The sequence below is a fragment of the Flavobacterium sp. HTF genome (assembly GCF_003105115.1).
Lineage (GTDB): Bacteria > Bacteroidota > Bacteroidia > Flavobacteriales > Flavobacteriaceae > Flavobacterium.
This window is the reverse complement of record NZ_QETH01000027.1, coordinates 1-54,570: the sequence shown is the minus strand read 5'-3', so window position 1 is coordinate 54,570 and position 54,570 is coordinate 1. Positions and strand designations below refer to the sequence as shown.

The 54,570-nt window shown below is 33.8% G+C and carries 46 protein-coding genes and 1 tRNA gene; 19 read left to right on the top strand and 28 right to left on the bottom strand.

Features of this window, described 5'->3' with window-relative positions:
- Positions 1-65: 65 nt before the first annotated feature.
- Complete coding sequence (locus DCO46_RS10465) at positions 66-665, top strand: DUF937 domain-containing protein (protein WP_116752500.1); 600 nt, start codon at positions 66-68, stop codon at positions 663-665.
- 78 nt (positions 666-743) lie between these two features.
- On the opposite strand, the gene DCO46_RS10460 is transcribed toward DCO46_RS10465, so the two are convergent.
- The 7 genes from DCO46_RS10460 to DCO46_RS10430 all read right to left on the bottom strand — a co-directional run bounded on the left by DCO46_RS10460 (position 744) and on the right by DCO46_RS10430 (position 6,138).
- On the bottom strand, positions 744-1,652 hold the full coding sequence (locus tag DCO46_RS10460) for a pseudouridine synthase (protein ID WP_116752499.1): 909 nt from the start codon (positions 1,650-1,652) through the stop codon (positions 744-746).
- A 231-nt stretch (positions 1,653-1,883) separates the two neighbouring features.
- Complete coding sequence (locus tag DCO46_RS10455; RefSeq protein ID WP_116752498.1) at positions 1,884-2,840, bottom strand: geranylgeranylglycerol-phosphate geranylgeranyltransferase; 957 nt, start codon at positions 2,838-2,840, stop codon at positions 1,884-1,886.
- A gap of 63 nt (positions 2,841-2,903) precedes the next feature.
- Positions 2,904-3,494 carry a DUF502 domain-containing protein gene (locus DCO46_RS10450; protein WP_116752497.1) on the bottom strand — a complete coding sequence of 197 codons (591 nt, stop codon included), beginning with the start codon at positions 3,492-3,494 and terminating at the stop codon, positions 2,904-2,906.
- 66 nt (positions 3,495-3,560) lie between these two features.
- A complete protein-coding gene (locus DCO46_RS10445) occupies positions 3,561-4,499 on the bottom strand; it encodes a mevalonate kinase (protein ID WP_116752496.1) in 939 nt (312 codons plus the stop codon).
- Positions 4,500-4,501: 2 nt separating this feature from the next.
- Positions 4,502-4,807 (bottom strand): type II toxin-antitoxin system RelE/ParE family toxin, encoded by a 306-nt coding sequence (locus DCO46_RS10440; RefSeq protein WP_116752495.1) that lies wholly within the window; start codon positions 4,805-4,807, stop codon positions 4,502-4,504.
- Entirely contained in the window at positions 4,807-5,025 is a 219-nt protein-coding gene (locus tag DCO46_RS10435; protein ID WP_116752494.1) for a hypothetical protein, read from the bottom strand. Before DCO46_RS10435 ends, DCO46_RS10440 begins: the two co-directional genes overlap by 1 nt.
- Before the next feature lie 30 nt (positions 5,026-5,055).
- Positions 5,056-6,138 (bottom strand): diphosphomevalonate/mevalonate 3,5-bisphosphate decarboxylase family protein, encoded by a 1,083-nt coding sequence (locus DCO46_RS10430; RefSeq protein WP_116752493.1) that lies wholly within the window; start codon positions 6,136-6,138, stop codon positions 5,056-5,058.
- A gap of 151 nt (positions 6,139-6,289) precedes the next feature.
- On the opposite strand from DCO46_RS10430, the gene DCO46_RS10425 reads away from it, so the two are divergent.
- Positions 6,290-6,766 carry a TspO/MBR family protein gene (locus tag DCO46_RS10425; protein ID WP_116752492.1) on the top strand — a complete coding sequence of 159 codons (477 nt, stop codon included), beginning with the start codon at positions 6,290-6,292 and terminating at the stop codon, positions 6,764-6,766.
- 51 nt (positions 6,767-6,817) lie between these two features.
- Here DCO46_RS10425 and DCO46_RS10420 read toward each other — a convergent pair whose 3' ends face one another.
- From DCO46_RS10420 to DCO46_RS10355, 14 genes are all read right to left on the bottom strand, one after another.
- A complete protein-coding gene (locus tag DCO46_RS10420) occupies positions 6,818-7,525 on the bottom strand; it encodes a hypothetical protein (RefSeq protein ID WP_116752491.1) in 708 nt (235 codons plus the stop codon).
- Positions 7,526-7,602: 77 nt separating this feature from the next.
- Positions 7,603-8,277 (bottom strand): MBL fold metallo-hydrolase, encoded by a 675-nt coding sequence (locus tag DCO46_RS10415; RefSeq protein ID WP_116752490.1) that lies wholly within the window; start codon positions 8,275-8,277, stop codon positions 7,603-7,605.
- 61 nt (positions 8,278-8,338) lie between these two features.
- The gene (locus tag DCO46_RS10410; protein ID WP_116752489.1) at positions 8,339-8,911 is read right to left on the bottom strand and encodes a Crp/Fnr family transcriptional regulator; all 573 of its coding nucleotides are present in this window, start codon (positions 8,909-8,911) and stop codon (positions 8,339-8,341) included.
- A gap of 3 nt (positions 8,912-8,914) precedes the next feature.
- Positions 8,915-9,562 (bottom strand): HAD family hydrolase, encoded by a 648-nt coding sequence (locus tag DCO46_RS10405; protein WP_116752488.1) that lies wholly within the window; start codon positions 9,560-9,562, stop codon positions 8,915-8,917.
- A gap of 6 nt (positions 9,563-9,568) precedes the next feature.
- A complete protein-coding gene (locus DCO46_RS10400; protein WP_116752487.1) occupies positions 9,569-10,777 on the bottom strand; it encodes an NAD(P)/FAD-dependent oxidoreductase in 1,209 nt (402 codons plus the stop codon).
- Between the two features lie 95 nt (positions 10,778-10,872).
- A complete protein-coding gene (locus tag DCO46_RS10395; protein ID WP_116752486.1) occupies positions 10,873-11,550 on the bottom strand; it encodes a glycerophosphodiester phosphodiesterase in 678 nt (225 codons plus the stop codon).
- Positions 11,551-11,774: 224 nt separating this feature from the next.
- On the bottom strand, positions 11,775-13,436 hold the full coding sequence (locus tag DCO46_RS10390; RefSeq protein WP_116752485.1) for an alpha-amylase family glycosyl hydrolase: 1,662 nt from the start codon (positions 13,434-13,436) through the stop codon (positions 11,775-11,777).
- A gap of 156 nt (positions 13,437-13,592) precedes the next feature.
- Positions 13,593-15,443: a glycoside hydrolase family 13 protein gene (locus tag DCO46_RS10385; protein WP_243416291.1), complete on the bottom strand. Its 1,851-nt coding sequence runs from the start codon at positions 15,441-15,443 to the stop codon at positions 13,593-13,595.
- A gap of 33 nt (positions 15,444-15,476) precedes the next feature.
- Positions 15,477-16,013: a hypothetical protein gene (locus DCO46_RS10380; protein ID WP_116752484.1), complete on the bottom strand. Its 537-nt coding sequence runs from the start codon at positions 16,011-16,013 to the stop codon at positions 15,477-15,479.
- A 179-nt stretch (positions 16,014-16,192) separates the two neighbouring features.
- Positions 16,193-18,307 (bottom strand): glycoside hydrolase family 97 protein, encoded by a 2,115-nt coding sequence (locus tag DCO46_RS10375; RefSeq protein ID WP_116752483.1) that lies wholly within the window; start codon positions 18,305-18,307, stop codon positions 16,193-16,195.
- Positions 18,308-18,333: 26 nt separating this feature from the next.
- Positions 18,334-20,637 (bottom strand): glycoside hydrolase family 65 protein, encoded by a 2,304-nt coding sequence (locus tag DCO46_RS10370; protein WP_116752482.1) that lies wholly within the window; start codon positions 20,635-20,637, stop codon positions 18,334-18,336.
- 43 nt (positions 20,638-20,680) lie between these two features.
- The gene (gene pgmB / locus DCO46_RS10365; RefSeq protein WP_116752481.1) at positions 20,681-21,340 is read right to left on the bottom strand and encodes a beta-phosphoglucomutase; all 660 of its coding nucleotides are present in this window, start codon (positions 21,338-21,340) and stop codon (positions 20,681-20,683) included.
- Positions 21,333-22,853, bottom strand: coding sequence for an MFS transporter (locus DCO46_RS10360; protein WP_116752480.1), 1,521 nt, complete (start codon positions 22,851-22,853; stop codon positions 21,333-21,335). Before DCO46_RS10360 ends, pgmB begins: the two co-directional genes overlap by 8 nt.
- A gap of 177 nt (positions 22,854-23,030) precedes the next feature.
- On the bottom strand, positions 23,031-24,062 hold the full coding sequence (locus tag DCO46_RS10355) for a LacI family DNA-binding transcriptional regulator (protein WP_116752479.1): 1,032 nt from the start codon (positions 24,060-24,062) through the stop codon (positions 23,031-23,033).
- A gap of 234 nt (positions 24,063-24,296) precedes the next feature.
- Here DCO46_RS10355 and DCO46_RS10350 point away from each other — a divergent pair, with 234 nt between their 5' ends.
- From DCO46_RS10350 to DCO46_RS10335, 4 genes are all read left to right on the top strand, one after another.
- Positions 24,297-27,272 (top strand): SusC/RagA family TonB-linked outer membrane protein, encoded by a 2,976-nt coding sequence (locus tag DCO46_RS10350; protein WP_116752478.1) that lies wholly within the window; start codon positions 24,297-24,299, stop codon positions 27,270-27,272.
- A 37-nt stretch (positions 27,273-27,309) separates the two neighbouring features.
- A complete protein-coding gene (locus tag DCO46_RS10345; protein WP_116752477.1) occupies positions 27,310-28,938 on the top strand; it encodes a RagB/SusD family nutrient uptake outer membrane protein in 1,629 nt (542 codons plus the stop codon).
- A 19-nt stretch (positions 28,939-28,957) separates the two neighbouring features.
- Complete coding sequence (locus tag DCO46_RS10340; protein WP_116752476.1) at positions 28,958-30,055, top strand: SusE domain-containing protein; 1,098 nt, start codon at positions 28,958-28,960, stop codon at positions 30,053-30,055.
- Positions 30,056-30,130: 75 nt separating this feature from the next.
- Positions 30,131-32,998, top strand: coding sequence for an alpha-amylase family glycosyl hydrolase (locus DCO46_RS10335; RefSeq protein ID WP_116752475.1), 2,868 nt, complete (start codon positions 30,131-30,133; stop codon positions 32,996-32,998).
- Between the two features lie 100 nt (positions 32,999-33,098).
- Here DCO46_RS10335 and DCO46_RS10330 read toward each other — a convergent pair whose 3' ends face one another.
- The 4 genes from DCO46_RS10330 to DCO46_RS10315 form a co-directional block, all read right to left on the bottom strand.
- On the bottom strand, positions 33,099-33,323 hold the full coding sequence (locus tag DCO46_RS10330) for a DUF6814 family protein (protein ID WP_116752502.1): 225 nt from the start codon (positions 33,321-33,323) through the stop codon (positions 33,099-33,101).
- 10 nt (positions 33,324-33,333) lie between these two features.
- Entirely contained in the window at positions 33,334-34,827 is a 1,494-nt protein-coding gene (locus tag DCO46_RS10325; RefSeq protein ID WP_116752474.1) for an MFS transporter, read from the bottom strand.
- Between the two features lie 349 nt (positions 34,828-35,176).
- Positions 35,177-35,461, bottom strand: a complete 285-nt coding sequence (locus DCO46_RS10320; RefSeq protein WP_165828906.1) for a GIY-YIG nuclease family protein — start codon at positions 35,459-35,461, stop codon at positions 35,177-35,179.
- 41 nt (positions 35,462-35,502) lie between these two features.
- Positions 35,503-35,578: transfer RNA gene (locus tag DCO46_RS10315), tRNA-Phe, on the bottom strand.
- A gap of 99 nt (positions 35,579-35,677) precedes the next feature.
- Between DCO46_RS10315 and DCO46_RS10310 the strand changes: the two genes are divergently transcribed.
- From DCO46_RS10310 to DCO46_RS10280, 7 genes are all read left to right on the top strand, one after another.
- A complete protein-coding gene (locus DCO46_RS10310; protein WP_116752472.1) occupies positions 35,678-36,412 on the top strand; it encodes a type III pantothenate kinase in 735 nt (244 codons plus the stop codon).
- Entirely contained in the window at positions 36,405-37,634 is a 1,230-nt protein-coding gene (locus DCO46_RS10305; RefSeq protein ID WP_116752471.1) for a hypothetical protein, read from the top strand. The genes DCO46_RS10310 and DCO46_RS10305 overlap by 8 nt, the downstream gene beginning before the upstream one ends.
- 46 nt (positions 37,635-37,680) lie before the next feature.
- Complete coding sequence (gene lptC / locus DCO46_RS10300; RefSeq protein ID WP_116752470.1) at positions 37,681-38,232, top strand: LPS export ABC transporter periplasmic protein LptC; 552 nt, start codon at positions 37,681-37,683, stop codon at positions 38,230-38,232.
- A 9-nt stretch (positions 38,233-38,241) separates the two neighbouring features.
- Positions 38,242-38,436, top strand: coding sequence for a hypothetical protein (locus DCO46_RS10295; protein WP_116752469.1), 195 nt, complete (start codon positions 38,242-38,244; stop codon positions 38,434-38,436).
- Between the two features lie 3 nt (positions 38,437-38,439).
- Entirely contained in the window at positions 38,440-39,699 is a 1,260-nt protein-coding gene (locus DCO46_RS10290) for a hemolysin family protein (RefSeq protein ID WP_116752468.1), read from the top strand.
- A 108-nt stretch (positions 39,700-39,807) separates the two neighbouring features.
- Positions 39,808-41,916, top strand: coding sequence for a peptidylprolyl isomerase (locus tag DCO46_RS10285; protein ID WP_116752467.1), 2,109 nt, complete (start codon positions 39,808-39,810; stop codon positions 41,914-41,916).
- Positions 41,917-42,202: 286 nt separating this feature from the next.
- On the top strand, positions 42,203-42,643 hold the full coding sequence (locus tag DCO46_RS10280; protein ID WP_116752466.1) for a hypothetical protein: 441 nt from the start codon (positions 42,203-42,205) through the stop codon (positions 42,641-42,643).
- A 40-nt stretch (positions 42,644-42,683) separates the two neighbouring features.
- On the opposite strand, the gene DCO46_RS10275 is transcribed toward DCO46_RS10280, so the two are convergent.
- Both DCO46_RS10275 and DCO46_RS10270 read right to left on the bottom strand, forming a co-directional pair.
- Positions 42,684-43,592, bottom strand: coding sequence for a GYDIA family GHMP kinase (locus tag DCO46_RS10275; RefSeq protein ID WP_116752465.1), 909 nt, complete (start codon positions 43,590-43,592; stop codon positions 42,684-42,686).
- A 104-nt stretch (positions 43,593-43,696) separates the two neighbouring features.
- Positions 43,697-45,010, bottom strand: coding sequence for a hydroxymethylglutaryl-CoA reductase, degradative (locus DCO46_RS10270; protein ID WP_116752464.1), 1,314 nt, complete (start codon positions 45,008-45,010; stop codon positions 43,697-43,699).
- Positions 45,011-45,190: 180 nt separating this feature from the next.
- Here DCO46_RS10270 and DCO46_RS10265 point away from each other — a divergent pair, with 180 nt between their 5' ends.
- The 6 genes from DCO46_RS10265 to DCO46_RS10240 all read left to right on the top strand — a co-directional run bounded on the left by DCO46_RS10265 (position 45,191) and on the right by DCO46_RS10240 (position 52,467).
- Positions 45,191-47,362, top strand: a complete 2,172-nt coding sequence (locus tag DCO46_RS10265) for a S9 family peptidase (RefSeq protein ID WP_116752463.1) — start codon at positions 45,191-45,193, stop codon at positions 47,360-47,362.
- Positions 47,363-47,399: 37 nt separating this feature from the next.
- Entirely contained in the window at positions 47,400-49,076 is a 1,677-nt protein-coding gene (locus DCO46_RS10260) for a peptide MFS transporter (RefSeq protein WP_116752462.1), read from the top strand.
- 1 nt (position 49,077) lies between these two features.
- Complete coding sequence (locus DCO46_RS10255) at positions 49,078-50,562, top strand: peptide MFS transporter (RefSeq protein ID WP_116752501.1); 1,485 nt, start codon at positions 49,078-49,080, stop codon at positions 50,560-50,562.
- Between the two features lie 51 nt (positions 50,563-50,613).
- Positions 50,614-51,081, top strand: coding sequence for a thioredoxin family protein (locus tag DCO46_RS10250; RefSeq protein WP_116752461.1), 468 nt, complete (start codon positions 50,614-50,616; stop codon positions 51,079-51,081).
- A gap of 225 nt (positions 51,082-51,306) precedes the next feature.
- Positions 51,307-51,759 carry a thioredoxin family protein gene (locus DCO46_RS10245; protein WP_116752460.1) on the top strand — a complete coding sequence of 151 codons (453 nt, stop codon included), beginning with the start codon at positions 51,307-51,309 and terminating at the stop codon, positions 51,757-51,759.
- 261 nt (positions 51,760-52,020) lie between these two features.
- Positions 52,021-52,467, top strand: a complete 447-nt coding sequence (locus tag DCO46_RS10240; RefSeq protein ID WP_116752459.1) for a thioredoxin family protein — start codon at positions 52,021-52,023, stop codon at positions 52,465-52,467.
- Positions 52,468-52,482: 15 nt separating this feature from the next.
- Here the strand turns inward: DCO46_RS10240 and DCO46_RS10235 are convergent, their stop codons facing one another.
- Positions 52,483-54,519, bottom strand: a complete 2,037-nt coding sequence (locus tag DCO46_RS10235; RefSeq protein ID WP_116752458.1) for a ComEC/Rec2 family competence protein — start codon at positions 54,517-54,519, stop codon at positions 52,483-52,485.
- Positions 54,520-54,570: the final 51 nt, after the last annotated feature.

Genomic DNA, 54,570 nt, shown 5'->3' with positions numbered 1-54,570 from the left:
GATTAAAAGCCCCACTTTGTCGATTATTTTGAATGGATACAAATAATTTCTAAAAAATAAATATTATGACTCCAAACCTACAAATTGAACTTAGACGTTTTATATCTTCTAATGTTGTCTCAAAGTTGAATAAGTTTTATTTTGAAAATGACGCCCTTTTGATAAAAGGAATTGATGTTTCAATAGGTACAGTTCTCATGGGATTGTATAATAAAGCGGAGGAGTCGGGTTTTTATAAAGAAATAGTTACACTGGTTGGTGACAATTCTACCTTTTACGGAGAAGTTGATTTTGCTTCAGGAAGAATTTTATCAGTTGACGATTGTTACCGCTTAGAAGGAAATGATTTACTTAAAGAAATTTTCAGCAACAAAAAAGGAAGAATTTCCGAAATGATTTCAAACGAAGTCGGAATCAAAAGTGAAACAGCAAGAGAAATCCTTAATTTTTCAGCACTACTGGTTGTTTCTTATCTTAAAAACAATATTCAGATCTTAGATAGTTTAAAGTTGCTTCTTGAAGAGCAAAAAAGAGACATCCTGAACAGTATTCATCCCGGAATCAAAATCATATTAGGATTTTCATGTTACGAATCTGTAGATGATAAAAATCAGGCAAATCTAGGAAGGTCAATTTTTACACTTTTCGGGCACAATTTCTTCTAGAATTTCCCTATTTAAAATAAAAAATCCCATTTTACAAAAGTAAAACAGGATTTGTATGGCTTGATTTGAATCGTTTTCTTAAACGTTTTTCAAATTAATAATTTCCTGATCTGTCAAAAAACGCCAGTTGCCTCTCGGTAAATTCTTTTTCGTAAGGCCTGCAAAAGACACACGATCTATACGCAAAACGTCATAACTAAAATGTTCAAAAATAGCACGAACAACTTTTACATTAGACGAACGTAATTTAAGACCAATTTCGCTTTTAGGTTCATTATCAATATAACTAACCTCTTCAACAAAAACGCGGTGTCCGTCAAGGACCATACCTTTGCTGATTTTTTCCAAATCTTCAAATTTCAGGTTTTTGTCTAAAGAAACCTGATAAATTTTAGATGATTTCTGACTCGGTAAAGTAAATTTACGAATCATATCCGTATCGTTAGTAAACAACAACAAACCAGTGGTGTTTTTGTCCATTCTTCCAATCGGAGCAATTTTAGCTGTGGTAGAACCACGAACTAATTCTAAAACATTACGGTATTCCTGACCTTCGTCAAGTGCCGTAGTAAAGTTTTTTGGCTTGTTTAATAAAATGTATTCTTTCTTTTCAGGAGTTAAAGTAACGCCGTCAAAGTTTACGACATCATTTAATTTTACTAAATAACCCATTTCAGTTACAGGAACACCGTTAACTTTAACGTTTCCAGACTGAATATAAATGTCAGCATCACGACGGGAACAAACACCAGAATTAGAGATGTATTTGTTCAGACGAATTTCATCCGAAGCCTTTTGTCTTTTCGGAGCCTGGTTTTGTTTCTTTACTTTTTGTTCCGCAGCTTCCTTCGCTGCTTTAACCTCTGGCTTTTCTTTTTTCGGCCCTTGCGCACGTTTGGCCATAGGAGGTTTTGGCTTACCAGAGTTTGATCTTGAGCTATTTGGTCGAGATCCTCCTCTTTTATTATTGCCTTCCTTGTTGTTCATAAAATCATTAATTTGTGCAAAGATAGTTTTTTCCTGCTAATAAAACTTAAGTTCAATGTTCTTAGATTAATAGCCACAAATTTTTAACAAATTAGAAGCGTCACAATTGGCATTTTTTGGCTGTATTGATAATGCATCTTTCACAGAGATTCACAAAGTTAACACAGAGGCACTCAAAAAAAACTTTGAAAATCTTTTCAAAATTTCGATAAATTTCTGTGGACTAGAACTTTAGTAATTAGAAATCAATTCCCGTCCGTGCCACAAAACACTGGGATTTATCAAAACAATACAGAAAACGCCCGAAACAATTAGAAATTTCAACACATTATGAAGCAGTAAATATTGTTCCTTAGAATTTGATTTCCATAAATAAAACAGGAAAAAAAACATCACAACAAAACAGATATAAAAGTAAATATCCATATAACCCACATCATAAATATTGATCAGGACATAAACCGGCAAAACCGTAAGAAATGTCAAAACAGTAATAATTCGTTTAGAAGTTGTTTCGTTATATAATATTGGAATCGTTCTGTAATCATTTGCCAGGTCGCCTTTTAGATTTTCTAAATCTTTTATCATTTCGCGAATCAGCAATAGCAAAAACAAAAATACCGCATGTGCAGAAATCACCATAAAATGACTCATATGATCTTCGATTTCTTCAAAAGAAATGGCATTATAGAAATACAGTAAAATAGCAAAAAAAGGAATAACGGCCAGAAGAGCAGCAGTCAGGTTGCCTACAATCGGATACTTTTTTATTTTATGAGAATAAAACCAAATCAGAAAAATATATCCGGAAAAAAACAAAAAAGCACGCCAGGACACAACAAATGCCATCAAAACAGCAAGGAAATTCAAAGAAAAATAAACCGTAAGTTTTGTTTTCTGACTAACCAGTCTGTCCAGCATCGATTTGTTTGGCCGGTTGATCAGGTCTTTCTGACTGTCATAAAAATTATTGATGATATATCCGGATGCAATGGTAACTGCAGAAGCAAAAACAATTAGAAATAAGTGAAAATCAAGTAGAATATCCAAAGCTCTTTTTTCCGGAGCCAAAATGAAAATAGCAGATAAATACTGTGCTAAAACGATAATGGGAATATTATAACCGCGTACCACAGAAAACAAACTAACAATTTTCATTACTAAAAGTTTGTGCTGTCTGCTTAACATAAATTATAAGTTGTGGGATTAAATTATTTAATGAAGTTAAAAGATATTTTTTGATTCTAAAATTCAGAGTTTGTTTTTTAACAAATCTTTAGAGCCATAACCTAATTTCCGTATGCAGGCCAAAGCTTGTTTTTGTGTAATTTCAATTTCTTTAATATCTTTTTTTTCTGTAAAAACGACAGAACCGCTCCACGGATTTGGAGCATCGGGAACAAATACGGCAAAATTGTTATCGTCAATTTGTTCAATTAAAAAAGCAAATTGCCAGCCAGCATCTGTAGGAACCAATATTACTTTTAAATTTTCTTTAGATTCTAGTCCCATAATGTTTTCATTCATGTTCTTCATAAATGAATAACCAGGTACAAAGCTTAAAATTCCGTTTTCTAATTTGTGAATCAGTTTTTTTGCACCACTCGTTCGGGCTAACAAACCCGCTATAAAACAGATAAAAATAAGAATTATTATTCCAACAATTTCCTGCAGTGCAATTCCCAAAACATGTACTCTCGGCAGATAATTTACAAGCGGGAGAGTGACTTTTTGAATTATGCCATATCCTTTTTCGAGAATTATGAGCAATACGACTAAGGGTGCTAAGAATAAAATTCCTCCTAAAAAAGTTGCTTTGATTATTTTTAAAATACTTTTCATAATAAATAACTTTTTAGGTTGAAAACTTATGAAAATCTACTCAGACAACTTTGCTTTTAAGCGTTTTTAGAACTGATAAACAACTTCTAACTTATAGTCTTTCAGAGAAACTCTGGCACGTTCCAGATCTTCAGTAAAACCAAGTATATAGCCGCCTCCGCCAGAGCCGCAAAGTTTTAAGTAGTAATCGTTTGTATCGATTCCGTGTTGCCAGATTCCGTGAAATTGTTCCGGGATCATTGGTTTAAAGTTATTTAAAACAACTTTAGAAAGCTTCTTTGTGTTGGTAAACAAAGATTTCATATCGCCATGAAGGAAGTTTTCTACGCAGGCATCTGTGTATTTAACAAATTGGTTTTTAAGCATTGTACGGAAGCCCTTGTCTTTTAGGTTTTCCATAAAAATATTAACCATTGGGGCGGTTTCGCCTACAATTCCTGAGTCTAATAAGAATACAGCACCTTTTCCGTCAAAACTTTGTGTCGGAATTCCGGTTGCTTCAATATTATCTTTGGAATTAATTAAAATCGGAATACTTAAATAGCTGTTGAGCGGATCTAAACCAGAACTTTTTCCATGAAAAAAGCTCTCCATTTGAGAGAATATGTTTTTTAACTGTAAAAGTTTTTCGCGGGTAAGGTTTTCTAAAACAGTAATTTTATCAGTAGCATATTTATCATAAATAGCAGCTACCAGGGCACCGCTGCTTCCAACTCCATATCCTTGCGGAATACTGGAATCAAAATACATACCTGTTTCAACATCATTTTTTAGAGAAACCAAATCAAAAGTAACCAAATCAGGTTGTTCTGTTTGTAATGTTTCAAGATAAACCGCAAAACGTTTTAAGCTTGAATTCGATGCAATGGCTTCTGCCGAAGGCTCTTCGGATTTCTTCAGGGCACCGTTGTAAAAATTATAAGGAATAGAAAGTCCTTTAGAGTCGCGGATAATTCCGTATTCTCCAAAGAGTAATATTTTTGAGTAAAATAATGGTCCTTTCATGTTTATTTTATGTCTTTCTTAATTTTATTTGGGTTTTGTCGTGTGTCGAAAAATGTAACTATCTCTACTCTTTTTGTATTGAACTTATAATAAATTGTTGTTTGTTTTGACAAAACACATTTTCGATAGTTTTTATTTAATTCCGATTTAGGAAAAAATTCAGGTTCAATTTGGATTAGATAAATTACTTTGTCCAGATTTGATATAAACTTATTTTTTATTCTTTCTGACCATTGATCTTCTAAGTATTCAAATAATTCAGATAAACCCTTCTCAGCATTTTTTGAAAAGACTATTGTTCTTTTCATTAACGAAATTTTTTCATCATTTCTTCATACTCAACAAATTCACCACGTTCAATTTGTCTTTCTCCTTCTTCGATTTGCGCTTTTTGCTCGTCAGTCAAATCATCCCACCAATCTTTTTGTTCTTTTTTAAAAATTTTTCGAATAGATTTCAAAATAGTTGGATTTTCTGTCTCAGCTAAAAGTTTTATTAACTCGATTTTTTCTAATTGAATGTCCATAATCAAAAATTTAATTAAAGATACGGAAAATTACAATGCAATTGCACCGCTTCCAATTTTGTCGCAAATGTACTGACCATTCTGACAAAATACAACTAATTCGTCCTGAATAAATTGTAATACTTTTTCGCTAACGTTTTCGGGATAAAGCACATGCACATTCGCTCCTGCATCAAGCGTAAAACAAACCGGAATGTGGGTTTCATTCCTGAATTTCCAAATCGCATTTATAATCTGCAGTGTATTTGGTTTCATCAAAATAAAATATGGCATCGAAGTCATCATCATGGCGTGTAAAGTCAATGCTTCACTTTCTACAACTTTGATAAATTCGTCTATATTACCGCTTTCAAAAATGGAGGTTAATTTATCCAGATTTTCGTGTGCCTGGGCGAAACGTCTTTCGGCATATGGATGATTGTGCATTAGATCATGTCCAACGGTACTCGAAACTTGTTTTTCTCCTTTATCAACCAACAAAATAGTATCCTGGTAATTTTTGAAATTTTCGTGAATCGTATACGGAAATTCAACTCCAAATAAATCTGTGCTTCCTTCAATATTCGCCTGATTTCCCCAAACCACAACATTTCCTTTTACGCTTCGGCATGCACTTCCGGAACCTAAACGGGCTAAAAATGAAGCTTTTTGGTAAAAATAAGCATCAGTCATTGAAGGATTTAATTGTTTTTCCAGACTCATAAAATTCATTGCCAAAGCTGCCATTCCGGAAGCAGAAGATGCAATTCCGGAGCTGTGCGGAAAAGTATTTTGGGTATCAATTATAAAATGATACTCTTTTAAAAACGGCATATAAACCTCGACTCTTTCCAAAAACTTCTGAATTTTCGGTTTGAAATCTTCTTTTGGTTTTCCTTCAAAGAGTAAGTCAAAAGAAAAATCTCCCTGATTTTCTTTTTTCGAAAAAGACAGTTTTGTAATCGTTTTGCAATTATTTAACGTAAAACTTACCGAAGGGTTTGCCGGAATCTGGTTGTCTTTTTTCCCCCAGTATTTCACTAATGCAATGTTGCTTGGAGCGCTCCATTCTAAGTTTCCGTTTTCGATGGTTGAAGTATATTGGGTTGGTATAAAATCAGCTGCTGTAAACATGAATTATAAAATTTTGGCAAAGATAGTTTTTAAATTTTTTCACCATATAAGTAATATAAGAAAATATAAATTGGCTTTGCTAAAATCAACTGCTATAACTTATGCGGTTTAAATTTTTCTTTTGATTATTTTTGACTAAAAAAAATATAAAATGAATAAGTTCGTAAAAATCTTTATAGCTTTAATTGTTTGTTTAACAGTAGGATATTCTGCAAGTTTGGTGACAAGACCAAGTGTTGAGAGCTGGTATCCAACAATTGAAAAACCGATTTTTAATCCGCCAAATTGGATTTTTATGCCGGTTTGGACCATCCTATACATTTTTATGGCAGTTGCTGCAGGATTGATTTGGGATAAAATAAAGGAGCAGAATGAGAAAGTTAAAAAAGCATTATTGTTCTTTTTGATTCAATTAGCATTGAATGCTATTTGGTCGTATTTATTCTTCGGATTAAAAAATCCAATGCTGGCTTTGGTAGAAATTGTTCTTTTATGGCTGATGATTTATGAAACGTATTTGAAATTTATTAAAATCAATAAAACTGCAGGTTATTTATTAATTCCTTATTTGGCCTGGGTAGGATTTGCGACAATTTTGAATGCCAGTATTTGGTGGCTGAATAGATAACATTTTGTTCCGGGTTTTTGTTCTTCTCAATACGGAAGAAATTAAAAAAAGCTACTTCAGTTTCTTAAACTCTTCATTTTTGGTATATAAAAAATCCATTGTGGCCAAAACATTCGGATGATCTAAAAGGGTTTTCGATTTTGGATCAGCATCACAAAACTCAAGGAAAAGCTCTTTTTGATCAGCATTAAGGTTTAAATTTTTGCTGAAAAAATCTGGAGTACAATAAGCAGTAGCATGTTTTTTAAAACGATCGTCTATTTCATGTTTTTGTTTTGGATGTGAGCTTCCTAAAGGAATGTTCATGTTTGCAGAATACCTGATTCTGCCATCACTTACACCAGTGTAGCGGGTAAGGTCGTTGGCAGTTTTGCGATTGTTTATGTCATTTACTGCTTCGGCATCAAATTTTATTTTTTGGAATTTCATTGATGTAACTACAACTTCATCAAGCTCTTCGGCTTTAATGATCATATTAACCACAAGATTATTATTCTTTAAATTTTCGGATGTAACTTTTAACCGTGTAAAAAAATAATCCTTAGAGAAAAAAAGTAAACTGTCTTTTTCTTTTGCCAGAATCGAGAATTCTCCCAGCTCATTTGTTCTTGTACTGGTTTTAGCTGTTTTATTTATAACTTCAACCTTATTAAGAGATGCTTTGTTGGAGAGAACTTTTCCGTGAAGTAATTTTTCTGTTTGAGAAATAGAGAGCTGGTAAGTGAAAAAAGAAATAGTGGTAAGTAATTTTACTTTCATCTAGTGGAATTTAGTTGAAAGTAAAATTATTAGAATTGTCTTAATGAAAACTTGTGAAATCTGTAAATTCTTGTTAATTATATTGTTTCGTTTTTTTCAATAAACTGTTCAAATTCTCCTTTATTGAATAAAACGGGTCCATGTCCAAAACAAAGTATTTTTGGTTTTAGCGAAGCGAGTTTCTGAATAGATTTTCTATTCATTTCCTGATCTGTTGTAAATAAACCTGGAGGTTCATGAAGCCCAACTTTTGTAGTCAATAAATTCATATTGGTCATAACATCACCAACAATTAAAACGCCGTCTTTTTCCCTAAAAAAAGACAAATGTCCACTGGAATGACCCGGAGTTTCAATAACAATAAACCCGCCAATTTGATCTCCTTCTTTCAAGGTTTCAGAAACAGGATGTCCTTTTCCTGCCCAAAATCGTTTTTGAAACCTCGAAATAATATGATTCGGATTTGGGTATTCAAAAATTACATTGCCATTTTCGGCCGCTGTTTTTTCAGGCGCACTGCACAAAAGTGGAATATTCAAAGTTTCACAGATTACTTTACTGCTTCCCTGATGATCGGCGTGAGCGTGAGTCAGTGCGTGTTTGGTTATGGTTTTGTCTTTTAATGCTTTTAGGATTATTCCGCCTGAACTTCGGATTCCGGCATCGATTAAAACATCTTCAATTACATAACAATTGATGGCATTTCTTGGAAACAAAGGGATTTGGTAAACGTCTTTGGCAATAGTTTTCATTTTTCCTGAATTTTTTTTTGGCAAAGATTTGAATTCCGTTTTTCAATTGACTTGATAAATGTTAAGAAATGTTTTGGCGAATTCGGCTTAAAGATTCCGGTGTGATTCCGAGAAATGAAGCAATGTAAATTAATGGAGTCCGCTGGATTATTTTAGCCGGAGCCGATTCAAGAAAAGTAAGATATTTTTCTTTTGCCGGAATCATCTGCAATTTTAATACACGATCTGCCATACAAAGGTAATTTTGTTCGGCAAGAATTCTTCCGACACGTTCCCAATTTGGAATTTCTGAATATAAATACTGCATTTTTTCAAAAGTGATAGAAAGAACTTCGCAGTCTTCAATAGACTGAATATTTTCAAAAGAAACAGATTGATTTATAAAACTGGAATACGAAGCAATAAAACCTTCATCGCAGCTTAAATAGGTTGTAATTTCTTTTCCGTCTTTTAAATAGTAAACACGGGCCAAACCTTCAAGAATAAAATAAATCTTATTGCTGATTTTTCCCATTGAAGAAAGAAAATCTTTAGCCGTAAAACTTTCATATTCAAAACAAGAATCGATCTTTTCGATTTCATTTTCAGAAAACGAAGCAATCGATAGTATTTGTTTTTGTAATGAAGAATTCATTATTTATAATATGGAAATTAATTCCGAGGCATTGTTGATAACCACTTTTGCACCGCTTGTTTTCAATTCTTCTTCGGTTCTGTAACCCCAGGAAACCCCAACAGGAAACATATTGGCATTTACTGCCGTCTGCATGTCAATATCAGAATCTCCCACAAAAAGGATTTCTTCTGGTTTTAAATTCCAGTTTTTGCTTATTTCTACAGCTTCAAACGGATTTGGCTTTTTTAGCGCTTCGGTGCTTAAACCAACGGTAGTATCAAAATAATCAGGAAATATTTCAGCTGCTATTTTTTTGGTCAGTTCATCGGCTTTGTTGGAGAAAACTGCTAATTTTATATTTTGTGAAGCCAGATTATCTAACAATTCGACAATTCCTTCGTATGGTTTTGTTTTTAGCGTGCAGATTTTTCGGTATTCATTTACCATGCAGTCAAAGCATATTTGAATCTGTTCATCATTGTTATTAGAAGCAGGCAAAGCTTTACTAACCAGATTTCGCAAACCGCTCCCGATAAAATATTGATAGGTATCGTAGGTATGTGTTGGATAATTTAGACCCTTAAGAACAATGTTCATCGCATCTGATATGTCTTCTAATGAGTTTACTAATGTTCCGTCTAAATCAAAAATAATTCCTTTAAAGTTCATTTTTTATTAAATATTTTGAGCCAGAATAAACCCGCTTGTCCAGGCATTCTGAAAATTAAATCCTCCGGTTATGGCATCGATATTTACAATTTCGCCCGCAAAATAAAGATTTTGATGAATTTTACTTTCCATTGTTTTGAAATTGATTTCCTTTAAATCGATTCCGCCTGCCGTTACAAATTCTTCTTTAAAAGTACTTTTCCCGTTGACTTTAAATTCTGCTTTTGTAAGCTGCAAAGTCAAATTCTGCAATTGAATTTTAGATAAATCGGCCCATTTGGTTTCAATTTCAATTCCAGAAGCTAAAACCAGACTTTCCCATAAACGATTCGGAAAGTCGAAAGGAGATTTTTTAGAAACCGCTTTTTTAGCGTGTTCCTGTTTTAAATCTTTTAAGATTTTTTCGGCATCTTCAGGATCAACATCATTTAGCCAGTTTACAAAAATGGTAAATTGATAATTTTTATCATGTAAAATACGTGCGCCCCAGGCCGAAAGTTTTAAGACAGCCGGACCACTCATTCCCCAATGCGTAATTAATAAAGGTCCTGTAGATTCGAGTTTAGTATCTTTTACGTTTACGGTAACCTGGGCAGCAACGCCTGGCAATTCCTTAATTCTTGAATCTTTGATGTTGAAAGTAAATAGGGAAGGAACGGGACTCACAATCGCGTGTCCGTGTTCCTGAAGCATTTCCCAGATTTTCGGGTTGCTTCCTGTTGCCATTACTAATTTTTCAGTTGCAAAATTGTCGCTTTGTGTATCAATTTTCCAGTGATTTTCTTTTTTAAAGATTGACTGAACACTTTGTCCTGTCAATACTTTTATCCCTAATTTTTCAGTTGCTTTTAGAAAACAATCAATAATAGTCTGGGATGAATTAGAGACAGGAAACATTCTTCCGTCGTCTTCTATTTTTAATTCTACGCCATGTTTTTCAAACCATTCAATGGTATCTCCGGAACAAAACTGATGAAAAGGACCGCGAAGTTCTTTTTCACCTCTTGGATAAAACTTTACTAATTCGTTTGGCTCAAAACAAGCGTGTGTAACGTTGCATCGTCCGCCTCCGGAAACGCGGACTTTAGAAAGGACTTCTTTTCCTCTTTCTAAAATGGCAATTTTCAGTTTTGGATTTTTCTCTGCAATATTTATTGCCGTAAAAAAACCTGCAGCGCCTCCGCCAACGATAATAATGTCGAAATTTTTGATCATATTTTTTTGTTCGCCACGAATTCACGAATTTTTTATTGGACCCTGATGAACTTTGTCAAAGTTTTAAACTTTGACAAAGTTTCCCGTAGCTGATTTTATATTTTGTCTGGATTATCAGAGATAATTCCGTTTACTTTATAACTTTTTACTTTTTGAATGTCTTCTTCTGTGTTTACCGTCCAGGGTAAAACTAAGAATCCTTTTTCCTGAATTTGTTGAACATTTTCTTTATTCAATAAATTAAAATCAGGATGAATGGCTTTTGCTTTTATTTTTTCGGCGAAAGCCAAAGCAGTATCTATATTTTCTTCTGTCAAAACACCAATTGGGATATTTGGATTTAACTTTGATGTTTCCTCCAGCATATTCCAATCGAAACTTGAAATTATAAAATGATTGTAATTCCAGTTTTTCTCTGAAATATATTCTTCTATAAGGGATACAACTTTACTGGGAGTTCCTAAACCTTTTAATTCGATATTGATCAGACATTTTTTGTCAACCAGATCAAAAATCTCGTTTAAAGTCGGGATCTGATATTTTCCATCAATCAAAAACGATTTTAATTCAGATAAGGAAAAAGTATTTACTAAACCTTTTCCGTTAGTTGTTCTGTCTATCGTTTCGTCATGAATTACTATAATATGTCCGTCATTGCTCAGGTGAACGTCAAGTTCAATTCCGTCTGAATTCATGTCTAAGGCTTTTTGGAAAGCTTTAATTGTATTTTCAGGTTCGTAGGCTTTGGCGCCTCGATGTGCAATTTTGAGCATCTCTGGATTTTTAACCGCAAAGGTCGCAAAGTTTTACGCAAAGGTCGCAAGGATTATAAAAAAAAGTTAGGCACAGATTATAAGAATTAAAATGATTTTGAAATCTGTGGTAAATTATGTCTCTCGCAGATTTTGCAGATAACTTTTTTAATTATCTGCTCACCCGAGCGTAAGCGAACAAGCGAAGCAATCTCCTAAATCTGCGAGAGAAAAAAAAATGTTTTTTAAATCTCTTCTAATAAAACAATATCAAAATCACTATCAATAATCACTTTCCCGTCAATAACTTCTGTATTTTGATTGGAGTAAGTATCTTTTAATTTAGTTCCGTTTGGGAAGACGTCGCCAACAGGAAGTTCTTTTCTGCCTTTTGGTAAATCAACTCCCATAATTACTTTATCTGTAAAAGCGCCTTTGGTAAAAATTCTGGAGAAAGTATATGGCCACGGATTAATCAGTTTGTGAACGCCCGCTCCAACTGCTGGATGATTTCGTCTAAACTGCCCTAATTTCTGCCAGTGCAAAAGTGTCTGCTGTGTTTCAGGATTATTCTGAATATCCGCCCAATTCATATTCGAGCGTAAAGTGGCATCACCATTTGTACCTTCGATTACTAAAGAACGATTCGATTCGTCTCCATAATAAACCTGAGACATTCCCGGAGAAAGCAATAATTTGGTTCCTGCTTCAAAAGCTTTTATACGAGTAGGGTCAAAAGGCTGTCCATCATCGTGTGAAGACATATAGTTTAAAACTGAATACCCTTTTAAGTCATTATTTAAATGATTAGAATATTTAGAAAATAAGCCTTCGTAATCGTTTTGGGCAGCATTCCATTTAAATTCAAAATTGATCATGCTGTTAAAACCATTCTGAAAATAATTTACCTTTCTGTCTCCAAAATCATAATCCTGCCCACCGCTGATTCCGTAACCGTAAACTTCAGCAATAGTATAAAACGGATTTTGATCTAAAATTTCCAACGGATGATGTTTTTTCCAGGTTTCAAAAGCGTAATCACATTCTTTTTTAAAATCGGCCCAAACCACTTCTTCGGTATGTTTTACCGTATCGGCGCGGTAACCGTCAATTCCGAATTCAATAATATAATCGGTAAGCCATTTTATGATGTAATATTTTGGGCTTCTTGGATAACCAGTTCTTTTGAAGAATTCATCCAGCGAAGCGATTTCTTTTTCGTAGCGGCCTTCTTTTTTCCACTTTTCAATTAAAAAAGGAGGAAGTTCAACGTTTTGAGTGCTTTCGGTTCTAACATCCGGAAGATTATCAACCAAAGTACACATGGTTGTATTTTCGAATGATTTGTAATCGCAGACTACTCCTGTGCGTACCCAGTCAGAAGGCCAAACGGGATCTTCGGGAGTCACTGGTCCTGTATGATTAATTACGCCATCCAAAACTACTCTTATACCTTTTTCGTGTGCCTTTTTAACCAGTTTTGCTAAATCTTCTTTGGTTCCGAAATTTGGATCCAGAGCCGTCCAGTCTTTAGCCCAATAGCCATGAAAACCATAACTAAGCCCGGTTCCTTCGTCAACTCCGTCGTGAATTTGCTCGACAATCGGCGTAAGCCAAATGGCGTTTACCCCCAATTGTTCAAAATATCCGGATTCGATTTTTTGGATAATTCCGATAATATCGCCACCTTCAAATCCGCGTAATTTTCCTGGAGTTTTGTTTCGGTTGAAATTGACATCGTTAGAAGGATTTCCGTTGTAAAAGCGATCTGTAAGTAAAAAATAAACATTTGCCCCTTCCCAAACGAAAGGTATTTTCGAAGTATCTGTCATGGAAACTGATTTTGAGCCAGAACAACTCATTGTTAAGTATACTAAAGATAAAAAAAGGAAAGTGTATTTTTTCATTATTTTAGAATAATTTAGGATGGATTGTGTTGAAAAAAATAGCCACAGATTACAAGATTAAAATGATTTTTTTAAATCTGTGATAATCTATTAATCTGTGGCAAAAAATATTGCGAACTTTGTGATTGTCCTTGCGAACTTTGCGGTTAAATCTTCTTATTCCAATTCTAAAACCAAAGCTGATTTTGGCTCTAAAATAATTTCAGAAGCTAAATCGAATGTTTTTCCTGTGATAACATCTTTTCCAGATTTAAAGTTTTTGATGTTTTCTTTGAAACGGTTTGTTTTAACAACCTGTTCTTTTGCATTGTTATTGAAAACAACCATTACAGTTTTAGCATCTGTGTATCTGAAATATACATACGTATTGTTTTCAGGGATGTAATGCGTCATTTTTCCGAAATGAACCGCTTCGTTTGTTTTTCTCCAGCTAAATAATTTTGAACTAAAATCAAAATAAGCAGCCTGTTCAGCAGTTCTTCCTTCTTTAGTAAAAGCATTGTTTTTGTCTCCTGCCCATCCGCCCGGAAAATCCTGACGAATATCTGCATCACCTTTGCTTTTATCACCGCCCATTCCAATTTCTGAACCGTAATAAATTTGCGGAATTCCTCGAATTGTTGCCAATAAAGTCATGGCGAGTTTATATTTTGGTAAATCATATTTGAACTTATCGTTCATACGATCCGTGTCATGATTTTCGGAAAAAACCAAAATGTTATTCGTGTTTGGATATAAATAATCCATTGCAAAATTGTTGTAGAATTTAATCAGTCCGCTGTCCCAGTTTGGAGTATCTTCGTTGAAAGCAGAAGTAACCTGACTTTGAAGCGTAAAATCCATTACACTTGGAAGGTTTGAATTATAATTTTCGATGGCACCAATTTTACTGTCTTTCTGCCAAAAAGCTAAATTCGCCTGATTATGCATCCAGATTTCTCCCACAATATTAAAGTTTGGGTATTCATCAGTAATCGCTTTTGCCCAATTTGCCATGGCTGTTTTATCAGAGTAATTATAAGTATCTACTCTAAAACCGTCAAGATTGGCGAATTCTATCCACCAAATGGCATTTTGAGTTAAGTATTTTGCTACCAGAGGATTTCTTAAATTTAAATCCGGCATTGAAGGAACGAACCAGCCATCAACACAAACTTCCTGATCTGTTTTTGAAGCGTGAATATCTGTAATTACTTCACGACGGTGATGTGTTTGTGTGAAAGTTTCAAATTGATTGAACCATGTTTTGGCCGGAATATCTTTCATCATCCAGTGTGTAATTCCCCAGTGATTGGTTACATAATCCATAACCAGTTTCATGTTCTTTTTGTGCATTTCTGCAGAAAGACGAGCGTAATCATCATTCGTTCCGTAACGGGGATCTATTTTGTAAACATCAGATTGCCCGTAAGTATGATACGAATGCTGTTTGTCATTGTCTTCACATAAAGGTGTGCTCCAGATTGTAGTAGCACCAAGTGATGAAATATAATCAAGGTTTTTGATAATCCCTTCGATATCTCCGCCGTGACGCCCACCCGGTTCTGCGCGGTTTCCTTTTTCAGTTAGAACAGGATCACTGTCATTTTTAGGATTTCCGTTAGCAAAACGGTCCGGCATGATTAGATAAATCAAATCAGATGCATCGTAACTTTTTCGATCAGCTGAATTTGCTCTCCTTTCTTTAAGAACATATTTTTGAGTAAAGGCAACTTTGTTTTTGGTTTTAAAAGAGAAAACTAACTCAGAAGCTTTTACATCTTTCGTATCAATGGTTACGAAAAGGTAATTTGGATTTTCTGTTTTTTCTACATTTTTAATCACTACATTATTCGAAACCGAAGCTTCATATTGTGCAATGTTTTTTCCGTAGAACATAATCTGCAGTTCCGGATTATTCATCCCTGCGTACCAGAATGGCGGTTCTGTTTTTTGGATTTGCGCTTTCGCGGAAGCGGAAAACAGCAAGACCATTAAAACTATTTTGTAGAAGGTGTGGTTTTTCATAATCTATATTTTAAATGGATAAAGATTTTATTGTTAGTTTTTTATAACTGGTGGCGGTGGAGGAGGAGGTAAAACACCTTTTGTACTCTCAAAAATTATATTTTTTTTGATTTCCTTAAGTTTTAATTTATGTTTTATACTGCCAATCCAATTTGAAATTGAATCAATTTCTTTTGGGGCTTTATGGCTATGAACAAATACAGTTTTGTTTTTGGAATTTTTTTGAATGTTGATTCCATAAGAGCTTCCGTCCGAATAATTTTGGAAATACTCTGATTTATACTTAAAGAGATTTACTTTTTCTATGTAATCAAAAAGTCTTAGTCTTTCTTCGGAATTTAAAATTCCGTAATAGTTTGTATTTTCTTTTGTAGTAGAAGTAGTATCATCAATATTTCTTCCAATCCAATGGTATCGGAGATAGACTGTATCAGATTGAGTAAATTTTATTGAATAAACTTCACTGAATGTACTCTCATAAGAATAATCAAATGAATCGAAAACTTTTCTTTTTTCTGTACAGCTCAAAAGTAATAAGCTTAAAAAAATAATTATTAATGAGTTTTTCATTGTGCGATAATTTAAAGAAATTTCGATTTCCTGCAAGTTTAAAAACCCTATTTGGTATATGAAATGGAATAAAGGTTTAGAAGGCCTTCAAGATTTGTAAAACTTGCGGGACAACTAATTATATGAGATTAAAAAAAAAGACAAGCAATCTTGGGGAGGATTACTTGCCTTTTAAAGTGTTATTTGGTTTCAATAATACTGATTGCATATCCTCCTCCAGAAGCAGAAAGCTGCGATAATTTTGATTTGTTTGTCACAGCAATTTTCCTGATTGTGTAAGCTTGCGGATTAGTTTTGTAATGCGCATCTTTTGCATCAGCATAAATTGTTGCGGTATATTTTTTTCCTTTTTCAAGGAAACTGAAATCGATGTTAGATGTACGTGGCGTTTCTCCGTTTACGTTTCCAACAAACCAGTTGTTTGTTCCTTTTGCTTTACGAGCAACTGTGATAAAATCTCCCGGTTCAGCTTCAATATATTTACTTTCTGACCAATCTACAGCCACATCTTTGATGAATTGGAATGCATCTGGAAAACGGTTGTAGTTCTCCGGAGTATCAGCCGCCATTTGCAATGGGCTGTACATGGTAACATATAATGCCAATTGGTTAGCCAATGTACTGTTTACATGCGATTTGTTATCAGGATTCATTTTGCTGATATCCATTTCGAATATTCCCGGAGTGTAATCCATTGGACCTCCGATTAAACGTGTAAAAGGTAAAACGGTAACATGATTTGGTTTAGAACCGCCAAAAGCCTGGTATTCTGTTCCTCTTGCTGCTTCGTTTCCAATTAAGTTAGGATACGTTCTTGCAATTCCTGTTGGACGAACCGCTTCGTGGGCGTTCACCATAATTTTGTAATCTGCTGCTTTTTCGATAGCGTATTGGTAATGGTTTACAATCCATTGATTATAATGGTTTTCACCGCGAGGTAAAATATCTCCGACATAACCGCTTTTTACCGCATCATAACCGTTGTCTTTCATGAATTGGTACGCTTTGTCCATATGACGCTCGTAGTTACGAACAGAACCCGAAGTTTCATGGTGCATGATAATTTTTACACCTTTAGATTTTGCATATTCGTGTAAACCTTTTACATCAAAATCAGGATAAGGTGTTACGAAATCAAAAACATAATCTTTTGAATGTCCAAACCAGTCTTCCCAGCCTTCGTTCCATCCTTCCACCAAAACAGCGTCGAAACCATTTGCCGCAGCAAAATCAATGTATTTTTTTACGTTAGCATTGTTTGCTCCGTGAGTTCCGCTTGGTTTTGCTTTTGAAAAATCAGAAACTCCCAATTGTACTGTTGGAAAATCGTTTGTGTATGACCAAGAACTTTTTCCAGTAATCATTTCCCACCAAACACCAATATATTTTACTGGTTTAATCCATGAAGTGTTATCAATTTTTGATGGATCGTTTAAGTTATAGGTCATTTTTGAAGCTAAGATTTCTCTGGCATCATCGCTTACCATAATTGTTCTCCAAGGCGAGTGGCTTGGCGCCTGCATATAACCTTTATCTCCTTTTGCATCCGGAGTTAACCAGGAAGTAAAAGTCATGTTTTTATCATCTAAATTCAGGTGCATGCAAGAATAGTTGATCAGAGCCGCTTCGTGTAAGTTGATATAGATTCCGTCGTTTGTTTTTAACATCAAAGAAGTCTGCACTCCTGTTGGTGAAAAAGATTTTTGAGAAACGTTAGCCGTATAGGCTTTTTCAGATAAACCTCTGATTTCAGATAATTTCGATTTTGTATAATCATATTCCTGTGTATCATAGTCTCCCGGAATCCAGAAAGCAGTGTGATCACCGGTCATGGCAAACTGAGATCTTTCTTCTTTAATTACAAAATAAGTAAGATTTTTTTGTGCCGGGAATTCATATCTAAATCCTAAACCGTCTTCAAATAAACGGAAACGAATTATGATTTGTCTGTCTGTCCCTTTTTGATTTAAAGTTACAGCCAGTTCATTATAATGATTTCTGATATTATCTACTTCCCCCCAAACTGGTTTCCAGGTTTCATCAAAAGTGGAGGTTTTGGTATCCACAACTGTAAAGTCATTCAACAAAGATTTTTTGTCATCTTTAAGTTCAAGACCTAATTTACTGGTTTTTACAACTTCTTTGTTTTTGTATTTTAAATTGTAAGTTGGAGTTCCGTCGTTTTGAAGAGAAAATTCCATTACGAACTTGCCTTCGGGTGATTTTAACTGCTGCGCTTTTGCAACGGTGCTAAACGCAAACAAAATTAAACTTGCGAAAAATAAGTTTTTCATGTTTTTAGTTTTTAAGTGTATTGTATTTAATTTATTTGTACAAATTTACTGGCAATTACAGGATTTCCATTAACTACAATTGTTAAATCTTGATCACTGTCTAAAGTAAAAGTGGTTTCGTTATGATTTACATCTACTTTTAAAATTTGATTTCTGAAATTAATTTTAAAAGAATATCCTTTCCATTCTTTTGGAATTTTTGGAGAGAAATGCAATTGATCATTTTTAACACGCATTCCGCCAAAACCTTCTACAATACTCATCCATGTTCCGGCCATTGACGTAATGTGACAACCTTCTTCCACTTCTTTATTATAATCGTCCAGGTCAAGGCGGGAAGTTCTCAAGTAGAAAGTATACGCCATATCCATTTTGTCTAAAACAGCAGCCTGAATCGAGTGTACGCAAGGTGAAAGTGAACTTTCATGAACCGTAAAGGATTCATAAAAATCGAAGTTTCTCTCTAATTCTTCTCTTGAAAAATGATCTTCGAAGAAATAGAAACATTGTAAAACGTCAGCTTGTTTGATATAAGGTGAACGTAAAACACGATCCCAGGACCATTTTTGGTTGATTGGACGCTGTGAACGATCTAAATCTTTTACCGGAACTAAATCCTTATCTAAGAAACCGTCTTGCTGTAAATAAATTCCAAGTTCTTTTGAAGTTGGAAAATACATATTGTCGGCCACTTTTTTCCATTCCTGGATTTCATTCGCAGAAAGCGTAACTTTTTCTAAAACGCGTTTGTGATCTGCAGGATATTCTAATGCGACTTTATTAATTTGATCAGCAGTAAAATCAATACACCATTTTGCAATATAATTGGTGTAAAAATTATTGTTGATATTATTTTCGTATTCGTTCGGACCTGTAACTCCCAAAATTACATATTGATTTTTCTCTTTTGAGAAAGAAGCTCTTTGGTGCCAGAAACGCGCAATCCCGATTAAAACTTCAAGACCTTTTTCAGGAATATAAGAGTAATCGCCGGTGTAGCGGTAATAGTTATAAATCGCAAAAGCAATCGCACCATTTCTGTGAATTTCTTCATGTGTGATTTCCCATTCGTTGTGGCATTCTTCACCGTTCATGGTCACCATTGGATACAAGGCAGCGCCGTTTTTGAAACCTAAATTATCTTTGGCATTTTCAATCGCTTTATCTAATTGATTAAAACGGTATGTCAATAAGTTTCTGGCAACCTGCTGATCTTTTGTCGCCATGTAAAACGGAATGCAATAAGCCTCGGTATCCCAATACGTTGATCCGCCGTATTTTTCTCCGGTGAAACCTTTTGGGCCGATATTTAAACGAGAGTCTTTTCCTAAATAGGTTTGGTTCAACTGGAAAATGTTGAAACGAATTCCCTGCTGTGCTTTAACATCGCCATCGATTGTAATATCTGACATTTCCCAGATTTTTGCCCAGGCATCAACTTGATTCTGGAACAAAGTTTCGTATCCTGAACTGACAGCAGATTTAATTACTTTTTCAGCTGCAGCCAGAGTATTTTCATGGTTCAAAGAAACGGTATAACCTCCAATTTTCTGAATAGTTGAGGTTTGACCTTTTGCAATAATAGTTCCGTAAGTATATTGAACTTTATCTGCAGTTGAATCAATTGTTGAAGGTGATATATTTACGTTTTCGCCATTAGCAAAAATCGTATTGTGCATGAAAGTCGTAACTTTAAAGTGCGTTTTAAAAGTCTGAGCCGTTACAAAAGCTTCGTTTGTGCCTTTTTTTACTTCAAGCGGTTCCCAGAATTTTTCATCCCAGTTTGCATCTTCATTGGTAACACCGGCATCAACATAAGGTTTGTAAACGATTTTGGCATCTTTATTTAAAGGTGTAATGTCGTATTTGATAATTCCCGCTTCGTCTAGATCTAATGAAAGAAAACGACGAATATTAACCGAAATTTCGGTTCCGTTTTTTAGAACAGCTTCAAAAGAACGATTGTACCAACCTTCTTTCATATTTAGTTCTCTGCGAAAATTTCTAACTTCGGTACAATTATGTAAATCAAGATTTTCTTCGTTGATTTCGATGTCAATTCCGATCCAGTTTGGGGCGTTTAGCACTTTGGCAAAATACTTCGGATAACCGTTTTTCCACCAGCCTACTTTTGTTTTGTCCGGATAATAAATTCCGGCAATATAGCTTCCCTGAAAAGTTTCTCCGGAATATTTTTCTTCAAAGTTCGCTCTTTGCCCCATAGCACCGTTTCCGATACTAAAAAGACTTTCAGACGATTTTACTCTTTCTACATCAAAGCCTTCTTCGATAATGGACCAGTTGTCCGGCTTAATATAATCTTGATTCATTTGTTTTTACAGTGTTTTGTGATTGATTGATTTATGATTGATTTTATTTTGTGATTAATGATTCGATAAAGCTTTCCTCTATTACGGTGAAATCTTTAAATATGAAATCAGCCTCATGCAAAATTGTTTCCTCACCAATTCCTACACTTACCATTTCTGCAATATTTGCTGCCTGAATTCCGGCAACAGAATCTTCAAATACAATTGAATTTTTTGGATCAATGTTTAATAATTGAGCCGCTTTTAAGAAAACTTCCGGATCTGGTTTTGCATTGGTAACGTCATTTCCGTCAACAATGACATCAAAGTAAGAGATGATCCCTGTTTTTTCCAGAATCGGTCTTGCATTTTTGCTGGCTGAGCCTAATGCAATCCCTTGGTTTTGATCTTTTAGTAGTTGAAGAGTTTTAAAAACTCCAGGAAGAATCTCACTTTCATCCATATCAACTAAATAAGATAAATAATCTTCATTTTTTTGAATCAGCCATTTGTCCTTGTCTTCCTGAGAAGCCTGAACATTGCCTAATTCAAGTATTATATCTAACGAACGAACGCGGCTTACCCCTTTTAAAAGTTCGTTATGTTCGTGTGTAAAATTTATGTTTAGTGACTGAGCGATTTTTTGCCAGGCTAAAAAGTGGTATTTAGCGGTATCAACGATTACTCCGTCAAGATCGAAGATAAATGCTTTTTTATTATTCATGAATTTCAATTTTAGTTCTGCTGTTTACTCTAAGTGTAAGTAATCCGGCAAATATCATCGATACACCTCCAATTATTAGGGCGTAAATAGGTTCGTTATGAAAGAATTGTTTAATTACAAATCCTAAGATTGTAGCGGCTACAATTTGTGGGATTACGACAAAAAAGTTAAAAACTCCCATGTAATAACCCATTTTTGCAGCTGGCAGAGCACCGGATAACATGGCATAAGGCATTGATAAAATACTTGCCCATGCAATACCAACTCCTAACATTGGCAGGATCAGCATTTGCTTATCACCAATAAAATAAATCGAAATTAAGCCAACACCTCCTGCACATAAGGCCAGTAAATGTGTTGCCCTAACGCCTACTTTTTTTGCAATAACCGGTAATAGGAAAGCTACTGCTGCAGCCACTCCGTTATAAACCGTAAACAAGACAGAAACCCAGTCGGCAGCATCATTGTATACTTTTGAAGTGGTGTCTGTTGTGCCAAAAATGTGTTGGGTAACAGCTTGAGTTGTGTAGATCCACATGGAGAAAAGCGCAAACCAGGAGAAAAACTGAACCCAGGCTAATTTTTGCATTGTTGCTGGCATATTCAATAAATCGGTCATGATTATGGTAAAACCATTCTGAATTTTTTTAGTTCTCAGCTGTGAAGCAATCATAAATAAAACTCCCATGAAAATCAATCCGATGAATAGAATATATAATTCTTTCGCCAGATTATTTTCAAAAATCAGAAATGAAACTAAACCTCCAATAGCGGCAAATATTAATCCTAAAAATAATTGTTTTTTAATTGTAACACCTGACTCCGCTTCTGGATTAAGACCATCTTTATCTGAATCTTTTTTGCTGCTGGCTTCAAATGCATGAAGTTCTTCGGGAGTATATTCTGTTGTTTTAAAAACAGTCCATAAAACAGAAAGCAGAAAAACTATTCCGCCAATATAAAAAGACCATTTTACGGCATCCGGTATAATTCCTTTAGGAGCAACGTTGCTGACATCAAAAACATTTGTGAAGAGGTAAGGTAAAACAGAACCTACAACGGCACCTGTACCAATAAAAAAACTCTGCATTACAAAACCTAATGCACGTTGATGATCGGGTAATTTATCGCCTACAAAAGCACGAAAAGGTTCCATTGACACATTTATCGAAGCATCCATTATCCATAAAGTTCCCGCAGCAATCCATAGAGTAGGAGAGTTTGGCATAACGAATAATGCAATTGAAGATAAAATAGCTCCAATTAAAAAATAGGGGCGACGTCTTCCTAAACGTGTCCAGGTTCTATCGCTGAAATAACCAATAACGGGCTGAATTATTAAACCTGAAACAGGCGCAGCAATCCACAAAATTGGAATGTCATCTATTTTAGCACCAAGGGTTTCAAAAATTCTTGAAGTATTTGCGTTTTGCAGTGCAAAACCAAATTGTATTCCTAAGAAACCGAAACTCATGTTCCAAATTTCCCAGAAACTTAATTTACGCTTTTCCATTATCGTAATTTGTGAAAAATTATACGATAAGCGCTTTGCTTATCAAAACTTACTATTTTTTCGAAGTAAAAGTAAAAGCCTTGACGGCCGTAAAAGTATAAATTATTTTTAGATATATGCTAACAAAAAAGCCATAAATATTTTTTATGGCTTTAGAATGTGTTGATTTTAAGAATTTTAGTCAGTAGATTCTCTTTTTATTAAATGAGTTTCTATTACTTCTGTAGTATAGTTTTCGTTTTCTTCTTCGTCATCGTTATGTTCTGCTTCGAGTCTTTCAATAAGCATTTTAGCGGCTTTGTTTCCCATTTTTTCACCACTCTGACTTACGGTTGTGATACTTGGAGTAGAGTATTTTGAGATAATTCCGTCAGTAAAAGCAATAACAGCTAAATCTTCCGGAACTTTTAATCCCATCTTTGAAGCTGTTTTGATAATGGTTACTGCAAAAAGCTCATTTACAGCAAAAACAGCATCAAAAGCTCTGGCGTGCAAAAGCTCAGAAATCGTTATTTCGCAGGTGTCAACGTCTTCAATTTTAATGATTAAATCTTCGTTAAAAGGAATTCCGTTATCCAGAAGCGCTTTTTCGTAACCATCCGTTCTCAATTTGCCGACACTTACATAATCTACTGTGGTTACCAGTGCGATTTTTTTTCTGCCATTATCAATTAAACTTTGAACGGCTTCATAAGCTGCGGCTTTATCGTCAATAATCACTTTATCGCATAAAATATCATTGGTGACACGATCAAACATTACAACCGGCATGCCTTGGTTTATCACTTCTGTAATGTGGTGAAAATCACCTTTGTACTGTGTTTCTTTAGAAAGAGACATGATAAAACCATCGATACTTCCGTTGGCTAACATTTCCATATTTAAGACTTCTTTATCAAAAGAATCATCAGATAAACAGATGACAACACTGTAGCCATTTTCATTTGCAACCTGCTCAATTCCGTTGATCACAGTAGAGAAAAAATAATGTACAATTTCCGGAATGATAATACCAATACTTTTGGTTTTTCGGTTTTTTAGACTAAGGGCAATGTTGTTTGGCTTATAGTTATAAAACCTTGCAAAAGCCTGCACTTTTAAACGTGTTTCTTCACCAATTTCAAGACTGTTTCTGAGTGATTTAGAGACTGTTGATATTGATACGTCAAGCTCCTTTGCGATCTGTTTTAAGGTTATTTTACGTTTCATCTTTTTTATGAAAAAAATCTAATTATTAATAAAGGTATCTGAATTTTTTGCAATTGACAATTTTTAGCCTAAAAGATTACAAAATATAGAAAGTTTTCAACACTACCACGTTTTCGTAACTCATTATAATTTGTAAGTGGTTGGGCATGTTAATAAATTCATAATTTTGGAATTCGAAGTAAAATTAAAAACTTAACTAACAATCACAAACTCAAACTAATTTAAACAAAAAGTATGAAAACAATTTACAAAAAGTTGTTATTTTTATTCCTATTGTTGCCGTTCACTGTGTTAGCTCAAAACACTCTAAGCGGGACTGTTGTCGATAAAGCAACAGGTCAGCCAATACCGGGAGTAAATGTAAGTGTACAAGGTGCTCCAGGCGGAACATCTACCGGATTTGATGGGATTTACCAGCTATCAAATGTTAAAAATGGTAACAAAATCGTAATCTCTTTTATTGGCTACAGAACGCAAACGATTGAGTTTGCCGGACAAAAAACATTAAATGTTTCTTTAGAAGAAGATACCAATCAGCTTAAAGAAGTTGTGGTACAAGTAGGTTACGGTACTGTTAAGAAAAAAGATGCTACAGGTTCTGTATCTCAAATTTCTGCTAAAGAATTTAATAAAGGAATTAATGTAACTCCGGAGAGTTTAATTAGCGGCCGTATTTCGGGTGTTAATGTAACAGGAGGAGGAGCACCAGGTGCAAAAGCAGATATCAGAATTCGTGGAGGGTCTTCTTTAAACGCATCAAATGAACCTTTAATCGTTTTAGACGGATTACCTTTAAGTAATGCAGTGCCAAGTGGAGCAACTAGTATTTTATCTACGATTGATCCTAATGATATTGAGTCTTTTACAGTTTTAAAAGACGCTTCTGCTGCTGCAATCTACGGATCACGTGCTGCAAATGGTGTAATTGTTATTACAACCAAAAAAGGAACAAAAGGTGCTGTTAAGGTAAACTTCAGTTCTCAGGTTGGTATTAATACTGTTGCCAATACAGTTGACGTAATGAGTGCAGATCAGTTCCGTGAATTGGTGAATACTAAAGGTACACCTGCTCAACAAGCTTTAATGGGAACTGCAAATACAAACTGGCAGGATGAAATTTTTCATACAGCACTTACCACAAATAACAATATATCTGTAAGCGGTGCTTTATTTAACAAATTGCCGGTACGTTTATCTGTTGGAAATGTTGATAATCCTGGAATCTTAAGAAACACTTCTTTTGAAAGAACTACGACATCGTTATCGTTAAATCCGGTTTTATTTGATAATCATTTAAAAATTGATATTAGCGGAAACTTATCTTTTGGTAAGAATCAATTTCAGGACGAAGGTGCTGTAATTGGAAGTGCAATCGGATTTGATCCAACACAGTCAGTTTATGAAGAGGGTTCTCGTTATGGAGGTTATTTTGAATGGTTAGAGCCAACCGGAAACTTACCATTATTACCGGCAAGAAACCCTGTTGCAAGATTAAATCAAGATGAAAGAAGAGCAACTTCTACAAGAAAATGGGGTAATGTTAGATTAGACTACAAATTCCATTTCTTCGAAGATTTAAGAGCTGTTGTTGAAGCTGGTATTGATAGATTTGATAGTAGTGGATATACTGAGGTAAGTACTCAAAGTGCTTTAGGATATCAGCCAAAGCCATTCAATGGACCAGATTATGTAAATTTAGGAAACTATAATAGTTACACTGATGCGCTTCAGAACAAAAACTTAAATGCTTATTTTAATTATACTAAAGATTTAGGGAAATTTAAAATTGATGCAACGGCAGGTTATAACTATCAGTTATTCCAAAAAGAAAAATATTCATCAGGAGAAGTTAGACAACCAAATCCTAATGAGGATGTTGCTACAGATCCGGACGTTAATCTTCAATCTTATTTCGGTCGTTTAAACTTAGGTTATGATAGCAGATATTTATTAACGTTAAATTACAGAAGAGACGGAACTTCTCGTTTTTCTGAAGATAACAGATGGGGTAATTTTGGAGGAGCTGCTTTTGCATGGAATCTGTCTGAAGAAGCTTTCTTAAAAGGAAACGCAACTGTTTCAACTTTAAAATTAAGAGTTGGTTATGGTACTACTGGTCAGCAGGATATCTCGGCTCAGTATGATTATTTACAAAGAGTTACTTTAGGAACAATTAATACACAATATATTTTTGGTAACACAATTTATTCAACTGCAAGACCAGAAGGATATAATGAAGACATCAAATGGGAAGAATTGGCAGAAGCGAACATTGGTCTTGATTATGGATTCTTCAATGATAGAATTACAGGATCTATTAACTATTTTGATAAAAAATCGACCGATTTATTAGCAGATATTGCAGTTCCTGATGGAGCAAATCTTAGAAACCAAGGTTTCTTCAATATTGGTAGCGTAAGAACAAAAGGAGTTGAGTTCAGTATTGCTTCTGATATTGTTAAAAATGACAATTTGACTTGGAATCTAGCTTTTAATACTACTTACATTGATCAAAACATTTCTGAATTAGGAATTACGGTTCCAGGTTTTCAGGGTTATTTGGCTGGAGATAATATCGCTGGTGGAAGTGGAAATAAAATCCTGATTAACTCAGTAGGATATGCGCCAAATTCATTTTTTGTTTACGAGCAATTATATGATGCTAACAAAAGGCCAATTGCCGGTGCTTATGTTGATAGAAACGGAGACGGAAAAATTGATGCAGGTGACCGTTACAGAGCTGCTAAAACGGCACCAGATTATACTTTCGGATTGTTTTCTACATTAAACTACAAAAAATTTGATTTTACAATGAACTGGAGAGCAAGTGTTGGAAATCATATCTTTGATAACGTAAGTTCTAATTTAGGTTATTCTGATGCAGGTTTAAGAAGGCAGACTGATTTGTCTAACGTAAGTTCTGATTACTACAATACTGGTTTTACTTTTGAAGACAACGGAACACAACGTTACCTGTCTGATTATTTTATAAAAGATGCTTCTTTTATAAAATTAGATAATGTTACACTTGGATACACTTTTGATAAAACAATTATTAAAGCTGCATCTTTAAGGTTTACTGCTGGTGTTCAGAATGTATTTATTCTTACAAAATACAATGGTTTAGATCCGGAGAAATTCAACGGAATTGATAATAATGTGTATCCAAGAGCAAGAACATTCTTGTTTGGAGTGAATGCGAATTTCTAATAGTTAGATTGAAATCAAAAATTTAAAAACAAACAAAATGAAAATATCATTTAAATATATATCTTATTTTTTCCTATTCATTTTAGGAATAAGTATGACCCTTACTTCGTGTACGGACGATTTAAACGTGACACCAAAGGATGATGATGAATTTTTATCTGAAACCTTTTTTCAGGATCCTGCATCTTACAAACAAGTTTTGGCAAAATTATATGCTGGTTTGTATGTAGGAGGTAATGATGGTGATGGTGATGCTGCAGTTCCTTCGAAAAGCCCGGATATTGCTGGACTTGGTGGTGACTTTAGCAGTTACTTAAGATTACTTTTTGTAACACAGGAATTTACAACAGACGAAGCTATTATTGCTTGGGCAGATGGTACCTTACCAACTTTGAACTCTCAAACATGGTCTGCGGATAATGAATTTTTATCAGGAGCATTCTCAAGAGCATTTTATCATATTAGTGTTGCGAATGAGTTTTTAAGACAAACAACTGATGAGAAATTAACGGCAAGAGGAGTTGATGCAGGTTTAAAAGCTGATATCGCTGAGTTTAGAGCTGAGGCTCGTTTCTTGAGAGCTTTCTCCTACTATAACTTAATGGATTTGTTCGGAAATGTGCCAATTACTACAGAAAATGATCCTGTTGGATTCTATTATCCTGTACAAAAATCAAGAGCTGAAGTTTTTGCTTATGTAGAATCTGAATTGAAAGACTTAGACAATAGTTTAGTGGCTTCAAAAGCAAATGAATACGGTAGAGTTGATAAAACAGCAGCTAAATTTTTATTGGCTCAAATTTATTTGAATTCTAAAGTATATACAGGTGTAGACAGAAACAATGAAGCAGCTACATTATGTAATGAAATCATTACTAGTTCAGGATATACTTTTGCAAATGTTCCTTACCGTTATTTATTTTCTGCAGATAATGACAGAAATGGTGCTCAATCTGAATTTATTTTCCCAATTATCGGAGATGGAAATGCGATTAGAGCGATTGGTGGTGGAATGAGTTTTATCATGCACGCTTCTATTGGAGGTAGTATGAATGCTGCATCCAGAGGTATGGATGGTGGATGGCAAGGAATTAGAACTCGTAGAGAGTTCGTGAATCTTTTTCCTGACGAAACTGCAACTGCAGATAATAGAGGAACTTTTTACACACCTGGTCAATCTAAAGACATTACTAATGTTTCAACTTTTACAGATGGTTATGCTGTAACAAAATACATCAATGTAAATTCAGATGGTTCTGCAGCACAAAGAAATGATATGCCGGATATCGATTTTCCAATGTTTAGATTAACAGATGCTTATTTGATGTATGCTGAAGCAACAGTAAGAGGAGCTTCAACTGGAAATATAAATACTGCGTTGGGTTACGTAAATCAAATCAGAACAAGAGCTGAAGCACAAAATATTTCTACAGCACAATTGACACTTGATTTTCTTTTGGACGAAAGAGGAAGAGAGTTGTTCTGGGAATGTCACAGAAGAACAGATTTGATTCGTTTCGGAAAATTTACAGGAGGATCTAAAATCTGGCAATGGAAAGGTGGCTCTGTAAATGGTACATCTACTGAATCTTACAGAGATTTAATGCCAATTCCTGCAAGAAATATTCAGGCAAATCCAACATTGAAGCAAAATCCAGGATACTAACACCTAATAAAATTGTAAAATGAAAAATATATATAAGATTTTAATCGCATTTATTGGTGTATTGGCGGTTTCTTGTAATTCTGATGATGTAGATAACAGACCAGTTTTAAATGCTGTTTCAACACCAGAAATTACTGCACCAACAACAGGACAAAATTATGTTTTGGATGTTGAGAAAGCATCAGAAGAAGTTGCTAAATTTACATGGTCAGCTGCAGAATATTCTACCGATGTATCAGTGAAATATAGTTTGTTAATAGATAAAAAAGGTGGAGATTTTACTAATGCAAAAACGCTTGCAACTACTACTAATGGTATTAAAGAAATATCTGTGCTTGCTAAAGAATTAAATCAGGCAGCAATTGATCTTGGAGGACAACCTGAAGTAGCAGCAATGTATGATATAAAAATTACATCAAATATTTCAGGAGGATTTACTCAAGTAGCTAAGGGTTTAATTTCAATTACAGTTACTCCTTACACAGGAAAAGTTCCTTATAATTTCAACGACTGGTATTTAGTTGGAGACGCAACTGTTTCTGGTTGGGATAATAACAAAGGAAATCAAATTTTATTCAGAAGTGGAACAAATGCTAATGAATATGTGTTTACAGGATTCTTTAAAAAAGGATATTTCAAAGCGATTAAAAACTTAGGGAACTGGGCTCCGATGTACGGAGGATCAGGAGGTTCTTTAGCTTACAGAGGTACTGACTCAGATCCAGATCCTGCAAGTATTGAAATTCCTGCTGATGGTTATTATAAGTTTAAAATGGATGTTCAAAAGTTAAGCTATACATTAGAAGCTTACGACGCTTCTGCTGCTGTGAATTACTTAACAGTAGGTATTATTGGAAGTAGCACTGCTAAAGGATGGGATGCTTCAACAGCAATGGTTAAATCTACTTTTAACGGACATATTTGGACATTAGGTATAACATCACTTAATGATGGTGAAATGAAGTTTAGAGCAAATGATGCATGGGATGTTTCTTGGGGTGGAAAAACTCCTTTCTCAGGTGGAGGAACTGGTGATAATATACCAGTATCAAAATCTAAATATGTAATTTATTTCAATGATTTAGATGGAAGCTATTTAATGATTCCTAATCAATAATAAACTTTCTTTATGCAAAGAGGGCTATCTGTAAGGTAGCCCTTTTTTAATCATGCTAACCTAACCAACCATATTATGAAAAAAACTTTACTAAAAATATTTCTGTTAATGTCGGCAATTTCTTTTGCCCAACAACAAACAGTAACTTACTCTGTAAGCCCATCCACTTTTGAAGAAACAACTTCTATTACGATTACAATTAATGGAAGCAGTGTAAACGAGTCAACATGGGGTGTAACCGACCACAAACTATATCTATGGGCCTGGGCTTTTGATACAAACGATACAACTCAGAAAGGAACTCCGGACAACGGAGCCTGGGACAATTCAAGTGATGCCAGTATATTTACCTATAATGCCGGAACAGATACTTATACAAAAACGTTTACACCAACAACCTTTTATAATACAACAGGTATTGGCAAAATAGGGTTTTTAATAAAAGCTAAAAATGGAAACGGAGATAAAAAATCACAGGACATTTTAGTAGAAGTCGGATCTTTCCAGGTAACGCTGACTGCTCCAATACAAAATAGTGCTACGATTATTGCTTCGGGTTCAAATTTTAATATCACTGCAACAAACACAAACGGAGCTGCGAGTTATACTTTAAAAGCGAACGGTGCCACAATAAATACTAATACCAGCACATCTAATTATTCATACCTGCATACTAATGTTACAAGTAATCAGAATTATGAATTGTTGGCAACACAAGCAGGCGTTACTATTTCTAAAAAGTTTTCTGTAATAGTAAATCCAAATACAGTTTCTGAGACAATGCCAACAGGATTAGTGGACGGAATTAATTATAACTCTACCGACGCTACAAAAGCAACATTAGTTTTAGATGCACCTTTAAAAGACTTTGTATACGTTGCCGGAAGTTTTAATAACTGGCAGCCAACTTCGGCCTATGCCATGAAAAAAGACCCGACTACAGGAAAATTTTGGTTAGAATTAAACGGATTAGTTTCTGGGGTAAATAACACATATCAGTATTGGGTTGTTGATGCAACTCCATTAGCAAATTCGCCAGCGATGGTAAAAACAGCAGATCCTTATTCTACTTTGGTTTTGTCACCTTATGATGATGCTGACATTCCTTCAACATCATATCCAAATTTACCGGCTTATCCAGCCGGACAAAACTTTGAGGTTACAGTTTTAAAAACAGGTCAGACACCATATAATTGGCAGGTTTCCAATTTCACTAAGCCAGAAAAAGAAAAATTGGTAGTTTATGAAGTTTTGGTTCGTGATTTTGATGCTGCAAAAAATTATCAAAGTCTAATAGATAAGATTGATTATTTTAAAAATTTAAAAATAAACGCAATCGAATTAATGCCTGTAATGGAGTTTGAAGGCAATGAAAGCTGGGGATATAATACCTCATTTCACATGGCTTTGGATAAGTTTTATGGGACATCAGATAAATTAAAAGAATTGATTGATCTATGTCATCAAAACGGAATTGCAGTTATTCTTGATGTGGCACTAAATCATGCTTTCGGAAGAAACCCAATGGTCAGAATGTGGATGAATGATCCTGATGGTGATGGCTTTGGTTCACCAACTGCTGAAAATCCTTATTTTAATACAACAGCTAAACATACTTACAGTGTAGGAGAAGATTTTAATCATCAATCTCTAAAGACTCAAAATTATGTAGAACGTGTTGTAAAACAATGGATTGAAGAATACAAGATTGATGGTTTCCGTTGGGATTTAACAAAAGGATTTACTCAGGCGTGTACAGACTCTGACGAACCTTGTACTAATAAGTATCAGCAGGACAGAGTAGATATTCTTAAAAAATATGCTGACTACTCTTGGAGTTTAGATCCAACACATTATACCATTTTTGAACATTTAGGAACTGACGGTGAAGAGAAAGAATGGGCAAATTACAAAATCTCAGAAACGCCAAGCAAAGGAATTATGATGTGGGGTAAAATGACAGATCCTTATAATGAATTGTCTATGGGATATGCCAGTAATATTTCCAGAATGGCAAGTGCAAGTCATGGTTTTACCGCAAATCGCCTAATGGGTTATGCAGAAAGTCATGATGAGGAAAGACTGATGTATAAAAATGTTCAGTACGGTGCTTCTTCGGGAAGTTATAATGTAAAAACATTAAATACGGCATTGTCCAGAATGTCCGCTATTGGAGCTGTTTCATTATTAGTTCCTGGTCCAAAAATGATTTGGCATTTTGGAGAATTAGGATGGGACGAATCTATTTTTACCTGTAATAACGGAACTGTAAATGATTCTTCAGGAACTATTCCCGGAGATTGTAAATTAGATACAAAACCACAGCCACAATGGGTAGAGAATTGGCAGGGAGATTCAAACAGAAATAAAATTTACAATGACTGGTCAAAAATGATTACCCTTAAAATTACAGAACCTGTTTTTTTAGGAACACCAACTATTGCAACCGCAAATTCATTAAGCGTAAATATAAAGATTACCAACCCAAATCTGGCGACAACACAACTAAAAGATGTTCTCATTGTGGCAAACTTTGATGTAACGACACAAAATGTTGCTACAGGTTTTCAGTACACCGGGACGTGGTACAATCTAATGGACAATACAACTATAAATGTTGCAGATGTAAATGCACCAATAAGCCTTCCGGCTGGTGAATACAGGATTTATGGTAACAAACAGGCAAATTTAGCAATAGCTGATTTTGAGAAAGGAAATTCAGTGAATTTATTTCCTAATCCTGTTACGGATTACTTTACCTTAAATATAGCAACAACAAAAGTTCAGGTTTATTCCATCTCCGGACAATTAGTAAAAAGTTTTACAACTCACGGAAATTTAGACTTTCAGTTTAGCGTAAGTGATTTAAAAACAGGAATATATCTCGTAAAAGCTTTCGATGAAAATAATAAAACACAGGTGATGAAATTCATCAAAAAATAAGATTTAAAAATATATCTAACAGATTAAAAGTTTGGTTTGGTTAGTAATGTGAAAGGGCTGTCTGGAAACAGGCAGCCTTTTTATTTATATCTGTTTGAGGTTATTTTTTCTTATTATACTCTCCAATTACAGCAAAATAGCCAAAAGTTCCCAATCCTAAAACGATAAGCGGAGTTAGAATAAAAAGAATGATAATTCCAAAGACTAAATCATCTTGTTTGTCTGAGAGTAGTTTTGGTAATCCAAATTCGAAAATACAAAAATATGCTGCAGAAACTGCCAATATCACCCATAAAACCCCTAATGTCTGTTTAATTGTATTCATTTTTTTAAATTTAAAGGTGATTAGTTTTATTCTTATTATCAATATAAATCATTCCAATTACAAAACAAACTGAAGCAATAATGATAGGATACCAAAGTCCGTCAAGATAAAAATCAGTTTTACCCGATTCTTTTGATTGTGATACAAGATAAGTAGAAATAGCAGGAAGTAAACCTCCAAAAATTCCGTTTCCAACATGATAAGGTAATGACATTGAGGTATACCTTATTTTTGTAGGGAACATTTCTACCAAAAATGCAGCAATTGGCCCATAAACCATTGTTACAAATAGCACCTGAATGAAAACTAAAAATATTAATGTCCATTCGTCACTAGAATTAATTGTAACAGAAATGCTTGTTTGTGTCTCTTTATTAAGGATATACGATTTTTTCTCTATCACGGTTGTACCGTCAGTATAATTTTTTTGAGTTGTTGATACAGAACCTCCGTTGCTTTTATTTTCAATCGATTTTGTTGTTTCTTCGAAAATTTCTGTTTTATTACTAATGTCTGTTGTATCATACATCATTTTATAAATTGGCCTGTAAAACAAAATAGCCAACAGCATACCGCCCATCATAATGTATTTTCTGCCAACCTTGTCACTCAGCCATCCAAAAACAATAAAAAACGGAGTTCCTAAAAGTAAAGCAATCCCTAATAGGCTATCTACCTGAGAAGAGTCAATATTCATTACGGTTTTCATGAAACTCATGGCATAAAACTGTCCTGTGTACCATACGACGCCCTGTCCCATCGTAGCGCCAAATAATGCCAGTAAAACAAATTTTAGATTATACCTGTTTCCGAAACTTTCTCTTAAAGGATTTGTACTTGTTGTGCCTTCTTTTTTTGCTTTTGCAAAGACAGGAGATTCATCCATATTTTTTCGGATTAGGTAAGAAACCCCAACCATGACAATAGAAACCCAAAAAGGAACACGCCATCCCCAGGAATCAAAATCTTCTGTTGAAAGAATATTTTTTGTTGCCAAAATAACCATAAGAGAAATAAATAGTCCGACGGTTGCTGTAGTCTGAATCCAGGAAGTCCAATATCCTTTTTCTCCCACAGGAGCATGTTCTGCAACATAAGTAGCTGCTCCGCCATATTCACCACCAAGCGCAAGTCCTTGTAATAAACGCAAAATGAGGACTAATAAAGGAGCCAAAAAACCAATAGTTTCATAACTGGGAATACAGCCAATTAAAAAAGTTGAACCCCCCATTAATAATAAGGTAGCCATAAAAGTATATTTACGGCCAATGATATCTCCGAGCCTGCCAAAAAATAAAGCGCCAAAAGGGCGTACTACAAATCCGGCAGCAAAAGTGGCCAATGTAGATAAAAATGCTGCAGTTGGATTATCACTTGGGAAAAATTTGGTTGAAATTACAACAGCTAAACTTCCGAAAATATAGAAGTCATACCATTCGATCATTGTACCCATAGAGGAGGCAGAAATTACTTTCCAAATGCCTTTAGTAGAAGTTTTACCCATAAAAAACGCTCTGTGTTTTTTGATAATAAATAAAAATTAAAATACGATTTTACGAATATAAAAGATATTTTTTTATTTAGTTGATACTTTTTTAACAAAATTACTTTAATTATTAACTTTCTGGTTTTTGGTAATCAAAAGTTTACAAAGGGAAGAATTAAGAGTTTTTTTAACTGTAAAAGGACAAACAAAAAAACAAAGTTTAATAACAGCTTGCGAACCTTTGCGTAAATCTTAGCGAACTTTGCGGTTAATTTTTTGGAAAAGTATTAAAAACAAAAAAACCACTCAGTTGAGTGGGTTTTGGTGGTGCCTCCAGTCCCGAGGCTTCGGGAGAACCAGGGACATATTATTTTCTTTTAGACAGAATATCTTGTAAGATGGATGGATTTTCAATTATTTTGTTGTTAAAGGTTCTGCTTTTCATTCGTTTAATGAATTTTTCTAAATAAACAGCTTCGTCCTTATTATTACAAGCAAAAGTTAAAACAATTTCCCAATCATCAGCAATTTTGGTAAATGAATTTGAATAGAAATGGTTTTGGTGTTTTAAAATTCTTTCTTCTATATCTTTTGTTTCTCCAATATAGAATTTTTGAGAAGAATTTGAATATAGGATATATAAGTAATGCATAATCTATTAAAAACAAAAAACCCACTCAGTTGAGTGGGTTTTGGTGGTGCCTCCAGGGATCGAACCAGGGACACATGGATTTTCAGTCCATTGCTCTACCATCTGAGCTAAGGCACCATGCTGATTGCGGGTGCAAAGATAGAATCATTTTTCGTTTATCCAAAACAATTTTAAAAAAAAATCAATTCGTATCTTCGCAAAAACAAAAAAGTAAATATGATTTTAACTGTTGATGTAGGGAATACCCGAATTAAAGCAGCTGTCTTTGAGGAGAATACTGCTCTTGGGAATTTTGTTTTTGAGAAAAATGAATTCGAAAAAGAAATAGAAAAAATTTTAAAAAAATTTCCGGATTGCTCCGATTTGGTCATCGCATCGGTCGGAAATATCGAAAAACAATCTTTTTTGGCTTTCGAAAATAAGCTGAATATTCATTTTTTAACACATGAAGACGTCTTTCCTTTTATTAATAAATATGCAACACCAAAAACCTTAGGAATTGACAGGATGGTTTTGGCTGCCGGGGCCACGTTACAGTTTCCAAAACAAAACAGATTAGTTATAGATGCAGGAACTTGTATTACCTACGATTTTATCGACGAAAATGACCATTATCTTGGCGGAGCGATTTCTCCGGGTTTAAGGTTACGTTATGAATCGCTACATAATTTCACAGCCAGACTGCCGTTATTAACTTTAGAAGCACCGGAACATTATATTGGGGATTCAACAAAACAAGCTATTCATTCCGGTGTTGTCAATGGGTTCGTCTATGAGATTGATGGTTTTATCGATGAATATCGGGCAAACTTTTCAAATTTTATAATAATTTTAACGGGTGGTGATACAGATTTTTTGGCTAAACGATTAAAAAATACCATATTTGCCAATTCAAATTTCCTTCTGGAAAGTTTGAACCAAACATTTCAATATAAAATCGACAATGATTAAAAAAATTATAGTAAGTACTTGTTTACTTATCTCGTTCGTTTCATTTGCCCAGCAAGGTACAGCATCTCCTTATTCTTTTTACGGAATAGGGGACTCCAGACTAAAAGGAACTCTTGAATTTAGATCTATGGCAGGAGTTGCAGTAGAGCAGGATAGTATCCATTTGAATATTGAAAATCCGGCAAGTTATGCTAGTTTGGGACAAACAACTTTTTCTGTAGGAGGAACTTTTGGAACTTCTAAATTAAAATCGGATACAGAAACTTCAAAAGCACAAAGATCTACTTTCGATTACCTTGCAGTTGGTATTCCGATGGGTAAATTTGGTGCGGCATTTGGTTTGGTTCCTTTATCTTCTGTAGGATACCGACTTGCTGATGATAATACGGCTACTCCAGGTGATGTAAGCAGCCAGCTAGAAGGAAAAGGAGGAATAAACAAAGTATTTTTTGGTTTAGCGTATAAAATTACTCCAAAATGGAATGTAGGTACAGATGTACAATATAATTTTGGTAAAATTACAACAACCAGTATTGAGCTGGTATCCGGTATTCAAAACGCGACCAGAGAAACCAATACTGCTGTAGTGTCAGGAGTGAATTTTAATATAGGTACAATGTATCAGACTAAAATTTACAAGAAAATGAATTTATACACTAGTTTAAATTATACATTTTCAGGTAATCTAAATTCAGATAACACCAGAGTTATTGATGTTGACGGTGATCCGGACCCTTATGAATATCCGGCTTCATCAACCGATTTAAAGTTGCCTGGTAAATTAACAATCGGCGCAGGTATCGGTGAAGCAAGAAAATGGTTAGTGGGTACATCATTGGCTTTTCAGGGTGATGGAAAACTTTATAATTATTATAATACAATGAATAATGTGCGTTATGAAAAATATTCAAAATACGCCATTGGAGGATATTTTATTCCAAATTACACCTCTTTTTCAAGTTACTTAAGCAGAGTAACATACCGAGCAGGTTTAAAATACGAAAAAGTAGGTATGATTATTAATAATGAATCAATCAATGATGTCGGAATGACATTAGGAGCAGGGTTTCCAATTACAGGAACTTTCTCAAATGTAAATTTCGGACTGGAATTTGGTAAAAAAGGAACAACTTCTTCAGGTCTGATTAAAGAAAATTATATGAATTTTAGCCTGAGTTTCTCTTTCAACGACAAATGGTTCGTGAAGAGTAAATTCAATTAAGCATAGCAGTTTTTTTAAGCTCAGTACAATTTACTACATTTGGCAAATGAATTTACCAAAGAAATATATTATAACAATTGTCACAGTTCTTGCTGTGACAATGTTTTTTGGGTGCGAAAGTAATTTTAAAGAAGTTCAGAAAATTAATTTTTCAGAGTTTGTTCCGGGAAGTGATGCAGATACGGTTAATATTAAATATACAGATTCCGGGCGTATAACAGGAGTTCTGATTAGTTCAAAAATGTTGGATTATTCAAATCTTGAATTTCCGTTTACCGAATTTCCCAAAGGAATAGATGTTACGCTATATGATAAAAAACAAAAGCGTACTTTTATAAAATCAAATTATGCCGTTTCGTACAAACAAACCGGGATTATAGATTTGCAGGGAAAAGTAAAAATAACTTCTGAAACCGGACAAATGCTTGAAACGGAGCAATTGTATTTTGACCAGAAAAATGAGTGGTTTTATACCGAAAGAAAATTTAAACTTACTGATGCAAAAGGCGTTTCTTACGGTCAGGGTATAGATTTTAGCAAAGACTTTAAAGTGATAAATTCACAACGAATAACCGGCGAACTGGAAGCCGAAGAATAAAAAAATATTATGGGTTATTTAAAATATACACAATACGTTTACATCCTTTTTGGAGCTTTCTTTATATATGACGGAATTACAAAACTGGACGAAGCAAATGATAAGGCAATTCTAAGTTTTATAATTGCCGGCCTGGCAATTTTCATGTTTTTCTTCAGAAGAAGATTTGCTAACAGATTTGATGATCGAAATAAAAAACAATAAAAAATGGAGATTAGTATTATAATACTATGTTTAATACTATCAGCCTTTTTTTCGGGAATGGAAATAGCTTTTATTTCCTCAAACAAGATTTATCTTGAAATAGAAAAAAAACAAGATAATTTTCTCTCACAAATCCTTACCAAACTTACCGAAAACCCATCTAAATTTATTGCTGCAATGCTTATCGGTAATAATGTTGCACTGGTAGTTTACGGTTTCTATATGGGTGACCTGATTCTGGCTCAAATTGTAACTTTGGGGTATCAGTTTTCGGGTATTACAAGTTTACTTGTTCAGACGGCCGTTTCGACTTTTATCGTTTTAATTACTGCCGAATTTTTTCCTAAATTTTTTTTTCAGATTTATGCCAATTCCTTAATTAGGATTTTTGCAATTCCTGCCTATCTGTTTTATCGGTTGTTTTACTATATAGCCACTTTTTTTATATGGATTTCAGATTTTATTTTAAAGAAATTCTTTAAGACAGAGGGAGATCAGGTACAATTGTATTTTAGCAAAGTTGAACTGGGTAATTATATCACAGAACAAATGAGTTCTGTTGAAGAAAACGAAGAAGTAGATTCTGAAATTCAGATTTTTCAGAATGCGCTTGAATTTTCCGGTGTAAAGGCACGTGATATCATGACCCCGCGTACTGAAATTGTTGATATAGATTTATTTGACAGCGTTGCAGACCTGAAGCAATTATTTATAGAAACAGGATATTCCAAAATTGTAGTAAGTCAAAATTCTCTTGATGATATTGTGGGTTATGTGCATTCATTTGATTTGTTTAAAAAGCCAAAAACAATAAAATCTGTTTTAATGACCGTTGAGTTTGTTCCCGAAACGATTTCTATTAAGGATGCCTTGAACTTACTTATTAAAAAAAGAAGAAATGTTGCCGTTGTTCTTGATGAACATGGAGGAACTTCTGGTATAGTAACAATAGAAGATATTGTTGAAGAGCTTTTTGGTGAAATCGAGGATGAGCACGATTTAGACGAAGAACTTATAGAACAAGAGTTTGGAGAGGGTAAGTATTTGTTTTCTACACGTTTGGATGTTCAGTATTTAAATGAAACCTATAAATTAGATATTCCTGAGGAAGATTCTTATGGCACTTTGGGAGGTTTTATTGTAAATCATACGAAAGAAATTCCGCAAAAAGGAGACGAAATAATAATTGATCGGTATCATTTTGTGATAGAAGAAGCATCAAACAAGAAAATCGAATTAGTAAAAATGACTATAAAAGAGTAATTTTTTTATTAATTAAAAAAAAATGCGTAAAATAAAACACTAGTTGTATTGTTATTAACTAGATAATTGTATTTTCGCAAACTGAATATAAAATTAACAACAATAAAAATGGCAGTTTTAGCAAAAATTAGACAGCGTTCAGCTTTATTGATAGGGGTTATTGCACTTGCATTATTTGCATTTATAATACAGGATCTTATTGGTAAAGGAACATTTAGTCAAAGTTCAAAAGATGTAGGAAGCATCGATGGAAAAGATATTTCATTTGAAGACTTTAGAGTTAAAGTTAGTAATGTTGAAAAAAGTGGCCAGGGAATTTCTTCTACTGAAGCTGCAAACAGAGTTTGGGATCAGGAAGTTTCAATCGCATTATTGTCAGCTCAGTTTGATAAATTAGGATTGAGAGTTGGTGAAAAACATTTAATAGAGGTTTTAAAATCAGATCCAAATATTGGAAAAAACCCTATGTTCTTAAATGCGGCAGGTGTTTTTGACGTTGCTAAGTTTAAAAACTACGTTAATACTACTCCTGATGCAAAACAATATATTGCTGACAAAGAAAAAGATGCCGGATTAAACGCAAAATATCAAATCTATAATACTTTAGTAAAATCAGGACTTTACACAACTGCTAGTGAAGGAAAATTTAAGTATGAAATGGAAGCTAACAAAGTAAACTTTGCTTATGCTGCAGGATTATACTCTTCTATTAAAGATAGTGAAGTAAAAATTTCTGATTCTGATATTGTTGATTATATGAAGAAAAACGAGAAAAAATTCAAAGCGGATGAAACTCGTGAAATTCAATATGTTCTGGTTGAAGATAAAGCTTCAAAAGAAGATGAAGCTGAAATTAAAGCAAGAATTACTGCTTTATTATCAGGAAGTGTAGTTTACAATGCAAAAACAGGTAAAAATGATACTTTAGCTGGTTTCAGAAATGCTACAAACATTGCAGAATTTGTAAACGCAAACTCTGATATTCCTTATGATTCTACTTATGTTGCTAAAAATAGTTTACCTGCAGTTGATGCTGACAAACTTTTTAGTTTACCAGCGGGAGCAATTTATGGTCCATATGTATACGGAAAATATTATGCTATCTCTAAATCGTTAGGATTTAAAGCGGGTGTTAATGCAAAAGCAAGCCATATTGTAATTGGTTACGAAGGTTCTCAAACTCAAAACCCAAAAGAAAAAAGAACTAAAGAAGAAGCTAAAGCTAAAGCAGAAGAAATCTTAGCTCAGGTTCAGGCTAATCCGGATAGTTTTATGATGTTGGCTTTTACAAGTTCTGACGATGCATCAGCTCAACAAGGTGGTGATGTAGGATATTTTGGTCAAAACCAATTGCCATCAGCATTAAAACCATTCAATGATTTTGTATTTAATAACGGAATTGGTAAAATTGGTTTAGTAGAAACTCCTTTCGGATTTCATATTATCAAAATCACTGATAAACAAGACGGTATTCGTTTAGCTACAATTGCTCAAAAAATTGAGCCATCTGAAGCGACTTCTGATAAAGTATTTACTTTGGCTACTAAATTTGAAATGCAGGCTGCAGATAAAGATTTTAATGCTACTGCAAAAGAATTAGGTTTAAAAGTAGCTGCTCCTGTTAGTGCAAAAGCTATGGATGAGGCATTTGGTCCTTTAGGAAACCAACGTAACATTGTAAGATGGGCATTTGATAAAGAAACAAGTATTGGAGATGTAAAACGTTTTGAACTAGCTAATATAGGTCACGTAATTGCACAATACAAAAGCGAAAACAAATCAGGTTTAGTTTCTGTAAGTCTGGCAAGACCTTATGTTGAGCCAATCTTAAAAAACAAGAAAAAAGCTGAAATGTTAAAAGCAAAAATGACAGGATCCAGCATTGAGGCTATTGCTAAAAGTGTTGGTGTAGCTGTTCAGCAGGCTGCTAATGTAACATTAGATAATCCAGTATTACCTGGAGGAGTTGGACAAGAACCAAAAGTAGTTGGTAATGCATTTGCTTTATCTCCTAACAAAGTTTCTGCTCCAATTGAAGGTAACACCGGAGTATATGTTGTGAAAAATATCAGTACAGTAAAAGCTCCGGCTCTTGCTAACCATGCAGAGTATGTTGCTAAGGTAAAAGCACAAAGTGCTTCTGATGCAAGCAGAATTTTACCAGCGTTGAAAAACAATGCTAAAATTGAAGATAACAGATTACAGTTTAACTACTAAGGTAGTAATCAAATAAAAATTTAAACCCGAAATATTCTTATGAATGTTTCGGGTTTTTTTATTGATATACAATTGACTAAATTTGTTTTGTAATAAATATCATTCAGATTTTTGGTAGTTATATAGGAATAATAGAAATATAATCTAAAAAATTTTGCTTATTAAAATTATTACTGTTAATTTGTGCGGATTTTTTAATTAACAAATAGCTTATATTTTGTTTTACAGAAAATTGATGCTCCTATGATAAATAAATACTTTAACAATCAGATAGTTGATGTTTTTAATGTTTAAGTTTTTTAAAAAGAAACCCAAAGTATATTCCAAAATTGAAAATCACATCTTTGGAATTATTACTGAACTGCTAAAAGTAAGCAGCACAGACATCAATTGCGATGAACTGGGAGGGAAGTATTATTTAAGTAACGAAGAACAGCACTTTAAAGTTACTATTCTTGGTAATGATAATGTAATACGACTGACCAATACTCGTGATTCTGTTGCTGAAAAATATGATAAAATTTTCGTGGAAGATGTTTTAAGAGCTGTAAAAGAAGAGAAACACCGCAGAATGGAACTCGTATACGATTCTATTACAAACAGTATTGAAAAGATGGCTGAGCGTCTGCATAATACTCTTATTGAGTCAAATGAGCAGGAAAGCCAAATTGTTCGACGTCTTGAAACAAAAGAGATGAAGACATCAAAAAAAATGAATTTAAATTAATTTTTTTGTTTTAAAAAAAGATTAAGAGATGTTTTTGAATCTATAAGATCATTTCATCGTAAGAAAGAATAGTTTCATAACCTTTTGAAGCAAAATATTCTTTAGGATTCTCTTTAGAAATTACCATTACAAAGTCCCCGCCCCAAGCCCCAAGGCTTTTGATTACTCCGTTAAAATCCGGAAAAACGGCTTCCTTTATTGTTTGCATTTCCAATATAGCACTCAAATGAATTTCATGTTTCTGAACCGCTGAAGCAAACTCTTTTAAAGTTTTTGCATTAAGAATAGTATTTGTAATCTTATTGTTTTCGGCAACACTTTGTGCCAGATTCTGTCCTTTATTGTTGTTATAAGCATATATTGCAGATTTGCTGTTTTGCTTTTTATTTAAATAAACGAAATATATATGCTCTTTAAAATCAGGGTTAAATTCCACAGATTTTACAGCATTATCTTTAATCTGGTACATGACCGGGGTGTTATTTTGTGCACAGGCAATATCATACCCGCTTCCTCCAAAACTATTATTTAGTAAAGTAAAAGCATTAATATCAGCCCATTCAGCAATATTATTGATAAGGGTAGAAGAAGTTCCCAGTCCCCAATTTCTGGGAAAAGTAAGATAAGTACTCACTTTGTATCCCTTTGAGTTATCTATAAACTTTGGATTTAAAACATAAGCTTCGTGAAGGATGTTTAGTAAAGTTGTTTTTATGTTGTCAGCTTTACTGTCCGGGAGATTTATAATTTCGTTAAATAAGATTGTTTCTTCAAACCAGAGTTGATTATCGTGATCGTAACTTTTCCATTCTATCTGGCTGTTTTCTCCATCTTCGATTACCAGATCCTGACCAAATTTTGTAGGCAACGCAAAAGCATCTGCTCCGTCTAAAACCAGATATTCTCCGGCAATAAAAAGTTTTCCGTTACTGTAAAATGTTTGTTTCATATTATATTTTTTAGTCCCGATAATCCCAAATCTGCAGTAGAAACCCTTTTGGATTTTACTTTAAAAAAGAAAAGATTGCAGTGGATAGTGGAAACAGCTCTAAATTATTTTCTTAAATTCTCAATAAAATCGACAACAGCACTATGCGAAATGGTATTTTTCTTAAAATGCGATTTTATTAAATGACGTTCTTCTTCTGTGGCCTCAAACTGATTGATAATGTTGTTTAAATGCATTTTCATGTGCCCTTCCTGAATTCCGGTTGTAGTAAGGGAACGCAAAGCTGCAAAATTTTGTGCTAAACCGGCAACTGCCACAATTTGCATTAATTCTTCTGCAGAAGGTTTTTCTAATATCTCTAAACATAATTTTACCAATGGATGCAAAGAAGTCAATCCGCCAACAGTGCCTAGAGCTAGTGGAATTTCAAGCCAGAAAGTAAAAATTCCGTCTTCAATTTTGGCATGAGACAGACTTGCATATTGGCCATTTCTTGAAGCATATGCATGAACGCCTGCTTCTACTGCTCTAAAATCGTTTCCGGTTGAGAGAATAACAGCATCAACACCATTCATGATTCCTTTGTTGTGTGTTACAGCTCTAAAAGGTTCTACCTCTGCAATTTGAACGGCCTGTACAAAACGTTGTGCAAAATCCAACGGATTTGTAATATGTTTTTCCGTCAAATCTTCAACAGGGCAGGAAACTTCGGCTCTTACAATACAATTCGGAACATAATTGGACAAGATGCTCATGATAACATTAATGTTTTCATTATCTGAAAATAAATCAGAATTTTGAAATTCATCTTTTAAAGTTGTGGCAAATTGTTCCAGGCAGGAGTTGATAAAATTGGCTCCCATGCTGTCTTTGGTTTCAAAAGTAGCGTGAAGCTGAAAGTAATTTTCAAGTAGGTTTCTTTTATCCTTTAATTGTATATCCAGAATTCCGCCGCCACGTTGCTGCATATTTTTGGTTATACTTTGCGTGTCAGAGAAAAAAACAGGTTTTATCTGTTCAAAAAAAGACTGCAATTTTTGGGCATCTCCATTGAATGTAAAGTGCACCTGACCAATTTTTTCGGTATTAATAACGGTTGCTTTAAATCCTCCTCGGGTTGACCAGTATTTTGCCGATTTCGAAGCCGCCGCAACTACAGAACTCTCTTCAATTGCCATCGGCATCGTTTTGTATTTGCCGTTAATTAAAAAATTTGGGGCAACTCCAAGCGGTATATACAGATTGGTAATCGTATTCTCAATAAATTCATCATGCAGCTGTTGGAGCTTTTCATCTGAATTCCAGTAATTTCTTATAATACTTAAGGCTTCGTCAGGAGCCGAAAAATATTTGTTGGCAATCCAGTTAATTTTTTCTTTTTTGGATAATTTAGAAAATCCGGCAACAGCGTTGTTCATTCTCAATATATTAAATAATAATGTTGCAGCAAAGATACTATTTTAGGAGTTTTGATTATAATCTATTTCAAACATGGAAGTACGCAATCGTTATTTTTTTTAACATTTAACACTTAAAATGTGTATTATGTTTATTTTTTTCACTAAAATTGGGCTCTTTTTATATTTAAAATAATTCTGATGAATACAAGTAAAATTACTGTAATATTATTGTTATTAGTTACTACCGTTTTTGGGCAACAAAAAATAACTGTTGAAAATATTTATAGCGGAACTTTCCGGGCGAAAGGAATGGATGAATTACAATCCTTGAAAAATACAGACCAGTATACCGTTTTAAATGTTGATCAGGCCAACAGAAGTATGCAGATTGATTTATACGATTTTGCAACCTTAAAAAAAGTAGCGAATTTAATTGATACAAAGAATCACGCAGCCCTTGCAGACGGAATTGACAGTTATACTTTTGATGCTTCGGAAAAAAAGATTTTAATTGCATGCAATTCGGCTAAAATCTTCCGTCACTCTTTTACTGCAGATTATTTCTTATATGATATCGCATCAAAATCTCTGACTAAACTTTTTGATTTTCAGATTCAGGAACCAACTTTTTCTCCTGATGGAACTAAAATCGCTTATGCTAAAGAAAACAACTTATATGTTTACGATGTAGCATCAAAAAAATCAACACCTGTTACGACAGACGGAAAGAAGAATTCCGTTATTAATGGTATTACGGACTGGGTTTACGAAGAAGAATTTGCTTTTGTGAGAGCTTTTGACTGGAGTAAAGACAGTAAAAAACTAGCTTATATTCGTTTTGATGAAAGTCAGGTACCTGAATTTTCAATGTCAATTTTCAAAAAAGATTTATATCCGACAATTGAAACGTTTAAATATCCTAAAGCAGGAGAAAAAAACTCAGTAGTTTCATTACATATATATGATGCAGGAGCGAATGCAACTAAAAAAGTCGATTTAGGAAATTACAATGACTTCTATATTGCGAGAATGCAATGGACAAATGATAACAATACATTGTCTGCACAAGTTTTAAACAGACACCAGGATAACCTTGATTTATTATTTGTTGATGGAACAACGGCTACAGCAAAAGTAGTTTTAAACGAAAAAGATAAAGCTTATGTTGATGTCACGGATAATTTAACATTCTTAAAAGACAACAGTTTTATCTGGACAAGCGAAAAAGACGGGTTTAATCATATCTATGTTTATGATAAAAGCGGTAAATTAAAAAATCAGGTTACAAAAGGAAACTGGGAAGTTACTTCATATTACGGTTTCGACGAAAAATCAAAAACTATTTTCTACCAGTCTACAGAAAATGGTTCTATTAACAGAGCAGTTTACCGTATTTCATTAGATGGAAAAAACAAGACGGCTTTAGCAAATAAAGTTGGTACAAGCGCGGCAACTTTTAGTCCAAACTTTCAATATTTTATCACCACATTCTCAAGTAATTTACAGCCTACTACTTATACTTTGAATGAGGCTAAAACCGGAAAAGAAATTCAGGTTATTGAAAATAATCAGGCCCTTTCGGATAAGCTAAAAGGATATAATCTTCCTTCAAAAGAATTCTTTGTTTTAAAAACTGCTAAAGGAAATGAACTTAACGCCTGGATTTTAAAACCAAAAGATTTTGATCCTTCAAAAAAATATCCTGTTTTTATGTATCAGTATTCTGGACCGGGATCACAACAAGTAAATAACGATTGGAATAACACTGATGATTATTGGTTTCTTTCCTTAACACAGCAAGGTTATATAGTAGCATGTGTTGACGGTAGAGGAACAGGTTATAAAGGTGCAGATTTCAAAAAAGTGACTCAAAAAGAGTTAGGGAAATACGAAGTAGAAGATCAGATCGATGCAGCAAAAGTAATTGGATCTTATCCGTATGTAGATGCTTCAAGAATTGGAATCTTCGGATGGAGCTATGGCGGATTTATGGCATCAAACTGTATTTTTCAGGGGAATGATGTTTTTAAAATGGCAATTGCGGTTGCTCCGGTAACAAACTGGCGTTTTTATGACAGTGTCTATACAGAAAGATACATGCAGACTCCACAAGAAAATGGAAGCGGTTATGACCAAAATTCTCCAATAAATCACGTTGATAAATTAAAAGGAAAGTTTTTATTGATTCATGGTTCTGGTGATGATAACGTTCATGTGCAAAATTCTATGCAAATGATGGAAGCGTTAATTCAGGCAAACAAACAATTTGATTCTCAAATATATCCGGATAAAGACCACGGAATTTATGGCGGTAAGACGAGAATCCAGCTCTATAATAAAATGACTAATTTTATCAAACAAAATTTATAAAAAGAACTTTATAACCTTATAACAAATAAACAATAATATGGGAGAAACTCAAGTGAAAACGGCGCATCCAAAAGGACTTTGGGTATTGTTTGGGACGGAGATGTGGGAGAGATTCAATTTTTATGGAATGCGTGCTTTATTGACGTTATTTCTTGTGAACTCATTATTAATGAAAGAAGAAGAAGCTTCTTTGATTTATGGAGGTTTTCTGGGTTTATGTTATTTAACTCCTATGTTAGGAGGTTTTATTGCCGATCGTTTTTTGGGAAACAGAAATTGTATTCTTTTAGGCGGATTATTAATGGCAATTGGGCAAATGTTATTGTTTACCAGTGGTAGTATTTTTGAAGCTAATTTAGGATTGGCTAAAACTGTCATGTATAGTGGTTTAGGTGTTATTGTTTTTGGTAATGGATTCTTCAAGCCAAATATTTCAAGTATGGTGGGAAGTTTGTACCCTAAGCAGGAAAAAACAAAATTAGATACCGCTTTTACTATTTTCTATATGGGAATTAACATGGGAGCTTTCTTAGGGCAGTCAATTTGTCCTTTGTTAGGAGATGTTAAAGATGCCGGAGGAATCAGAGATATCCATGCTTTTAGATGGGGATTCATGGCGGCTTCTGCAGCAATGCTTATAGGAACGGTTCTTTTCTACTTCTTGAAAAATAAATACGTTGTGTCTCCGGAAGGAAGACCATTAGGCGGATTACCTTCTAAAAACGTTGCAGAAGATTTTGAAGAAGGAGAATCACAAAAAGCTAATTTTTCGGGGAAAGCTTTAGCTATAGCCGGAGTAGCATTTATAGTTTTAGGATTCTTTTTTCATTATGTTGTCGGTCAGAATTTAATTTATACTTTAATTTATTCTAGTGGATTGGCATTGGCTGGATTAATTATTTCTGATACTTCTTTGACAAAAATTGAACGAGACAGAATTATTGTAATTTATATTGTATCATTTTTTATTATTTTCTTTTGGGCTGCATTTGAGCAGGCTGGATCTTCATTAACGTTTATTGCAGATAACCAAACAGACAGACATTTCTTTGGTTGGTTAATGCCTCCTTCAATGGTTCAGATTTTTAACGGACTATTTGTTGTTGTAATGGCAGTTCCTTTTAGTGTTTTATGGGATACTCTTAGAGCAAAAGATAAAGAACCAATTTCTCCTGTAAAATTAGCAGCTGGTTTAGTTATTATTACAATTAGCTTTTTTATGATTGCAACTCAGGTTTCTTATATCGGAACTTCAGGGTTGCTGTTGGTAAAATGGCTTATCCTGTTATATTTCTTAAATACTTGTGCAGAGTTGTGTTTATCACCAATTGGCCTGTCATTGGTAGGTAAATTATCTCCAAAACGTTTTGCGTCATTATTATATGGAGTGTTTTTCTTGTCTAATGCTTCTGGTTATGCCCTGGGAGGAACTTTAGGTTCTATATTGCCTGCAACAGGTGATAAGTTTGCCAAAGCAAAAGAGTTAGGAATCAATTTACAGGCAATTTTAGATAAAACTATTACACCAACTGCAGATCAATTGGCTCTTTTAGAGAAACACCAAATTAGTGCACAAAATCCCGTTTTTGCAGGATTTGAAATTCACAACCTATATGAATTCTTTATGGTGTTTGTGGTTCTTACCGGTATTGCTGCAATTGTATTATTTGCACTGACTCCTTTGTTGAAAAAAATGATGCATGGAGTTAGATAATATGGAAAACAATATCACTTTAGAAGAAATACAGAATTTTAAAGGCAAATACCCTAAACAATTATGGTATTTGTTTTTTGTTGAAATGTGGGAACGTTTCTGTTTTTACGGAATGCGTGGAGTACTGACATTTTTTATGGTAGATCAGCTTTTATTAAAAGATGAACATGCCAATTTACAATATGGAGCTATTCAGGCTTTTGTTTATGCTTTTACTTTTATCGGCGGAATTTTTGCGGATAAAGTTTTAGGGTTCAAAAAATCTTTATTCTTTGGAGGAATTGTAATGGTTTTAGGAAACCTTCTGATTGCCTTTTCGCCACAGGAATTATTTTATTATGGAATTGCTTTCTCAATCATTGGAACTGGTTTTTTTAAACCAAATGTTTCTTCTATGGTTGGAGAATTATATCATGAAAAAGACGGAAGAAGAGACGCTGGTTACGGAATGTTTTATGCCGGGATAAATGTAGGCGGACTTTTAGGAGGTGCTTTATGTATTTATTTGGGAAAATATTACTCGTGGACCTGGTGCTTCCTGTCTGCTGCAATTGTGATGTTTTTTGGATTGGTAACCTTCTTGTTTACTAAAAAATATTTAGGTCCGATAGGTGATTCTCCATTACTGGAAATGGCGCCAAGTAAAAGAAAATTACGCGAAATTGCAGTATATGTATTGTCCTTGTTGAGTATTCCGTTTATTTTTATAATGGTAAAAAATACAGATTATACAGACTATTTCATGTACACAATTGGTATAGCTGCTGTTTTGTATTTTACTTATGAATTGATAAAATTGGGAGATATTAAGCTTCAGAAGAAATTATTTGCAGCCTTTTTATTTGTATTCTTTTATCTTTTATTTAATGCTATTTATGAGCAGAGTGGTGGTTCATTGTCACTTTTTGCAAAAGATAATTTAAGTAGTAAATTATTATTTTTCACAATAGATCCAAATGTGGTAAATAATAGTTCAAATACCTTTTTTGTTGTTGTTTTAAGTCCGATTATTGGATTGTTATGGCTTTGGCTGGGTAAAAGAAAAATCGAACCCAATACAATTATTAAATTCGGGATAGGATTTCTGTTTTTAGGAGCATCATTCTATATTTTCTATTTAACGAAGTTTTTTGCAAGTTCAGAAGGAATCGCATCTTTAAACGTATTTACTTTTGCTTATCTGGTTACAACAATTGGTGAATTGTGTCTGGGACCAATTGGGATGTCAATTATCACGAAGTTATCTCCAAAGAGATTATTTGGTATGATGATGGGACTTTGGTTTCTCGCTGCTGCTTTTGGACAGCTGGCAGCCGGAAAATTAGGTGCAGAAATTTCTAAATCAAACACAGGAGTTACACTTCTGTCTAAGCTGCAGTCTTATACTGAAGGCTATTATCAATTGGCTGTGTATTCTCTTGTGGCGGGTGTAATTCTAATTGCAATTTCTCCGCTTATCAAAAAATTTATGGAGGAAGTGAAATAGGCGATATTTATCAATTTAAATTTTTCTTAGATTTGTAAAAAATAAAAGAATATGAAAAAAATACTTTTAATAGCTTTCTTTTTAGTTGGGGCATTTGTCACACAGGCACAAGAGTTAAAGTGGTATACAGATGTAAGAGAAGCCATTACGGTTAGTAATAAAGAAAACAAACCAATGCTGATGTTCTTTACAGGAAGTGATTGGTGTGGATGGTGTATTCGATTGCAAAATGAAGTTCTGAAAACACCCGAGTTTACAAAATGGGCAAGTCAGAATGTAGTTTTGGTAGAATTGGATTACCCGAGAAGAAGTCAGCAAACTGCGGAAATAAAAACTCAGAATAGTGAATTGCAACAGGCTTTTGGTATTCAGGGATTTCCAACAATCTATTTTACGAGTGCTGAGTCTAAAGACGGAAAAGTGAACTTTAAAGGTCTTGGTCAGACAGGCTACGTTGCAGGTGGACCATCTGCCTGGTTAGCTGTCGCAGATGGAATTGTTAATCCGAAAAAATCTTAGAGAGAAATATATTAAATATATAAATTTTAGAAAACTTCTTACAGCAATGTAAGGAGTTTTTTGGTTTAGTAGGAAAAGTTATTCATTTGTATTTCGTGAAATTATTATTTTAATATTTATTTGTGGATAAAAAAACATAGAGTGTATTTTTTATATTAATAAAACTTGTAAAATTAAAATATTATGTTAATTTCGTCATTACTAATCTAACCTAAACCTATTTATATGACTAAAAAAATACTCATCCTACTGTTTTTTTTAGGTTCATTTTTTATGCATTCTCAAAATTTAGTATGGAGAACTAATATGACCGATGCAATTGCAATAAGTAATGAACAAAGAAAACCCATGCTGATTTTATTCACCGCCTCAGGTGTACCGGAAAATCTACAAAACGAAATTTTTAAGACTCCCGATTTTGCTGTTTGGTCCAGAGATAATGTGATTCTGGTAAAACTGGATCTTTCAGATATAAATGCCTCTGAAGGTGATAAAGAGCAAAATTTAAAACTAAAAAATGCCTTTGGTGTTGAAAATTTGCCTGAGGTATGTTATGCAAGTGCTTCTATAAGAAAAAATAAAACCACTTTTAGTGCATTAGGAAAAATGACATACAAACCCGGAGGAGCACAATCCTGGATTTCAGAATCGAATGCGATACTGCACCCGAGTGAATAAAGACAAAGTAAGTTTCCATTTTAATTTTATAAATCTCTTTTTGTGTTTACAAAAGGAGATTTTTTTTTTAAATCGCCAAATTTGGTTTAGAATTTTTAATATTTTAACACCTGTTTTTTTTCATTTATTTTAAAATTATATCTCTTTTAAAATATTTTTCATTTTAATTAATGGCTATAGTGTGTTTTTTACACATATGGCTTGTTTGGTAAAGATATTGTGTTAATTTAGTTTCATTAAGTTAACCAAACCCAATCTATTATGAATAGAAAACTACTTTTCCTACTGTTTTTTTTAGTTACATTTTTGGTCAAATCACAAAATTTAGTCTGGACTACTGACATGACAGAGGCCATTGCTATGAGTAACGAAAAAAGAAAACCGATGTTAATTTTTTTCACTGCACCCGGAGCAGCTGAAAACCTCCAGAATGAGGTGTTTAAAAGCCCTGAATTTGAGAAATGGTCACGTAATAATGTGATTTTAGTGAAACTGGATTTGTCCGATTCTTCATCAAATGAAATTAAAGAACAAAACTCCAAATTGAGAACTGCTTTTAATGTTGTTGATTTGCCACAAGTATGTTTTGCCAGCGCCACTATCAGAAAAGGAAAAACGATGTTTGATACTCATGGAAAACTATCTTACATTCCTGGCGGTGCAAGAGCCTGGATTGCCGAATCTGAAGCAATTTTAAATCCACAATAATTGTACTTTAAACTTCTAATTTAATTTGTAAAATCCCTTTTCGGCTGTAGCGTGAAAGGGGATATTTTTTTTACGACAGCTTGTTTTCCAGTATTTCTGGATTGCATATGAATTTGATGCATCAGAAATTATTTCTTTCGGATTAAGATCGGACAAAAGACGATCGAGATTTAACTTTGGTGACTGTGTGAGAATCAAAATGTCTGGTCGGATAGTTTTGGGATAAACCCCGCTACTGTCTATCAAAAGAATTTTCCGGCCATTAAAAAACAATATATTTTCAATTTTATTTACTGATTTTAAAACCCCAAAATTATTAGTCAAATAGGGAATTATAATATTGTTGCCAGGCCCTTTTTCTAATGAAGTGTCATTTGTAAAAAGCTGAATATCTTTTCCTCTCCTTTCTGTTATAATGGTCTTTTTCTTTTTATTAAAAACGATTAATTCGTGCTGGTTTTCAGCCTGAATTTTAGTTATAATATAAGAAGACTGTACCATAACTATGCTGACTAAAACAGCCGCTAATTTATTAAATGAGGGCTTTTTAAACCAAAATACTGCGGTAATTATCAAAAGATAAAAAGCCAGTAAATAGAAAAAATTAAATCCAATATTTCGTATTACAAAAGATTCAAAGGAAGCAACATAATGAATGATCAGGTTTAAGAGATAAATGCTTTTTTCGAAAATCTTAATTATAAATAAAGGACAGCTCCCAAATACAGAAATAATCATAACTATTATTCCTGCAATCATAATAAAAGACAAAACGGGAAGAATTAAAATATTAGTTACAAAGAAAAGCCCGGGAAATTGATGGAAATAATATAAACAAAGAGGAAATGTGCCTATCTGAGCCGCAAATGAAACGCTCAATGCTTCCCAGATATAAAGAGTGATTTTGTTTTTAGGTTTCCAAATTTCTTTAAATAACGGTTGTATCCACAGTATAGAAAATAATGCAATATAGCTGAGCTGAAAACCAACATCAAATAAGAAATAAGGTTCAAATAGTAATATTAATAAAACAGAAACCAGTAAATTGTGATAAATGTTACTGCCTCTTCGTAAATGATTTCCAATTGCCAGAAATGAAAACATCACAACAGATCGTAGGACAGGAGGTGAGAGTCCAGAAACAATTCCAAAAAGAGCCAGTGAAATCAAAATAGCAACCAGTTTTATAAAAGAACCTTTACGGTTATTTGAAATAGGTTTTAAGACAAAGAGTATAAATAACATTATGAAGCCAACATGTAATCCTGAAACAGATAAGACATGAGTGGCACCTGAGTACTGATAATCCTGGATAATGTCCTGGGAGATTTCCTGTTGCTGCCCTAAAATTAAAGCCATTGCAACATTCATTTCGGTTTTATTAAAATGTGCAGCTTCAAGGTTGTGAATTATTCTTGAATTTAATCTGGCAGCATAAAACCAAATATCTTTCCGGATTTTCTGATTCACTTTTATTTCAGATTTTGAAACATAAATCTGGGCATAGATTTGTCTGTTGGAAAGATATTTTTCGTAATCAAACTGATTTGGATTTTTTGGAGCAGCTGTATTTTGCAAAATTGTTTTTGCCAGTATGATATTACCAATTACCAGCGGATTTTTTGTACTGTCTTTTTCGATGTTTACAATGATTTTGCCTGTATATTTTTTGTCTTCAATGTTATTTACGATTGCTACATATCTGTCATTGTAATCGTTGCCTTTTAGTTTTTCGCGTAAAGTAAATGAGATGTAATGATCTTTTTCAAAAGCCTTTTTGAAATGTGTATAATTCGATTCCTGAAGTGAATCGGTATTGAGCAATAAACTCATCATTCCTATTCCAATTGAAATCAGATTAACACTGATTCCAAAAAGGATATTTAATTTTTTATTCTTTTTGGATAAAAAATAAATACAGATAAAGGAAATTAAAGAAATGAAAAGAATGAATTGGGCAATTTCAATTGCCGGCTGCCAATAATAAGAAATTAATATACCAATCAGAAAACTAATTGTAATTCTGACCAAAGGAAAATCGAATACTTTCATGGCTTAAAAGTATTATAATTTTGTAAGAAAAATATTATTTTATTATAAATT

Coding starts and splice junctions, on each gene's coding strand:
- DCO46_RS10265 (WP_116752463.1), top strand. CDS start 45,191: ATGAATACAAGTAAAATTACTGTAATATTATTGTTATTAGTTACTACC.
- DCO46_RS10465 (WP_116752500.1), top strand. CDS start 66: ATGACTCCAAACCTACAAATTGAACTTAGACGTTTTATATCTTCTAAT.
- DCO46_RS10440 (WP_116752495.1), bottom strand. CDS start 4,807: ATGAAAAGAACAATAGTCTTTTCAAAAAATGCTGAGAAGGGTTTATCT.
- DCO46_RS10415 (WP_116752490.1), bottom strand. CDS start 8,277: ATGAAAACTATTGCCAAAGACGTTTACCAAATCCCTTTGTTTCCAAGA.
- DCO46_RS10270 (WP_116752464.1), bottom strand. CDS start 45,010: ATGAACAACGCTGTTGCCGGATTTTCTAAATTATCCAAAAAAGAAAAA.
- DCO46_RS10250 (WP_116752461.1), top strand. CDS start 50,614: ATGAAAAAAATACTTTTAATAGCTTTCTTTTTAGTTGGGGCATTTGTC.
- DCO46_RS10235 (WP_116752458.1), bottom strand. CDS start 54,519: ATGAAAGTATTCGATTTTCCTTTGGTCAGAATTACAATTAGTTTTCTG.
- DCO46_RS10305 (WP_116752471.1), top strand. CDS start 36,405: ATGATTAAAAAAATTATAGTAAGTACTTGTTTACTTATCTCGTTCGTT.
- DCO46_RS10290 (WP_116752468.1), top strand. CDS start 38,440: ATGGAGATTAGTATTATAATACTATGTTTAATACTATCAGCCTTTTTT.
- DCO46_RS10390 (WP_116752485.1), bottom strand. CDS start 13,436: ATGAAAAAATACACTTTCCTTTTTTTATCTTTAGTATACTTAACAATG.
- DCO46_RS10385 (WP_243416291.1), bottom strand. CDS start 15,443: ATGAAAAACCACACCTTCTACAAAATAGTTTTAATGGTCTTGCTGTTT.
- DCO46_RS10455 (WP_116752498.1), bottom strand. CDS start 2,840: ATGTTAAGCAGACAGCACAAACTTTTAGTAATGAAAATTGTTAGTTTG.
- DCO46_RS10360 (WP_116752480.1), bottom strand. CDS start 22,853: ATGGAAAAGCGTAAATTAAGTTTCTGGGAAATTTGGAACATGAGTTTC.
- pgmB (WP_116752481.1), bottom strand. CDS start 21,340: ATGAATAATAAAAAAGCATTTATCTTCGATCTTGACGGAGTAATCGTT.
- DCO46_RS10295 (WP_116752469.1), top strand. CDS start 38,242: ATGGGTTATTTAAAATATACACAATACGTTTACATCCTTTTTGGAGCT.
- DCO46_RS10405 (WP_116752488.1), bottom strand. CDS start 9,562: ATGAACTTTAAAGGAATTATTTTTGATTTAGACGGAACATTAGTAAAC.
- DCO46_RS10400 (WP_116752487.1), bottom strand. CDS start 10,777: ATGATCAAAAATTTCGACATTATTATCGTTGGCGGAGGCGCTGCAGGT.
- DCO46_RS10420 (WP_116752491.1), bottom strand. CDS start 7,525: ATGAAAGTAAAATTACTTACCACTATTTCTTTTTTCACTTACCAGCTC.
- DCO46_RS10260 (WP_116752462.1), top strand. CDS start 47,400: ATGGGAGAAACTCAAGTGAAAACGGCGCATCCAAAAGGACTTTGGGTA.
- DCO46_RS10425 (WP_116752492.1), top strand. CDS start 6,290: ATGAATAAGTTCGTAAAAATCTTTATAGCTTTAATTGTTTGTTTAACA.
- DCO46_RS10335 (WP_116752475.1), top strand. CDS start 30,131: ATGAAAAAAACTTTACTAAAAATATTTCTGTTAATGTCGGCAATTTCT.
- DCO46_RS10445 (WP_116752496.1), bottom strand. CDS start 4,499: ATGAAAGGACCATTATTTTACTCAAAAATATTACTCTTTGGAGAATAC.
- DCO46_RS10345 (WP_116752477.1), top strand. CDS start 27,310: ATGAAAATATCATTTAAATATATATCTTATTTTTTCCTATTCATTTTA.
- DCO46_RS10310 (WP_116752472.1), top strand. CDS start 35,678: ATGATTTTAACTGTTGATGTAGGGAATACCCGAATTAAAGCAGCTGTC.
- DCO46_RS10320 (WP_165828906.1), bottom strand. CDS start 35,461: ATGCATTACTTATATATCCTATATTCAAATTCTTCTCAAAAATTCTAT.
- DCO46_RS10430 (WP_116752493.1), bottom strand. CDS start 6,138: ATGTTTACAGCAGCTGATTTTATACCAACCCAATATACTTCAACCATC.
- DCO46_RS10370 (WP_116752482.1), bottom strand. CDS start 20,637: ATGAATCAAGATTATATTAAGCCGGACAACTGGTCCATTATCGAAGAA.
- DCO46_RS10280 (WP_116752466.1), top strand. CDS start 42,203: ATGTTTAAGTTTTTTAAAAAGAAACCCAAAGTATATTCCAAAATTGAA.
- DCO46_RS10275 (WP_116752465.1), bottom strand. CDS start 43,592: ATGAAACAAACATTTTACAGTAACGGAAAACTTTTTATTGCCGGAGAA.
- DCO46_RS10395 (WP_116752486.1), bottom strand. CDS start 11,550: ATGCTCAAAATTGCACATCGAGGCGCCAAAGCCTACGAACCTGAAAAT.
- DCO46_RS10410 (WP_116752489.1), bottom strand. CDS start 8,911: ATGAATTCTTCATTACAAAAACAAATACTATCGATTGCTTCGTTTTCT.
- DCO46_RS10435 (WP_116752494.1), bottom strand. CDS start 5,025: ATGGACATTCAATTAGAAAAAATCGAGTTAATAAAACTTTTAGCTGAG.
- DCO46_RS10375 (WP_116752483.1), bottom strand. CDS start 18,307: ATGAAAAACTTATTTTTCGCAAGTTTAATTTTGTTTGCGTTTAGCACC.
- DCO46_RS10350 (WP_116752478.1), top strand. CDS start 24,297: ATGAAAACAATTTACAAAAAGTTGTTATTTTTATTCCTATTGTTGCCG.
- DCO46_RS10330 (WP_116752502.1), bottom strand. CDS start 33,323: ATGAATACAATTAAACAGACATTAGGGGTTTTATGGGTGATATTGGCA.
- DCO46_RS10380 (WP_116752484.1), bottom strand. CDS start 16,013: ATGAAAAACTCATTAATAATTATTTTTTTAAGCTTATTACTTTTGAGC.
- lptC (WP_116752470.1), top strand. CDS start 37,681: ATGAATTTACCAAAGAAATATATTATAACAATTGTCACAGTTCTTGCT.
- DCO46_RS10450 (WP_116752497.1), bottom strand. CDS start 3,494: ATGAAAAGTATTTTAAAAATAATCAAAGCAACTTTTTTAGGAGGAATT.
- DCO46_RS10240 (WP_116752459.1), top strand. CDS start 52,021: ATGAATAGAAAACTACTTTTCCTACTGTTTTTTTTAGTTACATTTTTG.
- DCO46_RS10325 (WP_116752474.1), bottom strand. CDS start 34,827: ATGGGTAAAACTTCTACTAAAGGCATTTGGAAAGTAATTTCTGCCTCC.
- DCO46_RS10285 (WP_116752467.1), top strand. CDS start 39,808: ATGGCAGTTTTAGCAAAAATTAGACAGCGTTCAGCTTTATTGATAGGG.
- DCO46_RS10460 (WP_116752499.1), bottom strand. CDS start 1,652: ATGAACAACAAGGAAGGCAATAATAAAAGAGGAGGATCTCGACCAAAT.
- DCO46_RS10255 (WP_116752501.1), top strand. CDS start 49,078: ATGGAAAACAATATCACTTTAGAAGAAATACAGAATTTTAAAGGCAAA.
- DCO46_RS10340 (WP_116752476.1), top strand. CDS start 28,958: ATGAAAAATATATATAAGATTTTAATCGCATTTATTGGTGTATTGGCG.
- DCO46_RS10355 (WP_116752479.1), bottom strand. CDS start 24,062: ATGAAACGTAAAATAACCTTAAAACAGATCGCAAAGGAGCTTGACGTA.
- DCO46_RS10245 (WP_116752460.1), top strand. CDS start 51,307: ATGACTAAAAAAATACTCATCCTACTGTTTTTTTTAGGTTCATTTTTT.